Origin of the sequence: Rickettsia sp. Oklahoma-10 (assembly GCF_039954865.1) — a bacterium.
Taxonomy (GTDB): Bacteria; Pseudomonadota; Alphaproteobacteria; order Rickettsiales; family Rickettsiaceae; genus Rickettsia; species Rickettsia oklahomensis.
In genome coordinates, this window is record NZ_CP157197.1 from 767231 (window position 1) to 824901 (window position 57671).

Genomic DNA, 57671 nt, shown 5'->3' on the forward strand with positions numbered 1-57671 from the left:
ATTGTATGAAAGATGTATTTTTAAAGTTTTTAGGATTGAAGAGTTAGATGAAGCAAAATATATATACTCCTCTAGTGTCCATTGTAATCCCCGTATATAATGGTGCTAACTATATGCGTGAAGCTATAGATAGTGCTTTAGCTCAAACTTACAAAAATATTGAAATTATTGTTGTTAATGATGGTTCAAAAGATAATGGAGAAACAGAAGCTATTGCATTATCGTACGGGGACAAAATACGTTATTTTTATAAAGAAAATGGTGGGTGTGGTTCAGCCTTAAATTGTGGCATAAAAAATATGCAAGGGGAATATTTTTCATGGCTCAGTCATGATGATGTGTATTTACCTAATAAAATTGAACATCAAGTTAATATATTAAGTAAATTAGATAATAAAAATACTATTGTTTATTGTGGTTATGAACTAATCGACAAGAAATCACGTTCTTTATATTTTATAAAACTTGATCAAAGATATTCAAAAAACAAATTAAACATTTCACTATTTCCCCTTTTGCATGGTTTAATTCATGGGTGTACATTATTAATTCCTAGTAAATTTTTTCAAAAAATTGGTTTATTTGATGAGTCTTTAAAATATACTCAAGATTACGATTTATGGTTTAAACTTTTTCGAGTAGCTCCTGTTTATTTTGATCATGAAGTTCTTATAAAGTCGCGGCTACACTCTGCACAAACTACTAATGCTGCTTTAAATCAATTAGAGGAATATGAGATTTTATGGTCAGGTTTTTTAAAAAAATTAACAAAAGAGGAAATGATTGAAATAGAAGGGTCTACTAATCAATTTTTGTCTAATATTGCTGCTTTTTTAAAGAAAAATAGATACATGAAATCATATAAATTAGCTCTTTCTATGGCAGAGCAGAAAGTTATAGCAGGATTTTGGGTTTTTATAATTACAGAAATAATATCTTCTTTAAGAGAGCATGGTATAAATACAACAATTACAAAAATATATAGATGGATAAGGAAGAATATCAACAAACACTAAAAAATAATCTTATATTTTATGCTCCTAGTATTCATACAGGGGGGGGGTTAATATTGTTAAAAGAAGTTCTAAATAGTAAAGATTTTACCAATAATTGGAGACATATATATTTAGATGAAAGGGTAAAAACGCAATTAGATTTATCTCATTCTATAAAAAATATTGTTTTTATTAAATCACGGTTATTAGCTGAATGGGAATTAAAGAAAAATTGCAAAATCAATGATATTGTGTTGTGTTTTCATGGTTTACCTCCTTTGTTCTCTATAAAAGGTAAAGTAATCGTATTTTTACAAAATCGTATTTTATTAGAACCTTTAAAAAACAATAACTATTCAATTTTAACATCATTAAAAAAAATTTGGTTACATTTAGGTGCTAGATATAACAATATAAAATATATAGTACAAACTCCTTCTATGCTGAGAGTTGCTAAGGAGTTTTTAAGTCAAGACATTGATGTCACTGTACTAGCTTTTGTCCCTCAAAATAATACGGTAAAAAGTAAAAATTCAGATTTTAAAAAATTTGATTTTATTTATCCTGCTAGTGGGGAATCGCACAAAAACCATATTAATTTATTGAAAGCATGGAGAATTCTTGCTGATGTAGGCATAAAACCATCTCTTGCTTTAACTGTAAATGTTAAGTTATATCCTGAATCAGCTAAACAATTAAAAAAATCTATACAAGAATATAAACTAAATGTTATTAACCTAGGAGAAATATCTTATAACGAAGTATTAAATTTATATACACAAGTTTCAGCATTAATTTACCCTTCCAAGTCAGAGTCATTAGGTTTGCCTTTAATTGAGGCTACAAAATATAAAACACCTATTATTGCATCTGAATTAGATTATGTAAGAGATATAGTAAACCCAAAAGAGACATTTGATCCTAATTCCCCTACGTCGATAGCAAGAGCAGTAAGAAGGTTTCTAAATAATAATGAGAGTTTAATAGTTGTAAATTCAGTAGAAGAGTTTTTAAAAGAAGCAATTAATTAGTTTATTTCTCAAGTATTTTCACTTTTGATCCATCACCGATTTTAGTCATACCTTCAGTAACGACTAAGTCGCCTTCCTGAATATCGTTTGAGATAATTTCAATTAAACCTTCCGTGCGTGTACCAATTTTGACGTATAATTTCTTAGATGTATCACCATCTATTTTATAAATAAAATTACCTTGATTATCTCGTTGAATACAACTTTCGGGAACAGTTAGATTTTTATGTGGATTGATTATAAGCATAACATCTATAAAGCTATTATGCAGTAGATTTTTTGAATAACTCATTTTTAAAGGTAATTTGTACGTTAATCCGGTACTCGCGTCCTTATGTATTTCTTTGTACACTGCAGTACGAGTTGAAGTGTTTCCTTCAAATTCCTTTTTAGGAGCTTCATTATTTAAAAAGTCTGTTGCACATGGTAAAATAATTTTAGCAGTAATAGTACCATTATCTGATAAGTAATGTGATACTGCTCCGATTTTGCTTTTAATTTTTCCTGCAATTAAAACTTCAGTATCGATTCCAACTTTTTCGCTTAAAGATTCCGGTAATTCAATAAAAATACTTTGTGAGTTTTCTGTTCCAGTAATGCTAAAGAGATAATCTCCAATTTTTATTTCATCACCGACTTTAGCCTTAATTACACCTATTTTACCGGAGTAGGGTGCGGTAATTATCATATCATTGTATGTTTTTAGAGCTTTGGAATAATTGAATTTTGCGTCTTCAAGTTCACTTTTTGATCTTTTATATTCTTCGCTGCTTACAAATTTTTTAGCAAATAAAGCTGCTTTTCTATTATAAGCTGCTTGTTTTGTATTTAATAAAGCTGCTGCTCTAGATTTAGTGGTTTCTGCTATGTTTTTATCTATAACTAGCAATGTATCACCTTTTTTTACTATTTCTCCTTGAGATGCAGATACCTTTTCAACTACTCCGGTGGCATTAGCATAATAATTACGGCTATTATCGTTTTGACATTGTCCTACAACATTAAATATGTCATAAAGTTCGGCAATTTGTACTTTAGTTGCTTTTACACTGATAACATTTGTGGTTGCTTCTTTATTTGCTATTACAGATAATGAAATTAGTAAAATAAGTAAATTAATAAACTTTATAAACATGAGATTACTTTTGTGTTTTAAGCTCCATATCTGTTAACCATTTATGTGTTTTTTCTAGAACTTCAAATCTAATTTTTTCTAATTGTTTATCAAGATGAGGTTCAGGAACGATAGCAGCACCAATAAATTCAAATCCTTGATAGTTAATTTTTAGTTTCTTACAAGTTTCTTGTAATGATAATAAATTTTCTTCTATATCATCAATAAATATTATTGATTTAGGATAATAATTCATTTTTCGTAATACATATTCAAGCACATTTCCTTTATCATATTCTGCGGTGTAAATTATGCCATCTTTTAATGTAGGGCTACCGTATCCTGCACTAAAATCTTCAATTATTATTTCATCTTTTATATGTGACAACTCCTGAAAATTTACCTTTAATTCGGCTAATTCATGAATTCTCCATTTGATCATATCTTCAATTGTACCGAATTTTCCGGTAGGAAGTTTAGTAAGAGCCATTGCTGGTACATTTTTTTCTTTAAGTAGAGCAAATATTGTTAAGATATCTGGGTTAACAAATCTAGCTTTCCTATCTTTAAGAACAATGCTAAGTAATAATTCACATTCTTTTTTGGTAAGTCTTTTTTCAATATTGCTTACTAATTCTTTTCTATAATCATGTGTTAACCTAGATTCATCACTATCCATTACAATTACTTCATCTACATCAAAAAGCACCAAGCTAGTATTATCAGCTTGCTCTATTGCTTCTATCACTTCTTTAAAATCATAAACTTTATTTATTTTGCTAGACATATTTATTTTTTATTGGTGGTTTAAAATTCTACGTCACGTTATTACGGGTAGGCATTTTTGTGTAAAGTGATAAAACCTACTGTGTCACCTAGTTCGTTTGACCACGGGGTTTAAAAAATAACCTAAGGTACTGAATTTTAGTATTTTTAACTGGATCCTATGATCAAGTTGCGCTTGACTTGGATGGTTTGATCCACACAACAATGTCTATATATTATTTTGTAACATTACTTATTATTTCTTCTAAGGAATTTGTCATTATCTTTAAATCTTGTTCTCTAGATAAATTATGATGACCATCCTTAATTAATTTTAATACTATTTGTTTACCGGTTATTTTGTCTAATAATTTTGTTGAAACATTATAAGGTACGTCTTTATCTAACATACCATGAATTAGATGTATCGGTATATTTATATCAATTTTATTTTTTGTTAGCATTAAATGTTTTTTTGCATCTTCTATTAGTTTATAGCTAATAGGATATTTATATTCGCAATTTTTACTGCTTACTTCTAGCATTCCCTCTTTTTGCATCTTATTTTGATCATCTAGCGATATATTTTGCCAAATATCTTCAGTAAAATCGGGAGCGGGAGCTAAACATACAAGTCCTTTTATTTTATTAGGAAATCTTAAAGTTGCAAGGAGTGCTAGCCATCCTCCCATGCTTGAACCGACTAATATGGCCTCTGTATCTATTAATTTATCTAAAATGAGCGAGATTCCCTCTAACCAATTACTAATTGTTTGGTCCTCAAATCGTCCTGATGCATTTCCATGACCAAAATTATCAAAAACAATAAAATTATAATTGTTTTTTTTACAATAATCTATTAAATAAAGAGCTTTAGTTGATTGCATACTAGACATTAAGCCGTGTAAAAAAATTACAGATGGAATATTTGTATTAATTAGTCTATAATTATTATAGACAATAAATTTGTCTTGTGTTCTATTATAAAGCTTATACATTTTAAATAATTATTTTAATAGATTGAGATTTAATGCCTTTATTAAAGTCAAGTAAACGATACAATAAATATACGATTTTGCAAGTAGTTCCTGCTCTAGTTTCGGGAGGGGTTGAAAGAGGCACTATAGAAGTTGCAAAATATCTTAAAATTCTTGGTCATACTCCTATCATAATTTCAGCAGGTGGTACTTTAGTTAAAGAGTTAGATAAGGCAGATATATTGCATATTGAGATGAACAGTAGCAGTAAAAATCCTTTTGTAATTCTCAATAATGCAAGATTAATAGCAGCAATAATTAAAAAATATAATGTTGATATAGTTCATACAAGATCAAGGGCACCGGCATGGAGTTCATATTTAGCAACAAAATGGACAAATGCTAAGTTTTTGACTACTTTTCACGGGGTTTATAATATTCCGAATAGTTTTAAAAAATATTATAATAGTATAATGCTCAAAGGCGAGAAAGTTATTGCCGTGTCCAATTTTGTAAAACAACATTTGCTCGAAAACTATAAAGTTGATGCAAATAAAATAGTAGTCATTGAGCGTGGAGTGAATTATGATTATTTTACTCCAGCAAATTTAACACCGGAGAAACTTAAAAAATGTCGTGATAAATATGATGCACCGAGCAACGTGCCAATAATATTAATGCCTTCTAGAATGACAAGTTGGAAAGGACACCTTGTTTTAGTAGAAGCATTAAGTAAGTTAAAACATAGAGATTTTTATTGTTTGATGGTCGGTGATATATCTAGACATCCTAATTTTACTAATAGAGTAAAAGAGCTTATAGCTAATCTGAAACTTCAAAATAAAATTCAAATTTTTGGTAACGATTCAGATATAATAAATCTTTATGGAATTTCTGATATTATCGTTTCTGCCTCAATTGAGCCTGAAGCTTTCGGTCGTACTATTATAGAAGGGCAAGCAATGGAGAAGCTTGTTATTGCAACTAATATTGGTGGGGCAGTAGAAACAATAAATAATAATATAACTGGTTTCCACGTAAAACCCAATGATGCTGACGCATTAGCGCAGAAAATTGATTATTGTTTCTCGATTTTAGGTGCCGATTCTGCTAAGAAAATTCAAAAAGCAGCAAGACATACAGTAATTAATAATTTTTCTCTTGATCTAATGCTTAGAAAAAATCTTGAAGTCTATAAAGAAATCCTAAAAATGCCTATCATATAGTTAATTGATCTCTACTCAAGTAGCACGTTGCTCATCATCTTGCATATCTCTATTATATATTTTCTAATCCGCGCGTCTGTTACCAGTGGGGCTGGATTGGCTATAATTAAAATTTGATTATAATTGCATTAGTGAATGTTGAGAAATATGTTATATGGTTCGGCACAATGATTCTACATTATTCCTGCGAAAGCAGGAATAATAACTTTAATATTAATATATATTAGAATAAACAGATAAAAATAAGTTTTTATATGTTGAACTTTATTCCTACTTTCTGCGGGAATGACATTATAAACATTCTTAGAGTAGTGAACTTAATTTGTACAGAGTATTATGTATTAACGAGAATACAACTCAATTACTAAATGAACTTCTGCTTCAAAAGGATATGGCACATCAGAAAGAGCAGGAACTCTTAAATATTTACCGGTTAATGAAGGTACATCAAATGATAAGTAATTGGGAGTTGTTTGACCTTGTTTTAAAACAGATTCTTGAATAAGTGCTATCTGTTTTACGGATTCTTTAACTTCTACAACATCGCCTTCTTTTAGGCGTATACTTGCAATATCGGCTTTCTTACCGTTTAATTTAATATGACCGTGTGAAACTAATTGCCTTGCAGCAAAAATAGTTGGAGCTATATTCATTCTATAAACTACTGTATCAAGTCTACTTTCAAGTAGCCCAATAAAGTTTTCACCGGTATTACCTTTCATTTTTTGAGCAAGTGCAAAAATATTTCTAAATTGTTTTTCAGTGACACGACCGTAGTGGCATTTTAATCTTTGCTTAGCTTTTAAATGTAAACCGTAATCTGAAGTTTTAATCATGGTATTTTGCCCATGTTGTCCAGGACGATAATTTCGTGTATTGAAAGCATCCTTGCTATCACCCCATAGACTTACTCCAAGCCTTCTACTAGCTTTATATTTAGAACGAACAATTTTTGTCACTGAAATATCCTTAACTTTTATTTGAATCACAAGAAAATATATACATTTCTTGCATCAAAGTCAATCATTGATTTTTAACCTAAAACTTTTTATATTCAATTAAAAAATTATTTCATATGAGCTCCTTAATAAAGTCGATAAATTTAAATAAAATTAATCCACAGAGTACAGTTAAAGACTATATTTTACTTATGAAACCGCGTGTAATGTCGCTTGTAATTTTTACGGGTTTTGTAGGTATGTGGCTTGCTCCTTATTCTGTACATCCATTTATTGCTAGTATTGCAGTTGTTTGTATAGCTCTTGGTGCAGGTAGTGCAGGGGCAATTAATATGTGGTACGATAGAGATATCGATAGTTTAATGAAGCGTACTCAAACAAGACCTATAGTTAGAGGTGCTATAGAACCTGATGAGGCTTTATCTTTTGGTTTGATAACAGGATTTTTTGCAGTATTTTTTATGGCTTTATGTGTTAATCTGCTTGCATCCTTGTTACTGCTATTCACTATTTTTTATTATATCTTTATTTATACTATTTGGTTAAAGCGTCGTTCCATACAAAATATCGTTATTGGTGGAGTATCGGGGGCATTGCCTCCTGTGATAGGTTATGCAGCAGTAAGTAATACTATAGCTCTTCAGTCAGTTATATTATTTTTAATTATCTTTATTTGGACGCCACCACATTCATGGTCTCTCGCTTTATTCTGTAATGAAGATTATAAAGACTGTAAAGTACCGATGATGCCTGCAATAAAAGGACCTTTATATACTAAAAAACAAATTCTAATTTACAGCATTTTATTACTTATTGTTTCGCTGATGCCTTTTTTTATCGGAATGAGTAATTTTATATATTTAATAATTTCTGGTATTCTTGGATTAGTATTTCTATATTATGTCGGTTCTTTATTCTATGATACCCCTGATAACAAACAGGCTAAAAGACTTTTTGTTTACTCAATATTTTATTTGTTTTTTATATTTTTATTTTTATACTTAACTAACACTATAATCCGTATTAGCTGAGAGGTAGGAGTATGGGTTACTTTTATGGAAGATAAAGTTGCAACCCAAATTGAAGAAATAATTCTGTTAATTTGCATTTAGCTAATGTTTTTTCTTTCAAACCTGTTAGTCATTTCCTCTACAAAGTGCATATGGTCTAAAATTTATTATTACGTTTTTATAATGAAATACCGCTTTCATAATATTACGATAATCACAGTTATTTCCTGATAAAAAAGCTATTTTATCATAACTATCCAGTAATAATAATACTTGATCTTTAATCACTTATATTTATTAATTCTTGTGGTTTTTTAAATATAGACAATAATAAATGAAACAACCGAGTTTATCTTGATGTAATTCCGTAGTTTGATATTTTTGGATATAATTTGCATTTAATAATTTTTTCAACGTAATTCTACATACGGTAATTAAACTTTTCATTTCATAATTTTTCTTTTTCCCATTTATACGAAATATTATGTAGTAAAATCATATTTCCTACTCCTACAACGCCTAATAATAATATTTTCCCTATATTCGTTTGGATTATGTTTTTTCTTTATCATTTTAGTTTTTTATATTATTAGTAAATATAACTTGAATTAGGGATGATTTATAGGCAATATTTTATTTTTTTTTTGAGAATAGATTATGACTCAAGATGAAATTGCAGAGTTATTTAAAAATGTGTCAATTTACATCACAGATGTAAATATAAATATGCACAAGACAATCCACGAAAATTTGTTGAAATTGATCTTGAAGAACTTTCAAGTTTTGTCAAAACTTATAGTTAAAATGAAAAGTATAACAACAGAGACGCTGAAGTTTTTCATAGCTTAAGTTCTATTTTAATGAGAACTCAATAAGATAATGCGATTAAATCATTAAAGAAACCTATTGTACTAGGTCCAAATAGAGCATTCTCTCATGAAGAGTCTTTATTAGTTTAGATAGCATAAAGCCAGAAGACGTAGTGGCCTCTATCACAGAGAGTTATCATGTTAAATCCAAATAGGAAAGCATTATATGAAGACCTTATTATTTTGTTAAAAAAGGTGAATTATAATGAATAGGCAGCAAAATTACTGAAATGATTTAAGATTTTCCTAAAAAGATAGCTAGTTTTGTATTAGATACTGATGAAATGAAGTATTTGTATTTATTAGGTTTGCTACAGGAATAACTGTATCAAAACAGTTTCTTCAATCATTTTTGTAGAAGCTTATTTACATGGTCTGCTTGTTGGTTTTTCAGCCTAATATTGCTTTGTGCCTCTACATTTGAATCCTTTTTTTTTCTAATGCCTAAAGTATCTTGAATAATATTTTTAGGTTTCTTCTCTCCACGTTTAAAGTCTTTAATAACGCTATTAAAAATATTTTTGACTAAATATGTCTGCAGAGCCTGAATATCTAGCTTATGCTGTGGGTTGTTTATAAATCCGTATAATTTAACGGCTATAGGCGGTAAATCAGCAATAGTAACACTTGCACTAATATCCATCATATATTGTGGTAAGTTAATTTGACCACTTGCATTTGCTTTGGCAGGTGAAGCATCTACACTGCATTTGTTTAACTTAAGCTTGCCTTTTATTATATTCCCGCTTGCAATTAAATTTTTAAAAGATATAGAACCATCGCTAAAGGAGTTGTTAATAAGTTGCAATACTCCTTCAGTATTTTTAGCATTATTTACTGCATGTGCAATTCTATTTAAACCAAGTCTGCTTATTTTCCCATTATCACTATTTACGTTAAATTGTCCGTTTAGATTATTAACATATATATAAACACTATTACCGCTTAGAGTACAAATCGGCTTTAAAGCTTAGTAGCCCATCAGTTATTTTTGTTTTACCCGATTGTGTAGTTAAATTTTTAAGATAGGCATTATTTAAATTGATTTTAATTGCAATATTTTGATTTTTGCCTGAATTTATAAAACCTGTGCTATTAAGTTCACCGCCATAAATACTAGCATTAACTGAAGTAATATTGAGCTTACCGCTGGTGATATTTAATTTTGTTTTTAAATTATTTATTATTAATGAGTCATTAGTTAATTTATCAATACTAGCGGATATTTGTCCTTCAATTTCATTTAAAAATCCTAAGTTAATAGGATTATTTGACCAAGGAGAATTATTTTCTGGGGGCTGTATATTTTGATCATTAGTTTTATTTGGAGCAGCAGTATTGTTATTACTTGCAATAATTTTTGACAAATTCACTAATGGACTATATAAGTTAAGGTTAAAATGTGGTTTTTGGGTTGCTAAATGAATGTCGCCTTTAATATACATATGAGTATTAAAAGCAGATATTTTATTATTGATATGGAAAGTATCTTTAACTTTTTGTACTTCCCCATTTAGTTGCAATACGATTTAGATTATTTACTCCAAGTAAAGTCATAAACGACTCAAAATTATTAATTTTTATATGGTGGAAAATAGTTATATTTTGTGTTAAGTTTTGAAGCTCAATATCTCCGGTGAGATGACTATTTGCAGCCGACAAGTTAATATTTTGCAGTTTTATTGCTTGGGAATTATAAACTACACTAGAAGTAAGTATAAGTTTTTGGTTAATAATAGGAGGTAATTTATCGGTCTTTAGCTTTAGAGCATCAAGTATAGGTTTTAAACTATCTGTTTGTAGCAGAATATTTGTCTTATCTAAATTAGCACTAATCTCAGTTATAATGTTACCTGGATTTATAATAATACTTGATTTTAGGTTATTACGCTCTACATCATAATTTGTATTTGCTAATAATTCTATATTTGTATAATTAAGTCTTGTATCTTTAATAGCTATGTTTTTACTATCGGCAGTAATTGCCGTAGTGAGCTCATAGTTATTGTGTAAGTCAGTAGGTATACCTAAAGTTTTAGTATTGCCTTTAATATTTGCTTTACCTGTAAAAGAATTATTTTCACTATCAAATTTTCCTTCAATTTTAATTTTTTCACTGGCAAGATTAATATCGGCACTTAACGTAATTATTGTCCCGATTTCTGCAATATTGCCATCTATATTAATCTGCTGTTCCAAAGCTTGTAAAGCTAAAGTGAAATCTATAGGCCCTTTAAGGCTTTTAATTTTAGTATCTAAGTAAATATTGTTAAATATTCTCTCATTATTTTTTTCTATATATATTACTTTGCCGTCTATAATTTTGAAATGACTAATCAAAATAGGAAGTTCTAACTCAGTTTTAGTATTATTGGATTCTGCAGAGTTGACGTTATTTATTTTAAAGTTATTATTAGGTATAGCAAATTGCCAATTTTTGTCCATTATTTAAAACTTCTAGGTTTATAATAGGTTTATGCAGTTCTATAGAATCTACTTCAATTGCTCCTCTAAAAAGAGAGAAAAGCTGCAATGACGCTTTAGCACATTCAATGGAAACTAAATAAGGTTCCTTTGTGTCGTCTATTGATGATAATTTAATTTTTAATAGTGATATTGTAGGATTCGGTAATAAAAATAATTTTATATCGCCATTAATAGTTAAATCTCTATTTATAGCATATTTGACTTTATCTATTATTACTCCTTTATAATTATTTAAAGGAATAAAGAAAGGAATAATAATTAATAACAATATTATACTTATAATACTAAGTAAGTATTTTAAAGTTTTAGGCATAGAGCTTATTAAGCTTCATATAATTTACTAATTTTTAGTTTTAATATCAATGATATTTATATCTAATAAATTAAAGTATGATAAGATTATACTTAGTACATTTGAAAATCCTTTCGTCGCTAGAGAGTTTTCAGATTCATTTACCGTTTTATATCAAAGATTTACTCTTGTGTGAAACTCTTAAAATGGAAAGTATAGTTTTATAGAACCTAACCTTAGAAGTCTATATTGTATATTTTATTTCCTGCTAAATTTGACTGTAAAGACTGTTAATTATTGTTATTATTAGCACATCAAAGTAAATCTGATCATTACATGGTTTGTCGCTTGTTTAAGTATATGTTAAAAATAGGAAAATTCCTTTTATATCTGTTGGTGTTTTATAATACGAAAATATAATGCTCCTCAAAATTTATAGAAGTTGTGTGATCATAGTGGACTTGAAAAAATTATTTAGTCTAGAATTTTATATTTTGTATGCAATATTAAGTATATGAAATAAGCATAATTTATTAAAAAGATGAAATGAGATAGCTGACATTTGCACTAAGTTTACCGAGGTTAATATTGGCATTGATTTATATAGAGCTAATTTTATACTATACTTTGACCGAAATTGATCAAAATGATATAATTGAAAATACTTTAATTATATTTAAACCCTGAAGAAGGAGAAGAAATTATTGGAAGTATTGTTGTATATCATTTAGGAGCAATAAGGTATCGAGAAAGGTAGAGGACAAGAAAAAATAATGCTAGTTAAAACAATGCTAATGTTGAATTTACCAGTTTTACAAAAGGAGAAATTGCAGCATTGCGAAAACAACTCTAAAAAATTAAGAGATTGAATCATTAAAATAAATTGTTCAAGCTTCTCTTTTATAGTTTAAAATCCCATAATTTTTAGTTATAACAGGAAAAAATTCTTTATTGAAAGGTAATAATTCAGTTGTTTGGTCTAAAAATTCTATTTCAATTATATCACCAGCACCAAAATTAAGAATATTTTTAATTTTGCCTACTTTTTTATGATCTTGATCTAATATAGTGAGATGATTTAAATCCGCTATATAAAATTCATCTTCTTCTAGTTTCGGTAAACTTGCTCTTAAGCAAAATAGTTTATAGCCTTTTAAATTTGCGGCTTCATTGCGAGTAGCTATATCATTAAATGTGCAAATTAATTCTCCTTTGGCATTTTGGCTCATTAGCTTAATATTTATATTTTCTCCTGATGCATTTACTAAATTTCTTTCAAGAATTTTTGTATTAGGGACAGTAAAAGATTTTAAAATTACATGACCTTTAATTCCGTGACATGATTTTATTACACCGACTAAAATTAAATTTTCTAAAGAATGCATTAATTTACCTTCAAATTTTAATAGTTATATAATAATATATTTAAAAACTTTTTTACAGACATGATAAAAAAAATAGCTGCCGGCATCATAATTTGTTTCTCATTATTGTTATTTATAATTTTTGGTGCATTATCTTTTGTTAATTATAGTGCTGTGACTAATGATCTTACTAGTCATTTAGGAATTGCGAAGGAAAATATTGGGAAAATAAAGATAAGTAAATTTCCTTTGCCCTATTTAATTATTGAGTTGATAAGGGAAGAAGGAATGCTAACTTTAGAGCAGATTAAAATTTATTTTTCGTTGTGGTCGCTCATAAAATTTAATCCTAAAATTAATAAAATAGATATATTGGATGCTAAATTTTATTCAAATTCTAATTTATTAAATATTTATAATCATGAAGAGTTAATAAAGAATTTCTTTAAATATAAATTACAAAATATAAATCTAAATGTTACTAATTTAAGTATTATTAATAAACAAGATTATTCTGTTTTAAATTTTGATAATTGTATATTAAAAAAAGTAAATGCTTTATCGTCTAATTACATATTTAGCACTACAAGTAGCTATATAGGTAAAATTTCAGGTTCAATTAATAAACATGACGATACAGTAGATTTTAGTCTTAATATTGATAATAATGATTATGATTTTAAGTTATCACAAATTTACAAAGATTTTAAGCTTACTAGCGGTAGCGGTGAATATCAAATTAAAAATTTAGCATCGGTAATATACAGTATATTACCGGATTTACAACATCTTTTTAATAAATTTAATCAAAATGAGGCAGTAAACGTTAAATTTAATATTTCAAATAATGAAGATGCAATAGAGCTAAAAGACATAGTAATAGTATCGTCTGTTATTATCGGTAACGGATTTGTTAACATTGCTAAAAATGATAATATTACTACTAATGTGAAACTAAATTTCCCTAAAATAGATTTAAGCTTGTTACTTGCTCCAAATGCAATGGTAACATTTAATACTGCTCCTTCAAATGTTAGATTTATTTTTGCTGATAAATTACTGAAAACAGACGTAACAATTGATGAAATAATTTTAAGTAATAATGAAGCATTAGAAAAAATAGTCTTTTCTTCTAACTTATTAAAAGGTACTTTAAAGATAAATGAGTTGTCAGGCAATATTAAGTCAGGCGGGGTATTTAAGCTTACAGGTAGTGTAACACAGAATGCTGTTAGAAGTATATTCGATGGGCAGCTATATTTAAAGCACAACGATATAAATTTGCTACTAAATATTTTAGGATTTAATGATGTTACTATTAAAGAAGCTATTCCTTTTAGTTTAGAGTCAGATTTAAAACTTACTTTAATAGATTTATTTTTTAAAAATTTATTACTTAAAACGGATAATTTAAATTTATCAGGAAATTTTTCTAGTAAATTGATTGCTCAAACACCTCGGCTAGATGCTACGCTTAATATATCTTCGCTTGACTTAAGAAGTCAAACATATCCAATAATTTCGCCGCTTATCGAATTTATAAAAAATTTAACTAAAGATATGAAGTCTCTAGATTATCCAAGTAAATTTATTCCTATTAGAACAATAGGATATTTAGCTAATTTAGATATTTTGATTGATAGCGTTAAGTATAACGATCATATATTTGACAAAATAAATTTGCTTGCTAAAATCGTACCATCTAATATCAAAATTAGTAATTTAGATTTTAAAACTGCTAACAACTATTTATCAACTAGCTGGAATTTAGATGTATCAAATGTATTGCCGTCTTTAACTGTAGAAATTAAGGATGGTACTCTTACTACTAATTTATTATCACCGTCAGGAATGCTTAATTTAAGAAATAAGTTAGTAAATGATTATAGTTTAGATAAAGCTATCTTACAAGTTTTCGGTACGTTGTCAACATTATCACATAATGATTTGATATTGAAAAATGTTAAATTTTATATAGCAAATAATAATAATCTATTGCAATTCAATAATATTGAAGCAGAATTATTGGGCGGCAAGTTTCAAGGTAGCGGCAATATTTTATTGGAGCCTTATTCTATAAATTTTGTATATGCCTTAAATACAATAGATTTAGGTAAAGTTGCGGCTCTTATGCCTAAAAAAATATTTACTACAATGAGTGGAGCAGTAAGTATAAGCGGTAGTTTAGAGACTAATGGTTGTACACTTCAAAGCCAGTTATATAACCTTACTACCAAATCACAATTTGCTATAAACAATATAGATATTCATAACTTTGCAATTGATTCTTTTATAGAAAAAATTAATACAACTGATTATAAGATCCAGAATTTAGATAAAGATATAAATAATGCTATAACTACAGGACAAGAAAATATTAGAGGTATAAGCGGTGATATTGACCTACAAAAAGGTATTGCCCTTTTAAAGAAAGTAAAATTTACAACACAATATAGTAGCGGTGCAGCCTCTTTTGCAATTAATATATATAATTTTGATATAGATGCATCTAGTATTTTATCATTTTATGTGCCGGCAAGGCTTGTTAATTTAAATACATCAAATATGAGTTCTGATAAAGATATTTTGGCACATCTTAATATAAAAATGCAAGGGAGTGTTTTTGCTCCTAAGAAGACTTTCGATAGTAGTGATCTAAAAAAAATACTGATACCACAAACACAAGAAGCTACTAATTCAGTTAACTATTAAAGAATAAAAAATAAATGACTAATACAAAAATTTTAGAAGAAAATATTAGCTTTGAAGAAGCTTTAAAAGAGCTTGAGGCGATTGTAAAAAAAATAGATAGTGGGCAAGAGAGTCTAGAGACAGCAGTTAATAGCTTCGAAAGAGGCATTTTACTTAAGAATCATTGTGAAAAGAAACTAAAAGAAGCTCGGTTAAAAATTGAAAAAATTACTAAACTTGCCGATTCTACAGTGGTTTTAGAAGAGACAGAGATTTAGAAAGTTGTATATATCGTTTCCATATAGGTGGAAGTCCATAATCTATTGATAAAAATTACACTTTAATTGACAAAATGTTTGATCATATTTTTTATAAAGTTCATAATATTGTTTTAGCTTTTGTAGGGATGTTTATATTTAACGCAATAAATTATTCCTAATAATTTTCAAAAAGAAGAATTTGGAAGCCTTGGAGGATTTTTATCGGGAGCAGTTGGTATTTATGTTATGTAGTGTCAACAATTAATGTATTAATTTATTTGCTTAGTAATTTTAATAAAGCACAAGAAGGGGTGGCAGTAAAATCTATAGTGTTGATAAGGCTTGTAGATAGTATAGGTTGGTTTCTCCATGAAATGAGCTCTGCAATTTATCTAGATATTTAAAACGGAAGATGTTATTGCAGTGTGAATGGCAATGAATAAAAGGCTGTAATAATAAAATCAAATCATAAAGCTCTTAGTTTTCTTCAAGATATTAATAAGCGACTTCAAGCTTATCAATTAAATGAGTAAATGCAGATATTTATTTAAAAAGAAATAATTAAAGAGATACAAGAGCTCTATACTGTGAGGTAACATAGAGTTTAAATATCCTATTTTAATGTTGGAAGTTATATTTATATAATGACTATTATTAATTTTACTTTTGTTTGTATGCTTGGTACTAAATTTTATCTACATAAGATTTCGGTTGCTTGATTTTGTATTACTGTATCATCAATGCTTTTTTTAGACAAATCTTTTTGAGGTTTCTGTACCGTTAATCAATATAATCTTATTAAGGCTAGAAATTATATTGAGAGATTAAATTAGTCCTATCTGTAACGACATAACGCCATAGTTTATCGGTACCTTTGGTAATACCTATACGGGCGGTAGTAGAGTAGGGGAGCGTTAAGCCGATATCTCCAACAAAAAATTTGTTGTTATTAATAAGATCGCATTTATTATGAGATATATTAATTCCTAAATATTTACATAATTTACCTGGACCATTTAAGTATATATTCTTAGGTGAAATAACATGTACTCCTCTTATTAACGCTGCTGCAGGAAAACCATCAGTTTCGGTTATGAAATTTAAACAATAATACATTCCGTAAATGAGATAAACATAGCTAAAACCTGCAGGACCGAACATTACATCTGTTCTTTTTGTACGACCTCTTGCAGCATGGCAAGCAGGATCGTCCTGACCTATATAGCTTTCTGTTTCAGTAATGATAGCTGTTTTACCTTGAAAATATATAACCTTACCGATTAACTCAGTGCTTACTAAGTTAGTGTCTCTTGAGAAGAATTCACGGGATAAAGGGATTAGATTCATTATATATAATATAGTAAAAATTGATGTTGAACGTATAGCATTGTATTTACCAAAAGCATATCGATGTCATTCCTAGTTAAAAGCGATAGGATCTTATATATCTTTAAAAGTACCAAATTATTTTGGTTCCTTATTATTTACTGAATTCCTTTTTTCTCGGGAATGACATTGAATTTCTGTATCATACAATAAAGTTCCGTTATAGAACGGTTGGCATTTGATAATTCTTTTAAAAGTACTCCATAATCCTAGTAGGCTACCATCTAGTATTATAGCCTCTTTAGCATATTCGGAACAAGTAGGGTGAAAGCGACAATTCGTGCCAAGTAATGGGGAAATGAAATATTGATAAAACCTAATTAGTAGTAAAAGTATTTTAGTCATTTTGCAGCTTATCTATAATATTTTCCATTTTTTCTTGAGTTAGATCTTCATAATAATCATCATTGATTTGTACGACCGGTGCATTAATACATGCTCCCAAACATTCGATCTCAATTAAGCTAAATTTCTGATCTTTTGTCACTTCTTTTTCTTTTATACCAAGTTTTTTCTCACAAGTTTTTATGATATCGCTACTACCACGTAGCCAGCAAGGGGTAGTAGTACATACTTGAATATGATATTTACCGACGGGCTTTAAATTAAACATAGTATAGAAAGTTGCAACTTCATAAGCACGTATATAAGGCATTCCTAGCATATTTGCAACATATTCGATAGCAGGGATAGATAGCCAACCGCCGTTTTGACGCTGTGCTAGATCAAGCAGCGGTAATATAGCACTCCTTTTTCCATGTGGTGGATATTTTTTGACAATATCTTCTGCTAGATTTAAATTTTTCTTATCAAATATAAAACTTGTAATTTTTGTATCCATATATTACTTATGTCATTTCTGTGCTTTTGTATGTTATTCCTGTGAAAGCAGGAATCCAACAATTTATTCAATTAAATCTTTCCATTCAGGATTAGTTTTTTAAGTCTATTTTCTAACTACGCTTCCATTTTTTAAGTTTTTTTGTCTTGTCAGTGCTTCTTTAAATATTAGTACATTCTTCTTTATCAACAAGCTTTATAATATATTTTGTGAGGTAAAACCTTGGATTGTTTTTTGTTTATGTTCATAATCACAATATATTATATTATTAGTAATACCAATATATTAAGTACTATTGCAATTAGAACATAATAAATCCCCAATACATTTTTATTATTTAGTTTTATTTACTGGATTCCTGTTTTCGCAGGCATGGTAAAAGACTATGGGAATGAAGTCAACCAACTAACAATAATCATCTATCTATTTCTCCAAATACAATATCAAGCGTGGCTATAATAGTAATAACATCTGCCATTAAATGACCTTTAGACATAAAAGCCAGTCCTTGCAAATGAGCAAATCCAGGGGCTTTAATTCGGCATCTATAAGGTCGGTTGTGGCCGGTTGAATATAAATATACTCCGAACTCGCCTTTAGGAGCTTCTACGGCTTTATAGGTTTCCCCTGCAGGAACGTTATAACCTTCAGTATAAAGCTTAAAGTGATGGATCATCGCTTCCATAGATTCCTTCATTTTTGCTCTTGTCGGTGGTGTTAATTTAGTATCATTAGTTTTAACTGCACCTTTCGGCATTTTTGCTATACATTGCTTGATTATTTTGATTGATTCATACATTTCAAGCATACGGATAAGATACCTGTCGTAACAATCACCATTTTTACCTATAGGTATTTCAAAGTCTATTTCATCATATATGTCATAAGGGTTTGACTTACGTAAATCCCAAGCTATACCTGAACCTCTAAGCATAGGTCCTGAAAAACCCCAATCCATTGCTTCTTTCTGTGAAACAACACCAATATCTACTAAACGTTGTTTCCATAATCTATTTTCATTTAGTAGGGTTTCAATATCATGAAGTTTAGAAGGAAAATGTTCTATAAATTTGTCTATATCCTCAAGTAAACCGTCAGGTAAATCTGTAGCAACCCCGCCTGGTTTAAAGTAGTTTGCATGCATGCGAGAGCCGGAAACGCGTTCGTAAAACTCCATGATTTTTTCACGTTCTTCAAATAGCCATAATAAAGGAGTAGTAGCTCCGACATCTAAAGCTTGGCTACCTATATTTAAAGTATGGTTCAAAATTCTTGTTAATTCCGAAAATAATACTCTGATAAATTGAGCTCTTCTTGGTACTTCACACTTTAATAATGACTCGACAGCTAGAGCAAATGCATGCTCTTGACACATTGGTGAAACGTAGTCAAGGCGATCAAAATAAGGTATAGCCTGCAAATATGTTTTATGCTCAATAAGCTTTTCAGTTCCTCTATGTAGTAACCCTATATGAGGATCGGTATTATTTACTACTTCCCCGTCCATTTCAAGGATTAATCTTAAAACTCCATGAGTTGCCGGATGCTGTGGGCCAAGATTGAGAGTTATAGTTTTGATGTCGTTAATCATAGTAGCCGTTATTGCAAGAAGCCGTAGGCGACAAGGCAATCCATTTAAATAATTTCATCATATAGTCTTTCCATTTATATTCGTTTGCTCAATTAAATTACGCTTTTTTGCTCTTGTGCCAGATTTAATTTATTTTTTTCTAGTTATTGTAGAATCCATGGTTTCATGCATTTAATAAAATACTGGTCATATTTTTACTAAACCGATAGTTGTTTTCATATATACGTTTGATAAGATTAGAAGTTACTCCTACGTAAATAGTATCATTGCGTTTATAATATATACAGTCAGTTTATTTTATAATTTTTCTGAATTGCTGCACTTCTTGCATTTGCTCGCAATGACTATTTTATATCTACACTGTTTTTCTTTGCCTTCTTATCCTCAGTTAAAACATAAGTAGGGCTGTGCCAGTGAGAGCTAAAATCAAACTCACGATATTTTATGTCTAAATCAACTGGCTCATAAGCTACTTTCTTTAATTTTTCATTATACTTAACTTGTGTATAACCGGTTAACGGAAAATCTTTACGTAATGGATGTCCCTCAAATTCATAATCGGTTAGTATACGTCTTTTATCATCATTCCCGTCAAAATTTACTCCGTACATATCATAAACTTCACGCTCATACCAACAAGCAGCATTAAATATATTTATTGCTGAAGGTATGCTTTCTTCTTCAGAGACATCTACTTTTATTATAAGACGCTTGTTTAATTTTAGGCTTAGTAAATTATATACTACTTCAAATCTTTTGTCTCTGTCAGGAAAATCAGCTCCGAATAAATCAGTAAGTATAGTAAAACGTAATTCTTCCGATTCTTTTAAAGCCTTTAAAAGCGGTAATAAATAATTTGGTTTGACGTTATAAGCTAAATAGTCTTTAACCGTGACATGGGTTATCAGTATTCTAGATTTAGCAGCAAGTTTCTCAATCAGTTTGTCTAGCGTCATACTTAAAACCTGTAGTGCGTTTAATTTTTTTTTGTAACTGCATCAGTCCGTAAATTAATGCTTCGGCAGTAGGGGGGCAGCCAGGGATATATACGTCAACTGGTACGATTCTATCGCAGCCGCGTACTACCGCATAGGAAAAATGATAATACCCACCACCGTTAGCACAGCTACCCATTGAAAGCACCCATTTAGGCTCGGCCATTTGGTCATATACTTTACGTAAAGCCGGTGCCATTTTATTAGTGAGCGTACCTGCAACTATCATAAGATCAGACTGTCTTGGGCTTGGTCTGAACAACATACCAAAGCGATCCATATCATACCTACTGGCTGCTGCCTGCATCATTTCCACTGCACAACAAGCAAGGCCAAAGGTCATTGGCCATAAGGAATTAGCTCTTGCCCACCCTATAACATCATCAACTTTAGTTAGTAAGAATCCCCGATTTGAGAGTTCATTGTTAAGTAGCTCGTCCTCCTTATAAAAACTATTTTTCATATTACTACCAATCTAATGCTCCTTTTTTCCATTCGTATATGAACCCAATAATAAGTACGAATAAGAAAAACATCATTGAAAAAAAGCCTATTTTACCTATTGTATTAAGGCTAATAGCCCAAGGTACTAAAAATGCGATTTCAAGGTCAAAGATAATAAATAAAATGGCAACTAAGTAAAAACGTATGTCAAATTTTGATCTTGCATCGCTAAAAGGCTCAAAACCGCACTCATAAGGTTCTAGCTTATCTTTATTATATTTCTTTATTGATAATAGGTTAGGTAGAATCATTATTAAACTGGAAACCAATATCGCAATACCACAAAATATAGCAATTGGTAGATATTCCTGTAAAAATTCTGAGTTTTGTAGCATATGTTTGTATTATGTAATTCTAGACATTGTTTATGTCATTCATAGCTGAAAGCAGGAGTCCAGTAAAGCATATAAAAAACTTGTTTTGATATGCTTTTTTCAAATATGTATAAATATTCTTATTAGAATATTTATTCTGGATTTCCACTTTCGTAGGAATAACATAGAACTCTGACTTCTATATCTATACCAAATATTATGAATTATCAACGACAATATCAGGTTTAACTAGTAACTTCATTAAAACTAGTACCCAAATACCGCTTGATATCCACCATATTTGCCAAATATTATATGAAATCATCCCTATAATATAATAATTTATAAAGCATGCATAAGCAGCTGCTCTGAAATCATTATTCTTTATGTTATCAATTTGCTTTAAGCATTTATAGATTAAGCTTAAAAATAATATTAGCCCTATTATACCAAGTTCAAGATTAATTTGTAATATATTATTATGAGGATGAAGCGGCAAAGGATGCCATGTTTCTCCTTTATAATTGATCATTTCATTGTCTGTGACTTCGATATATTTAGAAGAAGCAAAACCATAGCCTAAAATCGGCTTTTTAATGATTTTGTTTGCGACGAAATGCCAAATAAATAAGCGATGAGCAGCCGATGCTTGAGTTGTTAAATATTTTTGAGATAAATATTGCGGCTCTATTTGTTGTGCTATAACAGGGAATAGTAACGAGCCGGTAATTAAAATTATTGCAATTAATTTGAAAAATATCAGCTTTATAAATCTTGCTATAATGAATATTATTCCGCCTATACTGAATCCTAAAAAACTTGCTAGACTATCGGACGACTTAAGTAAATAAAGCACTAATACATATAGCATTAATGCATGTCTTCTTTTACCGCTAGAGAGTAAAATTATAATAGTAGTCCATGCAGTAATTGAAAGTAAAGCACAGCCCCGATCTAACATATATAAGTCAAAACTAGCTTTAAATATTTTAGTTAAAAAACCATGAGAAGAATATTCTATGAAGAATAATAATATTGCTGCCAAAATTCCGTATATTAAGGCTTTTTTGAGCTGTAAGCGATTTTGAAAAGGAGTAGAATTACTAACTGTAAATCCAAGGAATAAGATTATAAAAACTTGAGTAAAAGTAGCGAAACTATTAATAAGGTGAATTGCAAATAAACAAGATATTAAACACCAGCCGGCGAATAATAGTGTTATACTGTGGCCTCGCCACGGTATCCAGTCTTTTTTAATTTTTAACTGGATACTGCGATCAAGTCGTGGTATAAAATTGTTACTGCATTCCTGCCTACATGGGAATGACATAGACATTTGTTGTAGGGTGTTTCGTATAACAACACTCAGTAAAAAAATTGTAACTAGAGCTGCAGCTGATAAGCCAGCAAGCATCCCAAAGCTAGGAATTAAAAATATTAAACTTGAAATTAAATATTGCATCTAAAAACAATCTTTAGCAAAAATTTCGTAAATTGGGTGTTCAAGTGTTGAAAGTGAAATACTTGAAGAGGTCATCCATCCTTGAAAAATTACATTAGGATCTTCATCAATCTTATATTCTGTTATGGTCATCAACAAATAATTATCTTCATTATACGGATCAAGATTTTTTGTACATTTGTGTAATTTGATTTTTATATTACCGAAATATTTTTCCTCGCCAACTTTAAAATTAATTTCTTCAGAAGTGGCAGTAATTTTATTTAGAGCAATAATTTTACCGTTTGTATAATTCTTAAATTTAGAACTATTATTAATATTATTGTTTGGATGTAAAACAGGATGATTGTAATCAATAGGGATAAATACATCATTTTCAATATCTTCGGTTGTAGTAACCGATTCTAAATTTTCTGCGAATATAGGAAAATTAATGTATATAGTAATGATAAAAATAATTCTTAGTAATTTCATAAATAAACATATTTTTTTAAAATTATATACTATAGAGCATTAATCGCAACTAAGATTTGTCTTAATGTACTATATTAATTATGTTATTCCTGCCTATGTGGGAATGACATAAAAATATAAAGGAATGACAATTAAACCACATATGATCCACTCCAAGAACTCTTAAATTCTATTTAACGATAAAACAGGATTTGCATAGCTTTATAATTAAGGTATTTAATACTATTAATCCTGTTGAATACTATCAAGTAAACATATAAGAATGATTATTGCCGTGCAAAGTGGTGATATTAATCATTTAATAATTGATATACTGCATCAAGGAGTTTAAGTTAGCGTTGCTTAGTCTGCTTATTTACTTGAGGCTAATCATTTAGCAGTTGGCTATTCACAGATATCAAGTATTCGCTAGATTATCAGTTTATTTTAAATTCCAATTGGTATAATGAGCTTTTTTCAAATAATATCCTCAGTAAAATCTATAAATCAAAAAAGTAAATTTTTAACTACTGCTAACGGCTTTAGATTTGCAACATCAGGTTTGGAGGATCGGTAACAGGTGAGGGTGGTATATACTTCATTATCGATGATACTTTAATCCTAAGTAGATTTACGCTTGGTTTGAGCAAACTTTTTAGTAGGATAAATAATCGTAATTGTAGTGCTATAGTTTTAGTGATATAGGATTTATCCATTTTAGTTACTTAGTAATAGCACAATTTATAGCATCATTTAAGAATTCCGGCGATTCGCTTCAAGATTATTCCTTTAAACTAATAACTAATAATAGAGATAAAGAATATCAATATCTTAATGGTGAAATATTAGATAGTTCTAAAGAACCTTCTGATTGATTAGCAAAAGTAGAGCAGGGAATAGGTAGCTATAATTTATTATAATGTCCGATATTTACAAATACGATAACTATAATATATAAGATGCTAGTTTTTATGCAAATCTACCTGCAAGATTTGATGATTTATATGCAGAGTTGGGATACGGTAATTAAAATTCTGAAGATCCCAATTATAGTGTTTGCACTATATTGGGAATTTTAGACCAGAGATATTATTTAGTATAATGAGTGCAGAACATGATTAACTCTCTTAATTTGAAAAATATAACGGGGAAATTAGTTGCAGAATATCAAGTAAGATTTATATTAATCCAGATAAAGCAAGTGGTTAATCATTGATTCAAGATATAGTGTTTTTAAATAATGATATTAGAGTGATTATGTTAAGCTGAGGCTTAATATAAGTTACAAGGTGTGCTTCGGTAGTTCCTTTATTGCAATTAAATAATCTTTTAATAACTAAATAATCAAGCATAATTTTAAAGGAATTGCTAAATTTTCCTCATATTACAAATGAATATATAGTAGATTCTGTTAGCAAGTTCTTGAATTTTATAACAGATGAATAGTTTAAATATCCTGTAAGGATTAGGAGTTGAGTATAAAAATAGTTGCTTTTTTGGGTGGATATTATTAATATTTACTATCATTCTGTTTGTCAAGCTGCAATCAAGTTGTGGAGATGATAAGAAGGAAGAATCCTACCTACGACAATACTTTTACAGTATTATAAATATTTCAGGCTGGGTAGCAAAGTGGTAATGCCGTGGACTGCAAATCCTCTATTCGTCGGTTCGATTCCGACCCTGGCCTCCATTATAGAAATTAAAAAATCTTATGAAATTTATTTCGCAATTCCTAGAAATGCTTTTAGCCGAAAGAGCGCTGTCAAAAAATTCTATACTTAGTTATAAGCGTGACTTATTGGACTTTCAAAATTATCTTGCTAAACAAAAATTATCCGAATTAAATATAAACACAGAAAATATCAGAAATTGGATTGAGTATTTAGCAGGTAATGATTTACACGCTCGTTCTATCAATCGAAAAATCTCAACTATAAAAAGTTATTATGAATTTTTAATTAGCGAAAATCATACTGCTTTTAATCCGGTTCTTAACGTCGATTTACCGAAATATCAAAATAAGCTTCCTAAAATATTGTCTATAGATCAAATTAAATCGTTACTTGAATATTGCTCCCAAGATTCTACGCCGGAAGGGATCAGGCTTAATGCAATGATTCATTTGCTTTATGCTAGTGGTCTTAGAGTCTCAGAGCTGGTTAGTCTTAAACTTGTTGATATTTTTAATAAAATGTCAGGAGAGGTGAAGAAAGTATTTTCTGTGCTGGGTAAAGGTAATAAGGAAAGAGTCGTAGTAATAAATGAAAAGGCAGTTATTAGTATTGTTCAATATCTTGCAATTAGAGATATTTTTGTAAATAAAGCAAAACCCAAAAATCTAATTTATTTATTTCCTTCATCATCTATTGCCGGTTATATGACTAGGCAAAATTTTGCGATTTTGTTAAAATCTGCCGCTCTTTATGCAGGGCTTAACCCTGAGCATATTTCTCCGCATATATTGCGCCATAGCTTTGCAAGTCATTTACTTGAGGGCGGAGCAGACTTAAGAGTTATTCAAGAACTACTTGGTCATGCCGATATATCTACAACCCAAATATATACTCATCTTCAAACTAATCATCTAAAAAAAGCATTGTTACATCATCCCCTCAATAAAAGTACTTGTTAATATTTTTTAACGAAATATAATATGCCTTTTTAATTTACGGAATAAATTATATGAAGCTAAAAAAAATGGTAACCTCTTGTATTAGTAAACCTAAAAAAATTAAAGAAAAATATTCTGTATTAGATCAAAGACAAAAAGTAGAACCCAATATCTATTATTGGTCAGGATACGAAAATCAAGAAGAAGAACTCAGCAATTATTCTGAGTTAGTTAAAAAAATTCAACAAGGAGAAATAACTTTAGAAGTTTTAGACAATTTAAGAAAATTAAAAGTAGATGATAAAAAATCTTTTCTAGCAGATATAAAGGATATGGTATCTAACAATAGGTTACATGAACTTAATGTAAAAATAATGGAACACGCTTTAGATTTAGTTGATTCTCAAGACTCAGCTTTTTTACTTCGTAGAACAAAAGAGGATAGTATATTTCGAGATCTAATCTATTTAGAAGCAAAAGGCAACAAGTTTACTGTAGATATTGATAAAAAAGGAAATTTAACAATTACTTTTTCTAGTATGGTACTTGAACTTTATAAGCTACTAATTAATAATTTTTATTTGGAAAAATTTAGAGACGATGAATTTCGCAAGAAAGCATATGAATTATACAAAGAAGATTTAAAAAAATTAGGTGACACAAGTGAAGAGGCTTTAGAAAATTATTATGTTAAAAATAGTTTAGCACAAAGCATAATGTGTTTATTTGTGAGTAGAGATATTAGAGAAAGGGCTGTAAGTGAAGAATTACTTAAGTTAGATATATTTAAAAAAGTATTTGAGGGAAAAAAAGCATTATATGGAGCTTCTGCTGATTCTAAATTATTAGTGGTCGATTATGTATTAAATGATGTCAAGGGTGTTTATATTAATAATTTAGTAGCTTCGAATATTTTAGATTTAGTAATGTATAGTCAATCAAATAATGAGACAATAGAATCAATAGAAATTTTGGGAAATAGTGAAAGTTTAGTATGACTTTCAAGATACTGTGGTTTTGATTATAAATATAGCAAAATAGCTAGAAATTAATTTAATCTTAATATTTAAAAAATGGCTACAAAAAATAAAAAAGAAACAGTGAATACTGAAACAAAAAATTTAACACATTTAGTTATCAAAGAAATAGATAGTGAAAATTTTGATTTTGGTATTTTGCAAAAGATGCAGCAGGCTTTTAGTACTGCAAGTAAGCAAAAACATAGGGAAGCTTTTATAAGTTTTTTAGATAAAAAGCTTAATAAAGAGCAATTACATAAACTCAATCAAACAATAATGAAAAATGCGGATGCATTAATGCCGGATAATGATCCTAATTTTGTTTGTCGTACTCCTAATAATAAAGTTTTTCAAGAAATATTATTATTAGAGGCAAAACGCTCAGGTATGAAAGCAAAATTTAATTCTACAGGAGAATTACAACCTCTTGATGTAAAAGATATAACAAAGGAAATACTAGATCATTATCATATTTTACAAGCAAATTTTTATCCCAAAAGAGATTCTAAAGATTCAATAGATAGTAGAATAGCGCAAAGTATTAATTTTTTATTATATGCTCCACTTTTTCGAGAATCAGAGATATATGCAAAATTAGGTTTAAAATCGGCTGAGATAGAGCGAAAAATACAAGATCCTAACGATAAGTATGTTAAACAATTAGTAGATGCTAAAATAGGAACAAATACACATTTTAATACAAAAGAAGATTTAGACAATAAAGCAAATAGAAAAGAGAATAAAATATTTTCAATAATTGAAAAAGCAATAACAACATTAGAGAAAGACAAAAAGGTCAAGATTGGAGATAAGAGACGAGGAGAAATACAAAGGCATATATCTAAATCTTTATTAGCAGGAACTTCTAATTATATATTAACATTCACAAAAAATGATTTAGTAGATTTAATATATCAAGGATTACATGAAAGACAAGCTTGGTGGTCAAAGATTATTAATTATATAGGTATAAAATCGTATTCTATTTCTAAAAAAAATCTTAAAAAAATAGGAAAAATAATAAATAGTGAAATTAAAAATTCTCATACTCCTCTAAAGATAGAAGTACCAGAACAGTTAAAACAAATTGTAGAAGAGTTAAACAGATTTAATAATTCGTCGTTGCCATCAGAGGTTAAAAATACTCAGGCAAAACCTAAAAAACCACCTGTTCCGCCAAAACCTGAGTACCTCAAAAAAAGGGATCGCGGATTGTGATGTTTTTGTTGTGTTTGATTTTTTATCATTGCGAGGAAATTATGAAATAATTGGCAAAGCAATCCAGTGTATTTTGATTATGAATTGCTATGCGATCAAAGATTGTTTGCAATGATGCTGTATAACAACATATTTACTTCATAGCTTATAATTTATTACTTCCCATAATATTATAACCACAATCTACATAATGAATTTCACCAGTCACACCTTTAGATAAATTACTGAATAAATATATTGCCGCTCCGCCTACATCTTCTTGAGTAGTATTACGTTTTAACGGTGCAGTTGCAGCGTGAGATTTAAGCATAGTACTAAAATCACCTATTGCACTAGACGCTAAAGTCTTGATAGGGCCTGCCGAAATAGCATTTACTCTAATGTTATTTTCTCCCATATCGTTTGCTAGATATTTTACACTAGCCTCAAGTGCAGCTTTAGCAATCCCCATTACATTATAATTAGGTATAACTTTTTCAGCGCCGTAGTAAGTTAAGGTCACAATGCTTCCGCCGTCATGCATTAAAGGTTCTGCTGCCCTTGCGAGTGCTAAAAGAGAGTAACATGATATATGTAAAGAATTATGTAAATTTTCTAAGCTAGTATTAATATAACGTCCCTTTAATTCATTTTTATCAGCAAAGGCCATTCCGTGAAGTAAGAAATCGAAACTACCCCATTTCTCTTTTATATCATCAAATAAATTACTAATTGATTTTGGATTCGTAACATCAAGTTCGCTAACAAAATTACAGCCTATTGCTTCAGCAAGCGGTTTAACTCGTTTTTCTAGTGCTTCCAATTGATAAGTCAACCATATCTCTGCCCCATGTTTTTTAGCAAGTTGTGCAATTGCCCATGATATTGACATATTATTTGCAATACCTGTAATTAAACCTTTTTTTTCTTGTAGTAACCCTGTAGTCATTTCTTTACTCAATTATATTAAAAAGTTGCTGAAATGATAGCATGATGTATTATTTTGTAAATAAATTTTACTTATTTATAAATAATAAAATGTATAGATCTAAAATTACTTGCTTTTTATTTGGGATGTTAAGCGGTTTCGTTTTTGCTCCGACGTTCTTTTTGCCGGCATTATTAACATTATCTTATCTATGTTACATAATTCAAAAATCTGAAAATTGGCAAGAAGCTGCAAAAATCGGTTACTTATTTGGTTTTGGGCATTTTTTAAGTGGAGTATATTGGATAAGTATCGGTATCAGTGTTTATATTGCAGATTTTTGGTGGGCAATTCCTTTTGCTTTATTTGGACTACCTATAGTTTTAGCTTTCTTTATATCGGTAAGTTGCATGTTTAGTTTTTTTGCTAAAAATAATAAGTATTACCAATTTATATTCTGTTTATGTTGGGTATTATTTGAGTGGGTAAGATCATGGATGTTTACCGGGTTTCCTTGGAATTTGATTGGCTATGCTTTTTCATTTTCGGATATTTTAATACAGCCTTTAAGTATAATAGGGATATATGGGTTTAGTTTTATAGTTATATATATTGCCACTTCTGCTTATCCTTTATTTAGCAAGCAATTTACTCAGTTAAAAATATTATTAGCTAGTTCAGTTGTAATATTAACTGTAATTGTCATTTACGGAGTAGCAAGGCTAAGTAATAACCCTACAAATTTCACTGATATAAAAGTGCGCTTAGTACAACCTTCAATCCCTCAAATCGAAAAATGGAATGAAGAAGAATTTTGGCATAATTTAATGCTGCATATTAATTTATCGGAAAAGTCAGAAGAACCTACTGATTTAATTATTTGGTCTGAAGCAGCGTTAGTAGTGCCATTTGATTTACCACAAGTTAAATCAGAATTATTAGAAATGTTAAATGTAACAAATGCTATTTTAATAACCGGAGGGATCGCAGATAATAAAAAACAAGGTGATGAGTTTGAACTTTACTCAGCTATGTATGCTCTTACTAAAAACGGTCATAAATTATTTGAATACCATAAATCACATTTAGTACCTTTCGGTGAATATATGCCATTAAAAACAATATTACCGTTTAAAAAATTAACCCATGGTTTAATTGATTATAAAGAAGGCAACAGTGGTCTTGTCTATCTTAATAAATACAATCTCAAAATTAAACCTCTGATTTGCTATGAGTCAATTTTTTCTGATTTTGTTCGGACGAATAATGAAATTGTGGATGTGATAATTAATGTTACAAATGATGCATGGTATGGTAAATCAAGTGGTCCATATCAACATTTTTATATTAGTAGAAGTAGAGCTGTAGAAAACGGTTTACCTATGATTAGAGTAGCTAATAACGGTATTTCAGCTATAGTAGATCCTTGTGGCAGAACAATAAAAAAACTGAATCTAAATGAAATAAATTATATCCAAGGTTTAATTCCTAAAAAACTAAACTCTCCTACTATATTCTCACAATTCGGTAATTTTACTATTATATTACTGATCACTTTTATACTTTTAATTAATTATTTATTAGCTTTGATTCTTGGTAAATAAAGGGTTTTAGCATTATTATATTTAATTTTTAATACAGTTGCTTAAAGTAATAAAAGTAGTATATTTACTACATTTAAAGTTAAAACCTTACAAAAAAATTAAAGATTATTGTAGAGTAATGATTCAATAAAATATCTGGAAAAACTTGCAAAGTGTACGTTAAAAGTACTACGACCTGCTGCAGGTATTAGCTAAAAAGAATTATGACAAGCTTGAGACATCAGTGTTCTCCAAAATATAAAGAGGATTTAATATACCTATAAGTAGGTTATATATTTTTGAAAAGTTTTAAATATATATTTAAAATATTTTTTTAGTTCTGAAGAAGAAAAGTTAAAAACCGACGATGAAAATACTTCTAATAATATATTCAAAGAAATAGAAAGTGATTTCTTAAATAATTATTGTTGAAGAAGAAATGTAATATGAAAATGAAGTCTCTTTTGATTATAAAGAATTATCAAGGACTATGGGAAGTCAATATTAGAAAAATAATAATTGAACTTGTCAGATCAGTATCAATTACCTTGTAAATAATTATTTAAATTTTCATTGACTTAGTTGTTAAGGTTTAGTAAGCTCTGAATCATTACAATTATTAAATATGTTGGAGGAAACTTATGAGTAAAAGTAAGGACATCGAAAATAATGGTATTAGCAATACAAATAGTTTAAACGGTAAGTATATGTCTCCAAGACCAGAAGGAGTAAAACCTAGTTGTGTAGTTATTACTTATTCTGTAAGTGATAATATTCAGTCTACTCTTGAAGTATTACAAATACGAGGTGCAAGTGTTCATTACATAACTGATAAGAATGGGATGCAGTATCAATATCATAATGATTTAACGGAACAAGCTTTTTATGCTGGTAAAAGTAGTTGGAAAGGAGAAGTAGGTGTTAATAAGTTTGGTATTGGGAATATGCTTATTAATGATGCAAAAAGCGATTTTCCTGAAGCACAAATAGAGCAATTATGTAAATTCCTTGAGGATGTAAAAGTACGATATCCGGATTTAGATTTAAAACATGATTTAGTTGGTCTTGGTGAAGTGGCGGAAAGACATGTTGCTCCCGGTAAATTTTTCCCATGGCAAGAGTTAGCAAAAAAAGGTTTTGGTCAATATATCGAGACTACTGAAGAACAGAGAAGTAAAGTATTGGTAAAGCAAGGAGATGAAGGTGAAAAAGTAGCGGCTTTGCAAGAAGCATTAAAAAATTATGGTTATGGAATAGAAGTAAATGGAGAATTTAATCAATCAACTACTCATTTTGCTTCAATGTTTAATACGCGTTATGGTACCGGTGTAACAGGTGAAGAGCCGCCTATAAGCTGGACTGAAGCAAGTCAAGATGTTCTATCGCAATTACTAGGGCAAACAGTATTAGAACACACAGAAGATGCATAGTTTGAGAAATGAATTTCTTTTTCATTTCTCAAATCTTGTTGTATACTTTTTGAAAAGCGATTTATGTCATTTCTGCAATAGGCCTACTTGTGTAGATTAGTTTTTCAGTGTTATCCTAGCTAACTTGATCGACTTTGTTGTATGGTTACCAAGTTGTCATAAGCTAAGCAATTGCAAGGAGCATAGCAATCCAGAAAAATAATTTAAAAAAATGCTAAAGGCTACATTTTTTATTGAATTGCTTAGTCAAAACTTAAAATTCTTTCTTGCAATAATGACTTTCGTGCTGTACAATATAACCTATGAAAGCGGGAATGACATAGAATTTATGCAACAAAGCATCTTCATGAGAAGAAAGTTTTTTCCAAGAGTTGTGTAATAATACCCTTTTAGGTAATGTCTTTATTAGTTATTGACATAATCTTAAAATGGTGCTTTATAATACAAAATCAAGGTAGGGCTTGATTTATTAGCTTCTAATCAAAGGAGAATGTATTCTTTTCTTTAATTTATGTTTCTACAATAGTTAAAAATATTTATGATATCTTTAAAGGTTACTAGTTTAGTACAAAATGGGTGTTGGTGTAGTTAGTTCTTTACGCTTATGGGTTTGCTGTATGCAAATTTGATTTTGGTTATTAAATTATAGCTTATAATAGGATATTAAAATGTTTATCTCTAATTTTTTTCAAAAAATTCCCTCTTTTCTTTTTGTTTTATTTATCACATCTGCAGTTTATGCAGATCAAAAAAAGTGGCATTGATTGTTCCGCTTGAACATACTGCAATGACACAAATAGTATCAGGAATTAAAGAGTTATTAAAAGACATAGATACAGCAATTATCGTTAAAAATGCTCATGCCGATTCTAATATTTTACTTACTATGACAAAGCAAATAAAAGGTTCAAGATATTGATGTAATAATCCCAATTGGTACAATAGCTAGCCAAACCATAATTGCTCATATTAAGGGTAAGCCGATTGTTTGTGCTGCTGCTATGATTGATAATAAAAATCTACTTTTAGTTACTGGTATTAGTGATGAAATAAAAATCACTGATACACTGAGTAAGTTGTTTTTCTTACAGAATATCACTTTAATTTATAGTAGTAGTGAGAAAGTTATACCTGAAGTGGAAGAATTGAAATTATACGCAGAAAAGAATATGTTTAATTGCATCTTGCAATGATATAAAATTTAGATGATATGCCGGTAGCTGTAAAAATGCTCCTGCAAATACGCAGAGTTTTATAATTTTAAAAGATCATTAATAGTTAGTGGGATTAATATTTTAAAGCAAGAAGCATTTAAATGCTGTATTCCGATAATTGCTTCCGATGAAGGATCGGTCATTAATGGGGCGACTATTGTTGTAGGAGTACAAGAAAAGCAAATAGGTGTAGAAGCGGGTTTAATAGTGAAAAGATCTTACAGGGAGTAAAGCCGGAAAATATCCCTTTTGGGATTATGGAAGATTTAACTTTATTTATTAATCTTCAATCTTTGCAAAAACAAGAAATGTTTACTAAAGAAAACCTCTCGGTACTTTTTTTGGTTCATAAAGAAGTTACAGAGTAATATATGAGTATTGTTGTTACTGCTCTTGAGCAATCTTTAATAATGTTGCCGTTTAGAGATGTATATAAGTTATCGGATTCTGAAAATGAATGATCTTACCGTAGGAGGTACTTATGTACTTGGTGCAACAGTGTTTGATCGCACTATTTCGTTTGGATTATTTCCTGCATTAATATTTGCCGTAATAGCAGGTGGAATTATTGGTAATATTGTTAGTTTCATGCAGAAGAATGGCCGCATTAACAGGGCTTATAGCTGGTATACTTGGAATTTTCATGCTTTATTCAATTAACTTACAAATTATGTAGCGTCCTAATATCCTCGGTCCTCAGTCAGTATGCCGACTCTTTTATCTGTACTAAAGGTTGAAAATTGGTTAGTACCTTTAGTAATAATCAATTTTTTTATCATATTTGCAGTTATAATTTTATTGAGAGGTAATCTAGGCTTATTACTATGAGCTTTTGGTTTTAATAAAGATTTGTTAATTAATTTAGGAAAATCTGCTGAGTTTTACTGCACTATCGGTCTTAGCATAAGTAACGGGCTTGCTGCTTTAACTGGTACTTTATCTGCACAAGTAAATGGTTTTTCCGATATAAATATGGGTTTTGGTATAGCACTAGTCCGGTATCGGTGCAATTGTTATAGGGTATCATATTTTAATCCATGGCTCATAGCTTTAATGCATTTCAAGAGATATTTTCTTGTTTTATAGGTATATTATTTTACTTATATTGCTCTAAGCTCTTTACTCAAGACTAGCATTGATCCTATAAATCTTAAGCTTATTTTAGGAATATTATTGTTTATTTTGTTGAGTACGCTGGGTAAGAAGTAAGGTATTGTTGTATGGATTGGCAACTCGGTTATCCTAGCATCATGTTCAAGTAATATTTAGCTCTTTTGAAGTCTCCCAAAATAATGTATTATAATGCATGTCTCCGTGCTCATTCTTGTGTTCATCAATATTAACTACGCTTTCTAGCTTGAACTTTACTAAAGATCGCTATAAACTGGTTTTATAAATACATTATTTTCATTATTATTCATCATAGTCTCTTCCTGTTTTAAATTAGTTACGATTATTATTCTTATATAACCCTCCTAACTAAATTAAAAAAACTAAGAAACGAGAAATAATATACAAATATTGAGATGACAATAAGTTTTAATTTTTGCAATCAATAACTAATATTTTCACTATTTATTAGATTTTGGATAAAACCAAATAATAAGTAAACAGATTAGAAGAGCGATATTTAAGAGTAGATTATACTCTGTCATGGAAATACCAAAGATTTTAATTGCGGGTTTAGTGCAGGACGTAATCGGCTGGGAGTAGAGCATTTGTTTAATATGCTGGATTGATAGACCTTGTGGGATACGGATCATTGATGAGCACAGGGCACTGGGTTGTACAATCCCTCGTTCTACGAAGCTATGATATGTTGATAATATGCAGGAACTAAGCATAGTTAAGAAGATAAATATTAAAGTGTATTTGCTTAGTTTTCTAATAATTAGAGCAGTTAAGCAAATTTTGATTAATGTGAGATATGGGAATCTTTCATAAACACATAAAGGACAGGGGGTATAATGGAATATATATTCGGCAATATAAGCAGTAGCAAGTGCTATTATAGAAATGGTAATCAGCCCTAAATGTAGAACTTTATAACCATCTTTTCTTATGTAATTTATGGTAGTGTTAATAAACATGGGTTTTGAAAGTTTTAATTGGATAGTCTCTATGTCATGTTTTGTGCTTTTGTATTTCGTTCCTGCGAAGGTGGAATCAGTCATTAATAATAAAGTATACGCACATTAATATTTTTAAAATTAAAAGCTCAAATAATTTCACTTTTGTCTGGATTCTCACTTTTGCGGTAGAGAACTAATATAACATTCTTTAAAATCGTAAAAAATTCAAGTGATATTTTACAAATAAATAAATTTAGTATATTGTCACTGATTATTAATTAAAGTGCAAGAAAATAAAATGTCGGAAATTTGGGAAAATGCTATTAAGTCAAACGCTTGGCCTTTTGTTGAAGCTAAAAAAATATTAGACAGCTTAAACGGTAAAACTCCTGAAAAAGGTTATGTATTATTTGAAACGGGTTATGGTCCTTCAGGTCTGCCTCATATTGGTACTTTTGGTGAGAATGCTCGTATGGTAATGGTGCAGAAAGCGTTTGAGCAATTGTCAAGCATTCCGACTAAATTAATATGTTTTTCTGATGATATGGACGGGCTTCGTAAAGTACCGAGTAATATCCCAAACCCTGAAATGGTAGCACAGTATATGGATATGCCACTTACCTCTATTTTTGATCCGTTTGGTGAATATGAAAGTTACGGGGCTTATATGAATGCGAAGCTTTGCTCATTTCTTGATAAATTTGGCTTTGAGTATGAATTTTATAGTAGTACTCAGTGTTATAAAGCAGGTATGTTTGATGCAATGCTACTAAAGGTGCTTGAAAAATATGATGAAATAATGGAATTGATGCTACCAACTTTTAGAGAAGAGCGTAGAGCTACTTATTCGCCTTTCATGCCTATTTGCCCGAAAACAGGTAAAGTACTACAAGTACATATAGAGAAGTGGGATGCTAAACTAGGTACTGTAACATATAAAGATGAGGACAGTAATTACGTAGAAGTACCGGTAACGGGAGGACATTGTAAATTGCAGTGGAAACCAGATTTTGGTATGCGTTGGGCTGCTCTTAAAGTCGATTACGAAATGTACGGTAAAGATCATTTAGCAAATGCTTGTCTTTATTCAGAAATTTGTCGAATCCTAGGAGGTAAACCTCCAGTACAGCTATGTTATGAGTTATTCTTAGATGAGAACGGTGAAAAAATCTCGAAATCAAAAGGTAATAGTATTAGTGTTGATGATTGGCTTAAATATGCTCCTGTTGAAAGTATGGCATTATTTATGTACCAAAATCCAACTAGAGCTAAACGTTTGTTTTTTGATGTAATGCCTAAAAATATTGATGAATATATTACTTTTAATCAGAAATATCATTTGGAAGAGGATAGGGCAAAGCGTTTTGCTAACCCCGTTTATCACATTCATCATGGAAATGTTCCAAAAATTGAGACTTTTGGCATTACATATTCATTACTTTTAAATCTTACTTCTGTGTGTAATCCTACAGATAAATCGGTACTTTGGGGTTTTATTAGCAAATATGAACCTAAAGCAACACCAGATACTGCTCCTTATCTTGACTGCTTGGTAGAATTTGCTATAAGATATTATAATGACTTTATTAAAGCACATAAATCATATTTAACCCCTTCTGAAAAGCATAAGGTTATTTTACAGGATATATTAGATATGTTATCTAGTATATCTGAAGAAATGGAGGGCGAAGTAATACAAAAAGCAATATATGATATTGGAATAAAAGCAGGGTATGAAAATTTGCGTGATTACTTCAATGATCTATATCAAATATTGCTTGGGCAAAACAATGGTCCAAGACTTGGGACTTTTATAAAACTTTATGGTATAAAGGCAATGAAGAATCTGATTGAAGGGAAGTTATAGGGTTTTTTTATGTCATTTCCACGAAACCGGGAATCCAGAAAACATAACCTTAATAATTGGAAAATTATATATTATTGATAAAATAAACAAATAAAAACTGGTTTTTTATGCGTTTTACTGGACTTCCGCTTTCGTGCGAATGACATATAGAATCCTGGTATGACAAGAAAACAAATGAATGAAATTTTTTGTAGTACGTTACCTATTTTTTTGATTACACTTCTTGGTAGTATTATTAAAAATAAATGGTTAACTTCAGAAGAATTTTGGCGTGGTATTGAAAAATTATCATATTTTGTACTATTTCCCGCTATGCTTTTTAATTACGTATCTACTGCCGACTTAAGTGTTGGATCAATAATTAAGTTAGTAGTGGCGCTTATTATATCTACTATTCTTGTATCACTGGGTCTTATAATTTACCAAAAAAAATACAATATAGATAAAGTCCAATTTACTTCCATTTTTCAAGGCTCAATTCGTTATAATAGCTACATTTTTTTTGGCGTGAGTAGTCCCTTACTTGGTTCTAGTGGGCTTTCCGTCGTTGCCGTTATTTCTTCTTATATGATTATTTTTACCAATATTTTATCGGTAATGATTTTTGCTTATTATATCCCTAATAAATCGATTACTAATACTATTAGAACTAGTTTTATTTTAATGATAAAGTTAATTGTGCGTAATCCGTTAATTATTGCAAGTTTAGTAGGATTTGTTTTTAATTACTCAAATCTTGAATTACATTTAGGGCTTAAGAAAACATTAGATAGCTTATCTAATGCTGCTTTAGCTATTGGTATGTTAAATGTTGGGGCAGGGCTTAATTTTACTATTAGACAAGAGCTTTTATATAATGTAATGTTTACAAGCTTTGTTAAATTAGTTGCATTTCCTCTAGTTAGCTTAATGGTACTATGGTTAATGTCAATTGATGGACTAGATAGAGCGGTAGGAATATTATATAGCTGTCTTCCATGTGCAAGTACTGCATATGTTTTATCTCGTCAGCTTGACGGTGATCCTGATTCTATGGCGTCGATTATAACATTTACTACTTTTTTCTCAGTGATTACTATATCAATTATTATGTATATAATAGGATAAAGATTATGTAGTAATATCGTCCTGCAACTTGACCACATGGTCTTAAGATATAATCCCGTGATACACTGTGATCAAGTCGTAGTATGACATAAGAACAATAATAAAATAGGAATTTCTAAAATGAATAAAATAAATTATGCTGAAGCACTTGAGTATCATGAAAAAGATAAACCCGGTAAAATCGCTATTTCTACAACAAAGTCTTTAGTGACTCAGCAAGATTTATCACTTGCTTATTCACCTGGTGTTGCTGCTCCCTGCCTTGAAATTGCTAAAAATCTAGAGGAAGTATATAAATATACCGCTCGCGGTAATTTAGTGGCTGTGATCTCTAACGGTACTGCCGTACTCGGACTGGGTAATTTAGGAGCAGCTGCTTCAAAACCGGTGATGGAAGGAAAAGCTGTATTATTTAAAAAATTTGCTGATATTGATGCAATTGATTTGGAAGTTAATACCGAAGACCCTGAAGAATTTATTAATGCCGTGAAATATCTTGGTTATAGTTTTGGCGGTATTAACCTTGAAGATATTAAAGCTCCAGAATGTTTTATTATAGAAGAAAAGTTAAAGTCTTTAATGGATATACCGGTATTTCATGATGATCAGCACGGAACAGCAATTATTACTGCAGCAGGGCTAATAAATGCTGCATATCTTACTAATCGTAAGCTTGAAGATCTAAAAATCGTAATTAACGGAGCAGGAGCTGCGGCTATTGCTTGCATTGATTTATTAATTGCTCTTGGAGCTGATAAATCAAAGATTATTTTATGTGATACTAAAGGTGTTGTTTATCAAGGACGTACTCAAGGTATGAATAAATGGAAGGAGCTATATGCAAGCGATACTAAGTTTAGAACTTTAGCGGAAAGCTTAAATAACTCAGACGTATTTATAGGGTTGTCAGTAAAAGGGGTAGTCACTAAAGAGATGGTTAGCAAAATGGCAAATAATCCGATTATTTTTGCTATGGCTAACCCTGATCCAGAAATTACTCCAGAAGAGATAAAGTTTGTGCGGGATGATGCAATTATAGCAACAGGGCGATCTGATTATAATAATCAGATTAACAATGTTATGGGATTTCCTTATATTTTTAGAGGAGCGTTAGACGTAAGAGCTAAGACTATTAATACGGAAATGAAAAGAGCTGCTGTCAAAGCTATAGCAGAACTTGCTCGTAAACCTGTACCTGAAGAGGTATATAAAGCATACTCAGGGCATAAGATGGTTTTTGGTAAAGAATATATTATTCCCGTACCGTTTGATCCTCGTTTAATCACCGTAGTAGCATCAGCAGTTGCTGTTGCTGCAATAGAAAGCGGTGTGGCTAGAATTAAAGATTTTAATATTAGTCAATATAAAAAAGAATTAGGTAGTAGATTAAATCCTACTGCTCACTATATGAATTTTTTATCTGAAAAAATTCATAATGCACCGCTTAAACGGATTGTTTTTGCTGAAGGGGAAGAAGAGGAAGTAATTTCTGCCGCTCTTATGATGCGAGATGAGAAATATGGTCGTCCGATTATAATTGGTCGTACTGAGCGAATTGAGGCTACACTAAAAAAGCTAGGTCAAGATATTAGCTTAGACGGAATTCAAGTAATGAATGCGGCTCTGAGTGATAGTCTAAAGAAATATATTGATTATTTATATAAAAGACTACAACGTAGAGGCTATTTGTATCGAGATTGTGCTAGGTTAGTTAAAACTGATAAGAATATTTTTGCTGCTTGTATGGTAGCATGTGGTGATGGTGATGCTCTTTTAACCGGTGTTACGAAAAGTTATATCAATAGTTTAGAAGATATTATGCAAGTTATTTCACCAAAACCTAATCGTAGAATATTAGGTTATTCAATTATGATTGCTAAAGACAATAATATTATTATTGCTGATAATTGTATTACAGAATGTCCAAATAGTTGGGAATTGGCACAAATAGCAACCCAAATGGCAGAAATTGCTAAAAATATGGGTATTACTCCAAGAGTCGCGCTGCTGTCTTTTGCAACATTTGGTAATTCTTCCAAGGAAAAAACTGCTCGTATACGTGAAGCCATAAATATACTTGATAACTTTAATAAAGAGAAAGAAGAGCTTAACGGCATGAAAATAGATTTTGAATATGATGGCGAGATGTCGGTTAAGGTGGCTTTAGACAGTGAGTTACGTAAATTATATAAATTTTGTAGATTATCGGGCACTGCGAATGTATTAATTATGCCCGGTTTAAATTCTGCTGCTATTTCTACTGAATTATTACAAGAATTTTCATCACACAGCTTTATAGGTCCTATAACAAATGGATTTGAAAAACCCGTTCAAATACTGCAAACTACAGCAACAGCTAATGAAATACTAAGAATAGCTACTTTTGCGTGCGTTGAGGCTATAAAAGAGCTCTAATTATATCAATAAATAAATCAATATTCTGATTTAGACAAAAAAATATACAGCTTTCTTTTGATAAAGAGTTAAAGAAAAAAGTTCAAAGTAGACAAGTAAAGGATTATTTCAAGTAGTGAACAGAGATTATAGAAGAAAAATAGATCATCGTGCAAAACGTTTAGCAGAATAAAGTAAGCACAGAAAAAATTAATAAAAAGAAAAACAGATCTTGAGAAAAAACCGATTTCTAATCTTACTAGAGAAGACAGATGGCAAATTACTACAGAATTAAAATCTATTCAGCTGTATAGCACCAAGGAGCATTTGCAGCAATAAAACGTATGAAAGAAGAGAAAGTACAACAGCAGCAAGCAACAGTTGTTAATCAATCTTTAAAACACACTCTAACTATGCCTAGCAGTACCGGTGATGATGCCGCCCCTTCAATGCCTAGAATTAGTGTGTCTGACTCTTCCATTTCTATCAATTTCTAAGACTAAAATAGATGAGGCAGAAGATATTAGTGCACAAATGTCTCAAGGAAGAGATTAAGTATAAAGAAGAACTAGCGAAAGCTTAAAGGGACAAAGAAAAAATAGAGTTTAAAAGCAGAGGAGTTATCCTAGGATTTTTACAAAGGTTATGTTTTTTTCAAGAATTTACTGGCTCTTTATATGTTATGCCATTGATTGCAGGCATGACATATAAAGAGCATTTATACCAATCCATACAGCAAAGCCAAGCTTGTAGCAGGATTCAGTTAAAAATAGTAGTGTCTTAAAGTATTTTTTGTATACCGTTGTCAAGCAACTAGATAGAATTATAATTAAATAAATAAAAGATTTTTATATTGAAACTAAATAGTTGGTATCATATGATGTTGCAACCAAAAGAAAATGTTATATGTCTAATTCAGCTTTTTTAGTTGCATTTTTTACAACAATTGTCCGTTATTACGATTATGCTCTATTCGGTTTATCAGCTAGTATTCTTGCACAAAATTTTTTGCCTAGTATAGAGCAGGATAAACAACTACTCGGTTTTTTTGTTGTTCTTAGTGCAGCCGTTATAGTACGACCTTTAGGGTCTTTAATTTTTGGATTTGTCGGAGATAAATACGGACGTACTAAATCTATAAAGATATCGATGTTTATAAGTAGCATTTCTACCGGATTAATTGCTATTACCCCTTCCTTTGAGATGATGGGTATTTTTGCTACGGTAATACTAACATTGTGCCGAATGGTTTTTTTGGCAAGTCTTGCTGGAGAAGTTGACGGAATAAAGGTTTATGTAGCTGAAAAAACAGGATATAACAGAAAAAATTTAAATATAGGGATAGTTTCATGTTGTAGCCAAATAGGTGCATTACTTGCATCTATAGCTTATTATTATGCTAGTAATTCTAGTATCGAGTATTTATGGCGTTTTAATTTCTTTATCGGTGCAATATTTGGTTTATTTGCTATTTTGATGAAAAATTCTTTTAAAGAAAGTAGTGAATTTTTATATTATAAAAATGCAGACTCATCCTTAAATTCATCTTGTCTGAAGCTTTTTGAATTTAGCTGTATGCAGCAAATAAAAATTATAAAAGATAATTTATCATCTTTTATAATAGCATTACTCATAAATGGTGCTATTGGAGGAGTGTATCACTTTTTGGTCATTTTTTTGGGAGTTTTTTTAGCAAAAATAGCTTTTATAAATTATCCTGAAATAAGATTTATGAATATAGTGCTTACTACTACCTATGGGATATCTGCATTATTTGCAGGACTACTTGCTGATAAAATAAACCCTTTAAAACAGATTATATGGGCTTTATTTGCTAGCATTATTGTTGCTTTATGGATGCAAATAATGTTATACAAACAAATGTTTAATGTTCTTTGTCCTGTTATATTAATAGGACTTGCAGCATTTTATTCAGTACCGCTACAAATTATTGTTCAATACCTATTTAAGACTAATGTTAAAATGAGGCTTTATAGTCTATCGCATTCTTTTGGAGGTATTATTTTATCCTCAAGTACTCCTTTCTTTAGTATGTTGTTGTGGCAAAACTTTAAGTCGCTATCTCTAACTTTAAGCTTTTTCATATTTTTGCTTATAATATTAATGAGTACAGTATTAGTTTTACGAAAATACAAATAGTTCATTATCATATAATACGCTATTCATATTATATCAATAAAGATTAGATAATTCTTCTGTTGTTACTGTAATCTGTAGGTTTTATGCTGGGATTACTTGAAGACTTGGATCTTTGCAGGCCTCTGTTCCAATTTGTTTTACTTCTTTTGCTAATTTTTCAAATTTTTCTTTTAACCTTTCTATTTTACCTCCTTCATGCTTATCATATAAACTTTTATTTGTAGTAGAGTGTAATTTAGAAATGGTGATAGATTGAGTAGTTTGAGATTGTTTTCTACAATATCTTACAATTCTTCCAGTATTTTAGAGTTTTAGTATCGGAGATTCTTTCAAACCTTGCTATTCTAAGTTTACACTGGTAACTCCTCCTGTAGATATTTTAGGTTGATCCTGGGTTATTACCCAATATGCTTTGGAGATATTTCTTTATATATCTTTTCATTTTGTAGCTCAGATAATATATAATCATCTACTGCCTCTTTATACTTAAAACATTTCCAGCACAATAGGATTTTTGGAAAGGAGCTGGTATGCCCTATCATCATTCCACTCTAAATAGTTAGAGTCAATTATATCCTCAGTTTAAACTATGTGTGCTATGTTTTTCACGTTGGTCAGTTAGCTTATAATAATTTTTACTTAATATGCGAGGATAAATTTTTGCTCTTTTCATGTGTATAATTTCTTTAAATATACCTATTGTCTCATAAATATTATCTATTTCTTCTTGAGTAAGTTTATCATTTTTTACTTCTTTCTATTGAAAATAGATTCTTATAGTTCTTTTGTTACTGTTAACTTATCTTTTAATGTATTTGAATTTGATAGAATTTCTGTTTGTGCTAAGTCAAGAGTTTCAATTAAATTAATACAGCCGCTTTTTTCGAATGTGGTAGATAATTCTTCTTGGCTTCAACTGATTCACGAATCAATAGAAGAATATCTAGAAATAGTATTAATATTTGTCTGTTGTGCATAATAAGATTTTCCAGCATACTTTATCAGTGAATTGTTCTAGTTTGTCTTCTTATTACTTCTGGCATATTAAGACTAGGGGCGCTTTTATAATTTTGTGAGATATTATCTGTATGATCTATTATTACATATTATATTGCAAATCTAATTCCTGTGTATTACCCGTATTATGAAAGTAATTTTTATTTACTTCTGCTAAGAATATTAAAAGCTTTTATAAATTCTTGTGCACTTTTTTCTTGATTTTTTAATTTCTCAAATAAATTTTGTAAACCGTTTGAAAAATCCTGATCCTTAAAGGTATAAAAATTTACTTCTTACAATATCTTGTACTTTTTGATTGGAAGCTTGTTAAATTTTTTGTTTTGCTTGCATTGATACTAGAATGATATTCATATCAAATGAATTTATTAATCATGTCATAAAATTTTTTCATTTTATCTAATTTTTCTTTAGGTTCTTTTATTTTTGTATTTTTAGTATTGGGGCTTCTCCGGTACTAAATTTAGATGGTTGACTAGAGTTGATGTTACTAATCAAATCTAAAATTTCTTTTGATGTCTTATTAAATTCTTTGTTATTCGTTGGATTTTTAATTTGTTTCTTGGGCGACTTTAACTTTATTATTGCTTCTTTATGGTTAAGCTCTACTTTTGTCAATCTATAGCTTGGTCATTTTCTAGGGTCTATTTTATTTATTAGAGCTTCTATAAAATTAGTTATATGTGTTATAATTAGTATTTTATTTTTTATTAAATAAAGATTTCTTATTAGCCGTTTTTAATTCATGTTGTGTTTCATAATTTTTTTCCATTAATAAAAATAAACCGATAATGCCATTTATGTTAAATTAACAATAATAATTAGTATTAACTCAATATTAAACATTTTGTTATATTTAATATTTGTTCTTCAATTAATTATATTTTAAAAAATATTATCTTATAATTTATTTCACTGTCTCAATCAGTTTTCTAATTCCCTCGACCGATTTATCAAATAATGCCTTTTCTTCTTTAGTTAACTGTAGTTCTATTACATTTAGTACGCCTTCTGCCCCGATAATAATAGGCACGCCGACATATAAATCATGCACACCGTACTCGCCTTGTAAATAAGCAGCACAAGTAAGAATTTGACGTTTATCTTTTAAATATGATTCAAGCATTTTTATTGTGGAGGTTGCAGGGGCATAATAAGCAGAGCTTGTTTTAAGTAATGCAACAATCTCACCGCCACCGTTTCTAGTACGATCAATTATTTTTTCAATATTTTCATTACTTGATAAGCCCATTTTTATCAAGTCAGGTATTGGTACACCTGATACTGTGGAATACCTTGCAAGAGGTACCATTGCATCACCGTGACTGCCGAGTACTATACTATTAACGCTGTTTACTGAAACTTTAAACTCTTTGGCAAGAAAAAGATTAAATCTTGATGAGTCCAGTACCCCTGCCATACCGATTACTTTATTATGAGGTAACCCGCTTTCTTTAAGCATGATATACGCCATAACATCAAGTGGATTAGTAATTACTATTACAAAGGCACTCGGAGCATATTTTTTTATATTTTGTGCTACGTTTTTCATAATTTTGCTATTAACGCTAATGAGATCATCTCTACTCATCCCTGGTTTTCTTGATACACCGGCAGTAATAATTATTGCATCAGACCCTTTAATATCTTCATAATCATTACTTCCTTTTATTTTTATATCAGAGCCTAACATCGTCCCAGCTTGCATAAGATCAAGTGCTTTTCCATGCGATACTCCTTCAGCCACGTCAAATAACACAATATCACCGAGTTCTTTAAGACTAATTAAGTGAGCAAGTGTACCACCTATGTTGCCGCTACCTATTAATGAGATTTTTGGATTTTTTTTCATTGTTCCCTCTACAATATTCAATATATCTATTTACTATATTATAAAATTATCTGAGAGAAAAGGTTTTTTGACAGGATATTATTTAAAACAAGTTTTAGTGTTTAATAAGATTATTATAGTGTTTCGATAAAACTCTCACGCCGTATAGCCATAATAGACATACGATAATAAAGCTAAACATCAATAAACCAGCTATGTCGTTATGCACAGCATTCGGAAAAACACTAAAGGATATAAATTGAATAATAGCACCTATTGACTTGCCGATTTTAGTACCAATAACATCAACGGCGGCTTTACCTTTAGTCTTCATTTCACTATCAAGCGGAATATATACCATTTCTTTAGTAGCATCGAAAAGTGAATATTTTACGGATTTAGAAAGTACATGCCAAAGTCCGCCTATAGAAACTATAATGATAAGCGGTGAATTATAGTCAAGAGTATTGACTATATTCCCTAGGTGATTTTCAAAAACCGTAAATAAAAAGAACATAACGCCTGCTCCAAACATCATAATTGGTGTTATGATAGCTCCCCAAAACCAGCCGCATATTCTAATTAAATTACTTCCTAAAAATGCACTAACTAACGTGAGTACTCCAGTCCAAAATAATACTTCACCGTGATAGGATATAAAATCGTTTGTAGTAGGATAGAGTTGTTTTACTTTTGACAACCATAATCCCTCTATTAGACTTATACTCATAGAGTAAGACATTACAATAAGACAAATAAAACCGAGATATCTAGAAGTTAATATTATTTTTGCACTTTCAACTAAGCTTAATTTTAGTATATCTATTCTTTGATTTTTAAATTTAATATTTTTGTCGGCTTCTACAACTGATTTATCAATAAATTTATGAAGAGCTAAACAAATTGATCCGGATATTAAAATAACTGTAATAAATGATTTTAGAAGAATCTCATTTGTATCATTGAGATGGGAAAATAAAGGCAGTAAGAAATGATTACTCTTAGCAAAATAAATAATTACGGTTCCTGAGATAAGTAAATTAGTTTGTCCGAATAAAGTAAAAAATGAATAAAATCTTGGCGCTTCTTCAACTTTGGTAATTTTATTTGCAAGCTGCCAATATAAAAGGGTAAATACTATAACCGGCCATAATTCTCCCATAATATAAAACAACACCAAACTCCACTGTCCCCAAATTATTAAAAACCATTTTAAATGAGGAAGAATAGTGATATAATGTTTGACTAATTCAGGATCGGGATGGAAAAAATCTCTATATGGAAATAAAATAAAACCAAAAATTGTGAAGAAAAATAAAAAAGAGCTGGTAATTATTCTAAAAACTTGCTCTGTTGTCATAAGATTACAGAGTTTAGAGTAAAGAATAACAAATAAAACTCCCATAGGCATTTCGCCCCAAAGTTTGATAAAACTCAATACTTCTGAGCTAATTAAGGTAACAACAAAACTATCTTTAATACTACGAACTAAGTTTTGATTAAGTAGAATAAAAAACATTAATAAAGCCATTGGCATGAATTTGGCTAATTCATATGATCTAATCGGCCATACTATATGCCTATATTTACTGTTTCTAGCTTTATTCCAAATTGTGAAGTGAGAATCTAAGGCCCCCATTAATTTACCTATGAGCTTATTTTTATGCAACCTAAACTATAACAAAAATTATGTCAAGGTTTTTAATAGCCTCATATATTTGTTGATTATTGTTTTTTATATTTATTATACTCAATTGTAGCCTTCACAAACGCAGTAAATAAAGGATGAGCTTCAAAAGGTTTAGATTTAAATTCCGGATGAAATTGTACTCCTATAAACCAACGAAGTGATGGTAGTTCAATTATTTCTACAATTTCTTTATCTTTTGAAAAACCGCTAAATTTTACCCCGTTTTTTTCAAAAATATTTTGAAATTCATTATTAAATTTATATCTATGACGATGTCGTTCACTTATTTCAAGGCTTTTATAAGCATTAGCTGCAATGGTGTTCGCGACTAAACTACAAGGATAAGATCCGAGACGCATAGTCTTTTTTACATTTTCATTTGTTATATTTGAGTTTATTAAATTTGCATCATCCTTACATATTTTTTCAATAATCTTTGTACCTGCTACCTTATACTCTTCTGATACAGCATCTTTAATACCAATTAAATTACGAGCTATTTCAATCGTCGCAAGTTGCATACCAAAACATATTCCAAAAAAAGGTATATTATTAGTACGAGCATATTTTATTGCTATAATTTTTCCTTCAGTTGCTCGTTCCCCAAATCCTCCAGGGACTAAAATTCCATCTACACCTAATAATTTTTTATTAATATTCTCTTCGGTTAGATTTTCAGCATTTATCCATACTAAATCAATTTTGTATTTATAATAAATACCGGCATGGTTAAGTGCTTCGATTACTGATTTGTAAGCATCTTTTAATTTATAATATTTAGCTATTATGGTGATTCTTACTTTAGAGCTAGACTCTTTGAGTCTATCAATTATATCATGCCATTTATCTAATTTAGATGTTGTAATATTCAAGTTAAAAAATTTTAATACTTTGTTGTCAAGACCTGAATTGTGATATGCAATTGGTACTAAATATATATTTTTTTGATCTATTGCTGGAATGACATACTCAGACTCTATATTACAAAATAAAGCTATTTTATTTATTTCACGTTTTGAAATGTTGCGTTCTGCACGACACACTAACATATTAGGTGAAATACCTATAGTACGTAATTCTTTAACTGAGTGTTGGGTAGGTTTTGTTTTTAATTCACTAGCGGTTTTAACATAAGGTAATAATGTTAAATGAATAAATAAACAATGCTCGTTTTTTAATTTGTGGCCAATTTGCCTTATCGCTTCAAAAAATGGTAAACCTTCAATATCACCGATTGTACCACCTATTTCACAAATAACAAAATCAAAATCCTTAGTGTTTGAAAGTATAAAATCTTTTATTATATTTGTAATATGCGGTATGACTTGAACGGTAATGCCGTTGTAATTTCCTAAACGTTCATTTTTAAGTAATTTTGAGTATATCGCACCTGTTGTGATATTATCAAATTTGCATGCTGAAATTCCAGTAAAACGTTCATAATGTCCAAGATCTAGATCAGTTTCTGCTCCGTCATCCGTGACATATACTTCTCCGTGTTCGTGAGGATTCATAGTCCCTGGGTCTACGTTAAGATAAGGGTCTAGTTTTCGTACACTTACTCTAAAACCTTTCGCTTGCAATAACATAGCGAGAGATGCAGCGGTTAGACCTTTACCCAGTGATGAAACAACGCCGCCGGTAACAAAAATGAAACGCACCATTATTTATTAGAAACCTAGCTTATTACCCAATAGCAAGTTACTTGAGTAATTTGCTATTAATTTAAAAGTTGTAGAAATCAGAGTTTGAAGCAGTCCTATAATCCTGATTTCAAAATATTATTTATATAAATGTGGAAGTTTGCTTTTACCATTTATATATTTATCACATAGCGTATTAATTTGCTATTTGTGTCAATTTACTAGCAAATTTTATTGCTTTTTTTAAATCTTCTTCCGTATCTACGGAAATAGGAACATTATCAACTAAACATGTGCCTATAGTCATATCGTTTTCAAGCATTCGTAGTTGTTCTAAACGTTCTGTTTTTTCTAAACAAGTAGGCTTAATAGATACAAATCTTTCTAAAGCATTTTTACAAAAACCATATATACCTACATGATATAAAAATTCTTCTGCGCCATTTGGAATAAGACTACGTGAAAAATACAATGCTTTCCCCGCTGAGTCAACGGCTACAGTCACATTACTATCAGCTTCCACTGATTCCTTATCTACTTTTACTACCGGTGTAACAATATCATATTCGCTGTTTTTTAAATATTCTATAATTTTCAAAATAGAGCTAGGTTCAATGAAAGGCATATCCCCCTGTACGTTAACTATGTAATTAATATTTTGATTATTTGGAATTAATTTAAAAGCTTCATAAGTACGATCAGTACCAGTTGGGATATTACTATCTGTGAGTATTACCTTCCCTCCGACTTTTTTAATAATTCTTGCTATCTCTTCCGAGTCAGTTGCAACGTATATATGCTCAAGGTTAACCTGATTTACTTGTTTAAATACTCTTTCTATTAAAGTTATAGAGTCTATAAGTTGTAAAGGTTTTTGTGTGAGTCTAGTTGAACTTAACCTTGAGGGAATAATTACAGCAACATCTGAGTGCTTCATAAATATTTACTACATTTAATTAAATAAATTATTGTCATTGCGAGCAACTAAAAGGAGTGTGGCAAATCCAGAAAAAATAACAAAATATTACCTGGATTGCTTCGTCAATTAGTGTGCATGTCCTTGCAATGACATAGAGTCCTCAAAATTATCCCTATTTAGTTAGGAATGAAAATAATTATTGACAGATTAGTCTTTTTCGGCGATAAAGTAAAACATAAATTTTTGAATATATTTTATATTTAAGAGCTCGTAGCTCAGTTGGTAGAGCATTTGACTTTTAATCAAAGGGTCCCGGGTTCGAATCCCGGCGAGCTCACCATATCTATGATATCATTTAATTGTGGGTTTGTAGCTCAGCTGGTTAGAGCACACGCCTGATAAGCGTGAGGTCAGAAGTTCAAGTCTTCTCAAACCCACCACTAAATCGACTGTAACAATAAAATACTGTATTATACAAAATGAGATGATTATTTATCAATATTGTTAAGTTAGAATGATATTTTTTCTCAATCAGTTTCTTAGAGATAGAAAAAGGTTAGAGGGTAAATTATTAAGAGTAAACTACTATCAGCTTGCTATCTTATGCGGTTCTAGGCTCTGTAATTCATGTTCATTTAAATAATAAGCTTTAAGGACAATCAAGACATAATGCTTTGGTTCTGTTTTAAATGCATCGTGAGTTATAGATATAAACTGTGGGTTTTCAATGATCATATTTGTTTTTTCTCAAGTTTCATGAATAGTATATATTTCAAATGTTTTCTCAAATTTTAAAGGCCCTCAACCCGCAGCAGGTCATAGTTAGAATCACCATGAGAATCAATAAGTTTCCCTAATAAAATTCATTCCTAATTATTAAAGATTAGAATACTGGTGCCCATATATCTGGTGGTTCATTAATTTTTGATTGACTTATTAATAACGTATGTTACTTTTTAAAGTAAATAAAAATATTGATTATCTATTGAGATATTTGTTATAGTTTTTTAATATTTTCCTATAATCATGAATTTCATTACTCAATTACGAAATAATAGCTTCACTAACTCTTGGCTTAAACTTGGTATTTTATCCTTAGGGTTTGCCAGTTTATATTCAATTATTTTAGTAGTATTACATACTCCACAATTATCAAGTTTTTTTCCAAATCCTCATATTTTCAAATCGGTTTTAATTATTCATATTAATTTGTTGGTATTGATTTGGTTATTATCTATTACTGCTAGTATTTGGTCTTTATCATTATCGCGAAAGCAGGAATCCAGTATGTTTTTTCTGGAGTCTCGCTTTTGCGGGCATGACATAGTTGTACTGAATCCAACCATCTACCCTAAACTTGCTTTCTTAAGCACTATTTTTATAGTCGTGTCTCCTGCAGGTCATAATCCAGTCATGAATAATTTGCCGATGCTTGAAAATATTATATTTATTTTAGGGTTAAGCTTATTTGGTGTTACGCTGCTATTATATGCTATAAATATTTTATATTTTTTTGATTGGATGAGGCTTAAGTAGTATAGTTAATTTTACCATATTATCGACTATTATAATGTTTATATTAAGCTTTGTTTGTTTTGGTTAGTCTTATAACAGCTTGTAAAACATTATCCAAATTATTCCAATTGAGATAGAATTTTATTATGAATTACTTTTTTGGAGTGGAGATCATTTACTACAATTTATATATACTCAAATATTAATATTTATCTGGGTTATTTTATTTAAAGAGTTAATAGATAGAGAATTAAAATTGCAACAATGCTATTTGTTCTTCCTTTATTTGAATTTTATTTTTAGTATTCTTATTATTTTTGGTCACATATATTTATGACATTATTGACGGAGCATTAAAGTATTTTATACAAATCATATAAAATATCTAGGTGGTATTGCTCCTGTTTTATGTTTGGTTAGTATGGGGTTTGAATGGTTCTTATCAATGTCATACCGTAGCTTGACCACAGTATCTAGAAAAATAGATTTTGCTAAAAACTGACTATAATAAGCATGACTATTTACTTCCAACCTTTAGGTAATTATGTACATATTATGGCTAACACTTGCCAGTGGTTACAGGATTATGTGTAGAAATCCAAATAGTGTAATGCTGCTATCTGCTAAGCTATTAATTGGTATGCTGGGTTGGGAATGTTTCATGCTATAGTTAAGCAGCTTGATGTTTGTTTATATTTGTGGTACAACAATGTTTTTAAAAACAAACAAACTTATGAAACTTGAAAAGCCATCTAGAGAAGAAGCTAAGGAAGCGGTAAGAACATTATTAAAATTCATTGGTGAAGATCCAAATAGAGAAGGGCTACTTAAAACCCCTGATAGAGTAATTAACAGCTATACGGAAATGTTTTCCGGTTATAAACAAGAGGTAGCTGAAATATTAAGTACAAAATTTTATGATACTTGTAATTTTCAGGATTTGGTCTCACTGGATGGTATAAGATTTACCTCTTTTTGTGAACATCATATGTTACCTTTTAATGGTACGGTACATATATCTTATATTCCTGATAATTGTATTATTGGCATAAGTAAGCTAGCGCGAATAGTAAGTATTTTTGCTAGACGGCTACAGATTCAAGAAAAAATGACAGTACAAATTGCTGAAAGCGTACAAGATAATTTAAAACCACTCGGCGTAGCAGTGAGAATTTCTGCCTTGCATAGTTGTATGTCAATGCGTGGTGTGATGCAAGATAACAGCATTATGCACACTATGCATTATACGGGTATATTTAACGAACAACAAAAATACCGTCATATATTTCTGAACCTTACTGCTACAAAATGAGTATACTAATAGAATGTCATTCCTGCTTTCGCTGGAATAACATAGAAATACAAAATATATGTATATATTAAACTAAAAAAGTTCTATGTTATTATCAAAATATTTTTTACCTGTTTTAAAGGAAGAACCAAGTGAAGCTCAAATAACTTCGCATAAATTAATGCTTAGAAGCGGCATGATTAGGCAGCAAGCTGCTGGTATATATACATGGCTTCCACTCGGTCTAAAAATATTGAAGAATATCGAGAATATAGTGCGCTCAAATATGAATAAAGTGGGAGCTTTGGAAGTGCTAATGCCTTGCATTCAGCCAGCACACTTATGGGTTGAATCAGGGCGTTTTGAGAATTACGGTAAGGAAATGTTAAAATTTCAAGATCGTCACGATAATACTTTACTATTTGGTCCAACTAATGAGGATATGATTACAGATATTTTCCGTCATAATATTAAGTCATATAAGGATTTGCCAAAAAATCTTTATCATATTCAATGGAAATTTCGTGATGAAATTAGGCCTCGTTTTGGTGTCATGAGAGGACGGGAGTTTTTAATGAAAGATGCTTATTCTTTTGATATCAATAAAGAAAATGCTGTTAAGACTTATAATCAAATGTTTAAGGCTTATATTAATACTTTCCGTGATTTAGGTGTGTTTGCTATTCCTGTTATTGCTGATAACGGTCCGATCGGTGGAAATTTAAGCAATGAATTTCATATTATTGCAGAGACCGGTGAAAGCACTATTTATTACGATAAGAGATTTAAGATATTAAAGGATAATCCTGATATTGATGTAGAGGAAATTAAAAGCTGGTACGCAGCAGCTGAGGAAAAGCATGATGTAAATAAATTACCTATATCTGAACAAGAAATAACTAGTAGTAAAGGTATAGAAGTTGGGCATATTTTTTATATTGGCTCAAAATATTCGGTTAATATGAATGCTCTTATTAATGACGAGCATGGTGCACTAACTCCTGTAGAAATGAGTTCGTACGGTATAGGTATTTCAAGATTAGTGGCGGCTATTATAGAAGCAAATTATGATGAGAAAGGTATTATATGGCCTTCTAGCGTTGCGCCTTTCAAGGTTTCTTTAATTAATTTAAATATTCATGATAGTAAATGCACGGAGCTTGCAGAAAGAGTGTATAAGGAGATATCAGCTCAAAATATAGAAGTGTTATATGATGACACTTATGTACGTCCCGGCAGTAAATTTGCCACACATGACCTTATCGGTTCACCTTATCAAATGATAATCGGTCCTAAAAAAGCCAAAAATAATATTATTGAATTTAAAAACCGCAAAAGTGGAGTGATAGAAGATATTGAGATAGGTAATCTTAAAAGGCCAATTATTTCATTCCTACGAAAGTAGGAATCCCATAACTTCTAATGTTATCCTGTGACTTGATCTCAGGAGCAAAATTGATATGACAAGTTGGTTTTCTAGAGACAGTGGTCAAGCCACTGTGATACCTATTTATGGATTCACGCTTTTGCAGGAATGGCATAAGGAAAGTTCTTTTATAGATTAATAATAGTATCATATGATACTATCATTATTAAAAGCACATATGAGATAAAAATAGCAGAAAAGGCAGATATCTTTAAAAAAGTAGCGCTTGCACATCTTGCTCTGTATGCAAATCAAGTATCATTATTAATAGCATGTTTATGCAATTTTATAAATCAAAATTATGATACTTCTAGAACAATTAAGGCCTATATGTTTCATTATGAGTTTGAATTTATTCGTCATTTTTTAGACGGTAACGGATAAATTGGAAGACTATGACCACAATTATTACTAATTCAAGCTGATAAAATTTCTGAATATATTGCTGTTGAAAGTTTGGTACGTATAGTATCATAGTATTTTAAGTAAATATGATAAGCCTGGGGAGACAATATTATTTATCAAGTTTATACTTGCTCAACATAATTACAGTACATGTATATAAAAAGATTTCTACAGTCACGGCTGGTAGGGATTTAATGTACAGTTTAGAGTATAAGCTTTTAATAAGTAAAGGTGTTGAAGCAGGCTTATTTATAGGTTTAAGTAGTTGTTGTATGGATTAAAAACGTATTCATTGTCATGCCGTGGCTTGACCGTAGAAAAACAACTTATAGTGTTATTTTTTGTTTATTTCCTGGATTCCGTTATCAAGTTAGCTAGGATGACATAGAACTGATCAAGTCACAGCATAACATAGACATAAAATGAAAAATTTTATACAATATTTGTTTTTTACCATTCTATATATAGTAGTAACTATAATAGTTACGTATATGGTTTTAGCTAAAACGATTCCAAATGATAGGCAGTGTCATATGATGGATAGACCGCTTGTTATTCATTATATCTTAGCAGCAATTATTACAGCTTTACCGACTATAGTTTTAATATATAGTAAAAGTAAGAAAAAAAAGAAATAAATTAATATGATTGGTAAATTAAGTGGTAAAGTTGATTCCCAAGGTGATGATTATGTTATAATTGATGTAAACGGAGTAGGGTACTTAGTCTATGCTTCAGGTAAAACTTTAGGTAAACTTGCTGAAGGGGAGTTTTATAAACTATTTATCGAAACACATGTTAGACAGGAACATATTAATCTTTATGGTTTCCTGACTCTAGAAGAGAAAAATTTTTTTAATTTACTACAGTTAGTAAATGGTATAGGAACTAGAATGGCTTTATCTATTTTATCAAACCTAACTCCTGCGGATATCCAAATTGCTATAAATAATGACGATAAAAATATATTTAAAGCAATATCTGGAGTCGGAGTTAAACTTGCTGAACGTATAGTATTAGAACTGAAAGGTAAAGTAACAAAAATATCAAGCAGCTCGGCTATTATTCAAGATAGCTTCAATATTAAGAATATCACACCCGTCATAAGTAATGAAGTAATAAAGGCTCTGATAAATCTTGGTTTTTCTAGATTTGAGGCACAAAACACCGTTCAAGGAATTATTAATCAAAATCCTGAAATCTCTATTGATGAATTAATTAAAACAGCCCTAAAAAATCGAAAGTCTAATTTTAGTTAATAAATTAACATATGTTTTATACTAATTTAATAACTATAATATAAGCGATATGAGAATAAAAAATGTTTAGGGCAAGTATAAAAGCTAGTTAGCAAATTAGAGTATAATCTGTCTACCTTAATATACATCTTCATTACATGAGGTTGTATTTAGAAGATAAGTTATTTAGTATCTGTAATAGAAAATTTAATATTTATAGATTTATTTACAATTAACAAATTTCCAATATTATTAGCTAAATTTTAATAGATCCTGAATGTCGTATTACTAGTATTATAATAAATAGCAGTTTGGTAGATAGATCAAAGAACTTGCAATTATGAGGCTTTTACAATAAACAACACTCTTCAAGACATTAATTGGGATTGATACTAGGATCAAAGCTTCTGAATTTAAGGCATTTTTGGCTAATATTTCTTGGAAATCTAATTTAAAAGTTTTATATTGTTCTAATGTAGAAAATGATTTCTTATAGTCAGATAGGTTAGTAGATAGTTCTGTGATCTTTTATGCTTGGATTCTTTGAAGAGTTTTTTCAAGATTTGCCTATTAATGCTTTAGATGTGCAGGATATTTATTTAGATAGGAGTAGCAGGTATAATAATATCTCATTAAGATTTTCTTTAGCTAGATAAATAAGTAAAGAATTAATAAAACAGTTATTAGCTTCAATAAGAAATAGTAAAATTATTTAGGTACTCAATTGAGCAAGAACATGGATAGAAACTACTACTACAAATTTGAGAAAAATAAAACATTTATTAGAGGAAGTAGTAAAAGATACAGCAAAGAAAATAATATCGATCTTAATAGATTTGTATAAAAAGAAGCTGGAAGTTGCATATAGTGAAATTTGAAATATTCAAATTATATTGAAAGTTGCCTCTTAAAGAGTATTTAAAAGCAATAAGAGTAAACTAATACAATCATAAATGAAGAACTAAGTGACAATTAGATGTTTTTATCTGGGATATGAAGTAAATATAGATTTGGTACTTTTATCATGAAGATATAGAAAATATAGCATAAAATAAATATAGCATAAAACTATTTTTTAGCTATTATTAATTATTATGTTGTTTGTACAGTTCTGTATGTCATGCCACAATGTCTCATTGTTGCTGAAATGACATCGAAATTTAAATTATTGCATAAATACATAAATGACTCATATATTATCACCTGAAAAAAGTGAAAATGATCAAGAATTACCGATAAGACCGTCATATTTGCAAGAATTTGTCGGTCAGCAGCAAATTAAAGAAAATCTCTCGGTATTTATTAAAGCTGCAAAATCTCGCAATGAACATCTTGACCATACTTTATTTTATGGTCCACCTGGTCTTGGTAAGACTACACTTGCTAAGATTATCTCTAACGAAATTGGTGTTAATTTCAAATCTACTTCCGGTCCTGCTATACTTAAGGCAGCTGATCTTGCTGCTATTCTCACTAATCTTGAAAAGAATGATGTATTATTTATCGATGAAATCCACCGCTTAAA

The 57671-nt window shown here is 29.9% G+C and carries 47 protein-coding genes, 3 tRNA genes and 5 pseudogenes (2 of these 55 running past the window's edge); 32 read left to right on the plus strand and 23 right to left on the minus strand.

Annotated features, from left to right (window positions below):
- The 3 genes in view from AAGW17_RS03435 to AAGW17_RS03445 are tightly spaced (each overlapping or abutting the next) and all read left to right on the plus strand, a layout consistent with a single transcriptional unit that may run on beyond the window.
- Positions 1 to 47 carry the final stretch of a glycosyltransferase gene (locus AAGW17_RS03435; protein WP_347938658.1) on the plus strand. It extends 1153 nt beyond the left edge of the window, so 47 of the gene's 1200 nt are visible here — the last part of the coding sequence; its start codon lies off the left edge, out of view; it ends in the stop codon at positions 45 to 47.
- The gene (locus AAGW17_RS03440; protein WP_347938659.1) at positions 48 to 1016 is read left to right on the plus strand and encodes a glycosyltransferase; all 969 of its coding nucleotides are present in this window, start codon (positions 48 to 50) and stop codon (positions 1014 to 1016) included.
- Complete coding sequence (locus AAGW17_RS03445) at positions 986 to 2026, plus strand: glycosyltransferase (protein WP_347938662.1); 1041 nt, start codon at positions 986 to 988, stop codon at positions 2024 to 2026. The genes AAGW17_RS03440 and AAGW17_RS03445 overlap by 31 nt, the downstream gene beginning before the upstream one ends.
- Before the next feature lies 1 nt (position 2027).
- Here AAGW17_RS03445 and AAGW17_RS03450 read toward each other — a convergent pair whose 3' ends face one another.
- The 3 genes from AAGW17_RS03450 to AAGW17_RS03460 all read right to left on the minus strand — a co-directional run bounded on the left by AAGW17_RS03450 (position 2028) and on the right by AAGW17_RS03460 (position 4903).
- Positions 2028 to 3161 carry an efflux RND transporter periplasmic adaptor subunit gene (locus tag AAGW17_RS03450; protein WP_347938663.1) on the minus strand — a complete coding sequence of 378 codons (1134 nt, stop codon included), beginning with the start codon at positions 3159 to 3161 and terminating at the stop codon, positions 2028 to 2030.
- A 4-nt stretch (positions 3162 to 3165) separates the two neighbouring features.
- Positions 3166 to 3927: a DUF2608 domain-containing protein gene (locus AAGW17_RS03455; RefSeq protein WP_347938664.1), complete on the minus strand. Its 762-nt coding sequence runs from the start codon at positions 3925 to 3927 to the stop codon at positions 3166 to 3168.
- A 214-nt stretch (positions 3928 to 4141) separates the two neighbouring features.
- Entirely contained in the window at positions 4142 to 4903 is a 762-nt protein-coding gene (locus tag AAGW17_RS03460; RefSeq protein WP_347938665.1) for an alpha/beta hydrolase, read from the minus strand.
- A gap of 32 nt (positions 4904 to 4935) precedes the next feature.
- On the opposite strand from AAGW17_RS03460, the gene AAGW17_RS03465 reads away from it, so the two are divergent.
- Positions 4936 to 6108: a glycosyltransferase family 4 protein gene (locus AAGW17_RS03465; protein WP_347938666.1), complete on the plus strand. Its 1173-nt coding sequence runs from the start codon at positions 4936 to 4938 to the stop codon at positions 6106 to 6108.
- A 341-nt stretch (positions 6109 to 6449) separates the two neighbouring features.
- Here AAGW17_RS03465 and rpsD read toward each other — a convergent pair whose 3' ends face one another.
- The gene (rpsD, locus tag AAGW17_RS03470) at positions 6450 to 7067 is read right to left on the minus strand and encodes a 30S ribosomal protein S4 (protein ID WP_347938667.1); all 618 of its coding nucleotides are present in this window, start codon (positions 7065 to 7067) and stop codon (positions 6450 to 6452) included.
- A gap of 116 nt (positions 7068 to 7183) precedes the next feature.
- Here rpsD and cyoE point away from each other — a divergent pair, with 116 nt between their 5' ends.
- Positions 7184 to 8098 (plus strand): heme o synthase, encoded by a 915-nt coding sequence (cyoE, locus tag AAGW17_RS03475; protein WP_347938669.1) that lies wholly within the window; start codon positions 7184 to 7186, stop codon positions 8096 to 8098.
- 105 nt (positions 8099 to 8203) lie between these two features.
- Here cyoE and AAGW17_RS03480 read toward each other — a convergent pair whose 3' ends face one another.
- The 3 genes and pseudogenes from AAGW17_RS03480 to rimM all read right to left on the minus strand — a co-directional run bounded on the left by AAGW17_RS03480 (position 8204) and on the right by rimM (position 13110).
- Positions 8204 to 8365 (minus strand): hypothetical protein, encoded by a 162-nt coding sequence (locus AAGW17_RS03480; RefSeq protein WP_347938671.1) that lies wholly within the window; start codon positions 8363 to 8365, stop codon positions 8204 to 8206.
- 927 nt (positions 8366 to 9292) lie between these two features.
- Positions 9293 to 11746: pseudogene (locus AAGW17_RS03485) on the minus strand (AsmA family protein).
- Positions 11747 to 12612: 866 nt separating this feature from the next.
- Positions 12613 to 13110: a ribosome maturation factor RimM gene (gene rimM / locus AAGW17_RS03490; protein ID WP_347938673.1), complete on the minus strand. Its 498-nt coding sequence runs from the start codon at positions 13108 to 13110 to the stop codon at positions 12613 to 12615.
- A 60-nt stretch (positions 13111 to 13170) separates the two neighbouring features.
- Between rimM and AAGW17_RS03495 the strand changes: the two genes are divergently transcribed.
- The 3 genes from AAGW17_RS03495 to AAGW17_RS03505 all read left to right on the plus strand — a co-directional run bounded on the left by AAGW17_RS03495 (position 13171) and on the right by AAGW17_RS03505 (position 16444).
- Positions 13171 to 15801: an AsmA-like C-terminal region-containing protein gene (locus AAGW17_RS03495; RefSeq protein WP_347938674.1), complete on the plus strand. Its 2631-nt coding sequence runs from the start codon at positions 13171 to 13173 to the stop codon at positions 15799 to 15801.
- Between the two features lie 14 nt (positions 15802 to 15815).
- Positions 15816 to 16058, plus strand: coding sequence for an exodeoxyribonuclease VII small subunit (locus tag AAGW17_RS03500; protein WP_347938675.1), 243 nt, complete (start codon positions 15816 to 15818; stop codon positions 16056 to 16058).
- A 233-nt stretch (positions 16059 to 16291) separates the two neighbouring features.
- Entirely contained in the window at positions 16292 to 16444 is a 153-nt protein-coding gene (locus AAGW17_RS03505; protein WP_347938676.1) for a hypothetical protein, read from the plus strand.
- Positions 16445 to 16844: 400 nt separating this feature from the next.
- Here the strand turns inward: AAGW17_RS03505 and AAGW17_RS03510 are convergent, their stop codons facing one another.
- The 10 genes from AAGW17_RS03510 to AAGW17_RS03555 all read right to left on the minus strand — a co-directional run bounded on the left by AAGW17_RS03510 (position 16845) and on the right by AAGW17_RS03555 (position 24302).
- Entirely contained in the window at positions 16845 to 17387 is a 543-nt protein-coding gene (locus AAGW17_RS03510; protein WP_347938677.1) for a DNA-3-methyladenine glycosylase, read from the minus strand.
- 117 nt (positions 17388 to 17504) lie between these two features.
- On the minus strand, positions 17505 to 17771 hold the full coding sequence (gene yidD, locus AAGW17_RS03515) for a membrane protein insertion efficiency factor YidD (protein ID WP_347938678.1): 267 nt from the start codon (positions 17769 to 17771) through the stop codon (positions 17505 to 17507).
- The gene (gene nuoE / locus AAGW17_RS03520) at positions 17764 to 18267 is read right to left on the minus strand and encodes an NADH-quinone oxidoreductase subunit NuoE (RefSeq protein ID WP_347938679.1); all 504 of its coding nucleotides are present in this window, start codon (positions 18265 to 18267) and stop codon (positions 17764 to 17766) included. The genes yidD and nuoE overlap by 8 nt, the downstream gene beginning before the upstream one ends.
- 415 nt (positions 18268 to 18682) lie before the next feature.
- Complete coding sequence (gene nuoD, locus AAGW17_RS03525) at positions 18683 to 19858, minus strand: NADH dehydrogenase (quinone) subunit D (RefSeq protein WP_347938680.1); 1176 nt, start codon at positions 19856 to 19858, stop codon at positions 18683 to 18685.
- Positions 19859 to 20202: 344 nt separating this feature from the next.
- A complete protein-coding gene (locus AAGW17_RS03530) occupies positions 20203 to 20814 on the minus strand; it encodes an NADH-quinone oxidoreductase subunit C (protein ID WP_347938681.1) in 612 nt (203 codons plus the stop codon).
- The gene (locus AAGW17_RS03535; protein WP_347938682.1) at positions 20792 to 21316 is read right to left on the minus strand and encodes a NuoB/complex I 20 kDa subunit family protein; all 525 of its coding nucleotides are present in this window, start codon (positions 21314 to 21316) and stop codon (positions 20792 to 20794) included. Before AAGW17_RS03535 ends, AAGW17_RS03530 begins: the two co-directional genes overlap by 23 nt.
- A 4-nt stretch (positions 21317 to 21320) precedes the next feature.
- Entirely contained in the window at positions 21321 to 21692 is a 372-nt protein-coding gene (locus AAGW17_RS03540; RefSeq protein WP_347938683.1) for an NADH-quinone oxidoreductase subunit A, read from the minus strand.
- A 196-nt stretch (positions 21693 to 21888) separates the two neighbouring features.
- Entirely contained in the window at positions 21889 to 23133 is a 1245-nt protein-coding gene (locus AAGW17_RS03545; RefSeq protein WP_347938684.1) for an O-antigen ligase family protein, read from the minus strand.
- Positions 23134 to 23607, minus strand: coding sequence for a DUF2155 domain-containing protein (locus AAGW17_RS03550; protein ID WP_347938685.1), 474 nt, complete (start codon positions 23605 to 23607; stop codon positions 23134 to 23136).
- 521 nt (positions 23608 to 24128) lie between these two features.
- On the minus strand, positions 24129 to 24302 hold the full coding sequence (locus AAGW17_RS03555; RefSeq protein ID WP_347938686.1) for a hypothetical protein: 174 nt from the start codon (positions 24300 to 24302) through the stop codon (positions 24129 to 24131).
- Between the two features lie 902 nt (positions 24303 to 25204).
- Here AAGW17_RS03555 and AAGW17_RS03560 point away from each other — a divergent pair.
- From AAGW17_RS03560 to AAGW17_RS03575, 4 genes are all read left to right on the plus strand, one after another.
- Positions 25205 to 25279, plus strand: a tRNA-Cys gene (locus tag AAGW17_RS03560).
- Positions 25280 to 25300: 21 nt separating this feature from the next.
- The gene (gene xerD / locus AAGW17_RS03565) at positions 25301 to 26221 is read left to right on the plus strand and encodes a site-specific tyrosine recombinase XerD (protein WP_347938687.1); all 921 of its coding nucleotides are present in this window, start codon (positions 25301 to 25303) and stop codon (positions 26219 to 26221) included.
- A gap of 50 nt (positions 26222 to 26271) precedes the next feature.
- Positions 26272 to 27198, plus strand: coding sequence for a DUF5410 family protein (locus tag AAGW17_RS03570; RefSeq protein ID WP_347938688.1), 927 nt, complete (start codon positions 26272 to 26274; stop codon positions 27196 to 27198).
- 75 nt (positions 27199 to 27273) lie between these two features.
- Complete coding sequence (locus tag AAGW17_RS03575) at positions 27274 to 28437, plus strand: DUF5410 domain-containing protein (RefSeq protein ID WP_347938690.1); 1164 nt, start codon at positions 27274 to 27276, stop codon at positions 28435 to 28437.
- 145 nt (positions 28438 to 28582) lie between these two features.
- Here AAGW17_RS03575 and fabI read toward each other — a convergent pair whose 3' ends face one another.
- Positions 28583 to 29365 (minus strand): enoyl-ACP reductase FabI, encoded by a 783-nt coding sequence (gene fabI, locus AAGW17_RS03580; protein WP_347938691.1) that lies wholly within the window; start codon positions 29363 to 29365, stop codon positions 28583 to 28585.
- Between the two features lie 89 nt (positions 29366 to 29454).
- On the opposite strand from fabI, the gene lnt reads away from it, so the two are divergent.
- The 5 genes and pseudogenes from lnt (at position 29455) to AAGW17_RS03605 (ending at position 34780) form a co-directional block, all read left to right on the plus strand.
- Positions 29455 to 30948 (plus strand): apolipoprotein N-acyltransferase, encoded by a 1494-nt coding sequence (lnt, locus tag AAGW17_RS03585; RefSeq protein ID WP_347938692.1) that lies wholly within the window; start codon positions 29455 to 29457, stop codon positions 30946 to 30948.
- A gap of 620 nt (positions 30949 to 31568) precedes the next feature.
- Positions 31569 to 32357, plus strand: a complete 789-nt coding sequence (locus AAGW17_RS03590; protein ID WP_347938693.1) for an N-acetylmuramoyl-L-alanine amidase — start codon at positions 31569 to 31571, stop codon at positions 32355 to 32357.
- 754 nt (positions 32358 to 33111) lie between these two features.
- A complete protein-coding gene (locus tag AAGW17_RS03595; RefSeq protein WP_347938694.1) occupies positions 33112 to 33276 on the plus strand; it encodes an ABC transporter substrate binding protein in 165 nt (54 codons plus the stop codon).
- A 49-nt stretch (positions 33277 to 33325) separates the two neighbouring features.
- A pseudogene (locus tag AAGW17_RS03600) lies at positions 33326 to 33939 on the plus strand (ABC transporter substrate binding protein).
- 3 nt (positions 33940 to 33942) lie between these two features.
- Positions 33943 to 34780, plus strand: a pseudogene (locus AAGW17_RS03605) (ABC transporter permease subunit).
- A gap of 362 nt (positions 34781 to 35142) precedes the next feature.
- Here AAGW17_RS03605 and AAGW17_RS03610 read toward each other — a convergent pair.
- A complete protein-coding gene (locus AAGW17_RS03610; protein WP_347938695.1) occupies positions 35143 to 35661 on the minus strand; it encodes a disulfide bond formation protein B in 519 nt (172 codons plus the stop codon).
- A gap of 280 nt (positions 35662 to 35941) precedes the next feature.
- Between AAGW17_RS03610 and AAGW17_RS03615 the strand changes: the two genes are divergently transcribed.
- From AAGW17_RS03615 to AAGW17_RS03635, 5 genes are all read left to right on the plus strand, one after another.
- On the plus strand, positions 35942 to 37510 hold the full coding sequence (locus AAGW17_RS03615) for a lysine--tRNA ligase (protein WP_347939408.1): 1569 nt from the start codon (positions 35942 to 35944) through the stop codon (positions 37508 to 37510).
- 174 nt (positions 37511 to 37684) lie between these two features.
- Positions 37685 to 38617 carry an AEC family transporter gene (locus AAGW17_RS03620; RefSeq protein WP_347939409.1) on the plus strand — a complete coding sequence of 311 codons (933 nt, stop codon included), beginning with the start codon at positions 37685 to 37687 and terminating at the stop codon, positions 38615 to 38617.
- Positions 38618 to 38728: 111 nt separating this feature from the next.
- Positions 38729 to 41032: an NADP-dependent malic enzyme gene (locus tag AAGW17_RS03625; protein ID WP_347939410.1), complete on the plus strand. Its 2304-nt coding sequence runs from the start codon at positions 38729 to 38731 to the stop codon at positions 41030 to 41032.
- 323 nt (positions 41033 to 41355) lie between these two features.
- Complete coding sequence (locus AAGW17_RS03630) at positions 41356 to 41508, plus strand: hypothetical protein (RefSeq protein WP_347938696.1); 153 nt, start codon at positions 41356 to 41358, stop codon at positions 41506 to 41508.
- A gap of 409 nt (positions 41509 to 41917) precedes the next feature.
- The gene (locus AAGW17_RS03635; protein ID WP_347938697.1) at positions 41918 to 43171 is read left to right on the plus strand and encodes an MFS transporter; all 1254 of its coding nucleotides are present in this window, start codon (positions 41918 to 41920) and stop codon (positions 43169 to 43171) included.
- Between the two features lie 1924 nt (positions 43172 to 45095).
- Here AAGW17_RS03635 and mdh read toward each other — a convergent pair.
- The 4 genes from mdh to AAGW17_RS03655 form a co-directional block, all read right to left on the minus strand.
- On the minus strand, positions 45096 to 46040 hold the full coding sequence (gene mdh, locus AAGW17_RS03640) for a malate dehydrogenase (RefSeq protein WP_347938698.1): 945 nt from the start codon (positions 46038 to 46040) through the stop codon (positions 45096 to 45098).
- Positions 46041 to 46134: 94 nt separating this feature from the next.
- A complete protein-coding gene (tlc2, locus tag AAGW17_RS03645; RefSeq protein WP_347938699.1) occupies positions 46135 to 47658 on the minus strand; it encodes a nucleotide exchange transporter Tlc2 in 1524 nt (507 codons plus the stop codon).
- A gap of 86 nt (positions 47659 to 47744) precedes the next feature.
- Entirely contained in the window at positions 47745 to 49373 is a 1629-nt protein-coding gene (locus AAGW17_RS03650; protein WP_347938700.1) for a CTP synthase, read from the minus strand.
- A 175-nt stretch (positions 49374 to 49548) separates the two neighbouring features.
- Positions 49549 to 50289: a 3-deoxy-manno-octulosonate cytidylyltransferase gene (locus tag AAGW17_RS03655; RefSeq protein WP_347938701.1), complete on the minus strand. Its 741-nt coding sequence runs from the start codon at positions 50287 to 50289 to the stop codon at positions 49549 to 49551.
- A gap of 246 nt (positions 50290 to 50535) precedes the next feature.
- On the opposite strand from AAGW17_RS03655, the gene AAGW17_RS03660 reads away from it, so the two are divergent.
- The 10 genes and pseudogenes from AAGW17_RS03660 to ruvB all read left to right on the plus strand — a co-directional run.
- Positions 50536 to 50611: transfer RNA gene (locus tag AAGW17_RS03660), tRNA-Lys, on the plus strand.
- A gap of 23 nt (positions 50612 to 50634) precedes the next feature.
- Positions 50635 to 50711, plus strand: a tRNA-Ile gene (locus AAGW17_RS03665).
- 586 nt (positions 50712 to 51297) lie between these two features.
- Positions 51298 to 51525 (plus strand): annotated as a pseudogene (locus AAGW17_RS05265) (hypothetical protein); the annotation flags it as partial.
- A 90-nt stretch (positions 51526 to 51615) separates the two neighbouring features.
- Positions 51616 to 52219: pseudogene (locus tag AAGW17_RS05270) on the plus strand (hypothetical protein); the annotation flags it as partial.
- Positions 52220 to 52519: 300 nt separating this feature from the next.
- The gene (gene folE / locus AAGW17_RS03675) at positions 52520 to 53098 is read left to right on the plus strand and encodes a GTP cyclohydrolase I FolE (protein ID WP_347939411.1); all 579 of its coding nucleotides are present in this window, start codon (positions 52520 to 52522) and stop codon (positions 53096 to 53098) included.
- A gap of 85 nt (positions 53099 to 53183) precedes the next feature.
- Entirely contained in the window at positions 53184 to 54482 is a 1299-nt protein-coding gene (proS, locus tag AAGW17_RS03680) for a proline--tRNA ligase (protein WP_347938702.1), read from the plus strand.
- A gap of 848 nt (positions 54483 to 55330) precedes the next feature.
- Entirely contained in the window at positions 55331 to 55546 is a 216-nt protein-coding gene (locus AAGW17_RS03685) for a Holliday junction ATP-dependent DNA helicase RuvA (protein WP_347938703.1), read from the plus strand.
- A gap of 6 nt (positions 55547 to 55552) precedes the next feature.
- On the plus strand, positions 55553 to 56167 hold the full coding sequence (ruvA, locus tag AAGW17_RS03690; RefSeq protein ID WP_347938704.1) for a Holliday junction branch migration protein RuvA: 615 nt from the start codon (positions 55553 to 55555) through the stop codon (positions 56165 to 56167).
- Between the two features lie 509 nt (positions 56168 to 56676).
- The gene (locus AAGW17_RS03695) at positions 56677 to 56802 is read left to right on the plus strand and encodes a hypothetical protein (protein WP_347938705.1); all 126 of its coding nucleotides are present in this window, start codon (positions 56677 to 56679) and stop codon (positions 56800 to 56802) included.
- Positions 56803 to 57330: 528 nt separating this feature from the next.
- Positions 57331 to 57671 carry the beginning of a Holliday junction branch migration DNA helicase RuvB gene (ruvB, locus tag AAGW17_RS03700; protein WP_347938706.1) on the plus strand. Its footprint extends 688 nt past the window's final position, so 341 of the gene's 1029 nt are visible here — the first part of the coding sequence; its start codon is at positions 57331 to 57333; the stop codon falls past the right edge of the window.

Excerpts from the sequence above, each read along its gene's own strand:
- AAGW17_RS03695 (WP_347938705.1), top strand. The coding sequence starts at position 56,677 with ATGCTTGGATTCTTTGAAGAGTTTTTTCAAGATTTGCCTATTAATGCT.
- lnt (WP_347938692.1), top strand. The coding sequence starts at position 29,455 with ATGTATAGATCTAAAATTACTTGCTTTTTATTTGGGATGTTAAGCGGT.
- AAGW17_RS03615 (WP_347939408.1), top strand. The coding sequence starts at position 35,942 with ATGTCGGAAATTTGGGAAAATGCTATTAAGTCAAACGCTTGGCCTTTT.
- AAGW17_RS03630 (WP_347938696.1), top strand. The coding sequence starts at position 41,356 with ATGAAAGAAGAGAAAGTACAACAGCAGCAAGCAACAGTTGTTAATCAA.
- AAGW17_RS03655 (WP_347938701.1), bottom strand. The coding sequence starts at position 50,289 with ATGAAGCACTCAGATGTTGCTGTAATTATTCCCTCAAGGTTAAGTTCA.
- AAGW17_RS03460 (WP_347938665.1), bottom strand. The coding sequence starts at position 4,903 with ATGTATAAGCTTTATAATAGAACACAAGACAAATTTATTGTCTATAAT.
- proS (WP_347938702.1), top strand. The coding sequence starts at position 53,184 with ATGTTATTATCAAAATATTTTTTACCTGTTTTAAAGGAAGAACCAAGT.
- AAGW17_RS03590 (WP_347938693.1), top strand. The coding sequence starts at position 31,569 with ATGAGTAAAAGTAAGGACATCGAAAATAATGGTATTAGCAATACAAAT.
- mdh (WP_347938698.1), bottom strand. The coding sequence starts at position 46,040 with ATGAAAAAAAATCCAAAAATCTCATTAATAGGTAGCGGCAACATAGGT.
- AAGW17_RS03530 (WP_347938681.1), bottom strand. The coding sequence starts at position 20,814 with ATGACGCTAGACAAACTGATTGAGAAACTTGCTGCTAAATCTAGAATA.
- AAGW17_RS03575 (WP_347938690.1), top strand. The coding sequence starts at position 27,274 with ATGGCTACAAAAAATAAAAAAGAAACAGTGAATACTGAAACAAAAAAT.
- AAGW17_RS03540 (WP_347938683.1), bottom strand. The coding sequence starts at position 21,692 with ATGCTACAAAACTCAGAATTTTTACAGGAATATCTACCAATTGCTATA.
- AAGW17_RS03440 (WP_347938659.1), top strand. The coding sequence starts at position 48 with ATGAAGCAAAATATATATACTCCTCTAGTGTCCATTGTAATCCCCGTA.
- AAGW17_RS03495 (WP_347938674.1), top strand. The coding sequence starts at position 13,171 with ATGATAAAAAAAATAGCTGCCGGCATCATAATTTGTTTCTCATTATTG.
- AAGW17_RS03650 (WP_347938700.1), bottom strand. The coding sequence starts at position 49,373 with ATGGTGCGTTTCATTTTTGTTACCGGCGGCGTTGTTTCATCACTGGGT.
- AAGW17_RS03555 (WP_347938686.1), bottom strand. The coding sequence starts at position 24,302 with ATGGATAAATCCTATATCACTAAAACTATAGCACTACAATTACGATTA.
- nuoD (WP_347938680.1), bottom strand. The coding sequence starts at position 19,858 with ATGATTAACGACATCAAAACTATAACTCTCAATCTTGGCCCACAGCAT.
- xerD (WP_347938687.1), top strand. The coding sequence starts at position 25,301 with ATGAAATTTATTTCGCAATTCCTAGAAATGCTTTTAGCCGAAAGAGCG.
- AAGW17_RS03535 (WP_347938682.1), bottom strand. The coding sequence starts at position 21,316 with ATGAAAAATAGTTTTTATAAGGAGGACGAGCTACTTAACAATGAACTC.
- AAGW17_RS03635 (WP_347938697.1), top strand. The coding sequence starts at position 41,918 with ATGTCTAATTCAGCTTTTTTAGTTGCATTTTTTACAACAATTGTCCGT.
- AAGW17_RS03445 (WP_347938662.1), top strand. The coding sequence starts at position 986 with ATGGATAAGGAAGAATATCAACAAACACTAAAAAATAATCTTATATTT.
- rimM (WP_347938673.1), bottom strand. The coding sequence starts at position 13,110 with ATGCATTCTTTAGAAAATTTAATTTTAGTCGGTGTAATAAAATCATGT.
- folE (WP_347939411.1), top strand. The coding sequence starts at position 52,520 with ATGAAACTTGAAAAGCCATCTAGAGAAGAAGCTAAGGAAGCGGTAAGA.
- AAGW17_RS03500 (WP_347938675.1), top strand. The coding sequence starts at position 15,816 with ATGACTAATACAAAAATTTTAGAAGAAAATATTAGCTTTGAAGAAGCT.
- AAGW17_RS03610 (WP_347938695.1), bottom strand. The coding sequence starts at position 35,661 with ATGTTTATTAACACTACCATAAATTACATAAGAAAAGATGGTTATAAA.
- ruvA (WP_347938704.1), top strand. The coding sequence starts at position 55,553 with ATGATTGGTAAATTAAGTGGTAAAGTTGATTCCCAAGGTGATGATTAT.
- AAGW17_RS03545 (WP_347938684.1), bottom strand. The coding sequence starts at position 23,133 with ATGCAATATTTAATTTCAAGTTTAATATTTTTAATTCCTAGCTTTGGG.
- AAGW17_RS03510 (WP_347938677.1), bottom strand. The coding sequence starts at position 17,387 with ATGAATCTAATCCCTTTATCCCGTGAATTCTTCTCAAGAGACACTAAC.
- AAGW17_RS03465 (WP_347938666.1), top strand. The coding sequence starts at position 4,936 with ATGCCTTTATTAAAGTCAAGTAAACGATACAATAAATATACGATTTTG.
- nuoE (WP_347938679.1), bottom strand. The coding sequence starts at position 18,267 with ATGGATACAAAAATTACAAGTTTTATATTTGATAAGAAAAATTTAAAT.
- AAGW17_RS03685 (WP_347938703.1), top strand. The coding sequence starts at position 55,331 with ATGAAAAATTTTATACAATATTTGTTTTTTACCATTCTATATATAGTA.
- AAGW17_RS03550 (WP_347938685.1), bottom strand. The coding sequence starts at position 23,607 with ATGAAATTACTAAGAATTATTTTTATCATTACTATATACATTAATTTT.
- yidD (WP_347938678.1), bottom strand. The coding sequence starts at position 17,771 with ATGACTAAAATACTTTTACTACTAATTAGGTTTTATCAATATTTCATT.
- AAGW17_RS03450 (WP_347938663.1), bottom strand. The coding sequence starts at position 3,161 with ATGTTTATAAAGTTTATTAATTTACTTATTTTACTAATTTCATTATCT.
- AAGW17_RS03620 (WP_347939409.1), top strand. The coding sequence starts at position 37,685 with ATGAATGAAATTTTTTGTAGTACGTTACCTATTTTTTTGATTACACTT.
- fabI (WP_347938691.1), bottom strand. The coding sequence starts at position 29,365 with ATGACTACAGGGTTACTACAAGAAAAAAAAGGTTTAATTACAGGTATT.
- AAGW17_RS03455 (WP_347938664.1), bottom strand. The coding sequence starts at position 3,927 with ATGTCTAGCAAAATAAATAAAGTTTATGATTTTAAAGAAGTGATAGAA.
- AAGW17_RS03570 (WP_347938688.1), top strand. The coding sequence starts at position 26,272 with ATGAAGCTAAAAAAAATGGTAACCTCTTGTATTAGTAAACCTAAAAAA.
- tlc2 (WP_347938699.1), bottom strand. The coding sequence starts at position 47,658 with ATGGGGGCCTTAGATTCTCACTTCACAATTTGGAATAAAGCTAGAAAC.
- cyoE (WP_347938669.1), top strand. The coding sequence starts at position 7,184 with ATGAGCTCCTTAATAAAGTCGATAAATTTAAATAAAATTAATCCACAG.